The organism is Bombilactobacillus sp. ESL1197 (genome assembly GCF_058107145.1).
On the sequence record NZ_JBYLTY010000001.1, the window covers coordinates 749729 to 807399 of the forward strand.

Here is a 57671-nt window from a genome sequence, read left to right on the forward strand (position 1 = left end):
CAACCTGGGGTACGTTCAGCGCGTTATGCCGGTGATCATGATGATGCTGCCAATAATGCGCGGCTGTTAGCGGAATTAGGCGGAGTTCCTCTGGAGCAAAGAACTGCCCACTTTGTCACGACGTTAGTGTATAAAGATCCCATTCAAGAGCAACAATTAGTGGTTAAAGGACAGTTGGATGGCTTAATATTAACAGTTCCGCGAGGCAATGATGGTTTTGGTTATGACCCTTTGTTTTATGTGCCACAACTACAAAAAACTTTGGCCGAGTTAACTACCGCTGAAAAGAATCAAGTCAGTCATCGAGCACAAGCTCTGAAAAAGTTTGTGACAGCTTATCAAGAATTAGGTTAGATGCTAGTTAATTGACTAGATTAAAGCCAATATTCTTTTACACAAATCGTCAATTTTAACAAGCTATAAAAAAGACAGAAGTGGCAGGAAATTATTAAATTTCTAACCATTTCTGTCTTTTAATTGCGACAATTTATTGGGTTAAATCAAGTTTATTTTCGGGTAGAGCAATCTTAGCAGTTTGTAACGCGGCTAGATAAGCCTCCAAAAATTTACGTTTAACAATTAGTTGGGCACCATTACGAGTATCAATTTGAATTTGATAAATTAAGATGCCGTTCACAACATCCGTTGGTCCTAATAAATGCGGCGCATTCACTAAATCAGGATCTTCGGGAGTTAGTTGTTGATTGACTTGACTCAAAACTTTGGTGACAGCTTTAATATCCGTATGCGGAAATAACTGTAAGTTAATAATTGTCGTCATGTTACCGCGGGATAAGTTTTTAACGATGGTAATATTGCGATTGGGAACATAATTCAAAGTACCGTCAGCACTGCGAATTTGCGTAGTTCGTAAACCAATATAAGTGACTGTGCCAGAAATATCGCCCACGGTAACTGAATCGCCAACGTCAAATTGTTGTTCCACTAGAATGAAAAAGCCAGTAACCACATCACTGACGAAGCCTTGAGCACCGAGCCCTAAAGCCAAACTGAAAATACCGGCGCCGGTAATTAAAGTACCGACGGGGGCGCCCAAAATAGATAGAACCATATAAATGTAAATAAAGGCTAAAAAATAAAAATAAATATTTTGAGTTAAAGTCGCAATCGTGCGCGTACGATTGGAGCTAGTTTCACTACTTTTTAGATTGTTGGCAATCCGCGAAACAAAGCGGCGGCCTAATTTATAAAGTAGCCAAAAGGCAATAGTTAATAGAATAATCTTGATCAAGTCACTGACAATTGTATTCAATAAGTTAATCCAGTATTGAGGGTTATTGAGCTGTTGCCAGAATAATTGATTGTGATTAGCATTGTTTTGTTGCTGTTGTTGCGTATTATTATTGAGGTTATATTTACCTAAAATATTATTCAATGAAAGTACACTCCTTTAAGAACTAGTTTAAAGTATAACCGCTAAAATTGCCGTTGTCATGAATTGATGATAGAATTTATAATGATAATACAAAAACTGGAGGAATTAATATGACATTGGGACAAGTAGCAGGCTTAATTGCAGCTTTAGCCTTTGTAGTTTTAGTAATCTTTTTAGGAATGATGTTGGTTCAATTAGCGAAGGTTTTAAAGAACTTACAAGCTACTGTTGAAGAAACTACTAAAACTGTTAAGACGTTAACGATTGATGTTGATAAAATCGCTAATCAGGGCAATGATTTAACTGCCAAAGTAAATGTATTGATGGATGATGTTAATTCAAAAATAGCAAGTTTGAATCCATTGTTTGGAACTTTGGAAAATGTAGGAACGAGTTTAGAAAAAATGACTGATAAATCTGAAGCTAGTTCTAAATTACATTTGGGCAAGTTAAGTCCCAAAACTGCCGGTAAATTAGCAAAAGTAGCGTGGAAGATCTATCGTAAGAAATAAAGAGGTAATCTAAAATGGCAAAAGGTAAGTTTATTTTAGGCACAGTACTAGGTACAGGTTTAAGTTATTGGGCCTTTAAAAAATGGCAGGAGCATCAAAGTGAAATTACTGATTACGTGATTGAACATTTAAGTCAATTAGCGCAATTTGATTTTGGTCAAGTTCAGCAAATTTTGCATCATCAGAATACTCAAACATTACACCAAAATGTTACCTCGGCCAATGATGACACTAAAACCAATTTTGATGATATCAAATTAGATGAAAGTCAAATTGTCAAAACTGAAGATTAAAAAAATGAGGTGTTAACCTCATTTTTTTATTACATAAGATAAGCAAATGATATTATTCTGGAAGATTCAAGCGCGATTTAACTTAACGAACCGGAATAGTTTGTAATTCTTTAGTGGTGTGGGTAAATGCTTCACAGCCATTGTCTGTTAAGTAAACACAGTCTTCAATCCGCACACCTGCGACACCAGGAACATAAATTCCAGGTTCAATAGAGAAGCACATACCAGGTTTTAATTCCATCTGGTTGCCTTCCATAATTGATGGAAATTCATGCGTAGAAGTGCCAATGCCGTGACCAAGCCGGTGGATGAAGTATTGACCATAACCAGCGTCTGTAATAATCTTGCGCGCAATCGCATCTAATTGTTCAGCGGTAATTCCTGGTTTAGCAGCATCCATGGCAGCTAATTGGGCTTCCAAACAAACATTATAGATATCTGTTTGTTGATCATTTAAAGTGCCAAAAGCTACTGTCCGACTTGCATCGCTCATGTAACCCTGGTTGACAGTTCCTAAATCAAAGAGGGCCAAGGCATTGGCCTCAATTTTACGTTTTTCTGGTACACCGTGTGGATTAGCAGCATTGTCACCGGACTGAACGATAGTATCAAAACTCGTATGCATGACACCTTGTTTCATCAGACCATACTCAATTTCAGCTACTACTTGTTGTTCCGTGCGGCTAGTTGATAAAGCTTCAAACCCTAATTTAAAGGCATAATCAGCTTGTTTGCCAGCTTCTTTCATCAATTCAATTTCTGCTGGTGACTTGATTAATTTTAATTGATCCAAGAATTCAGAAGCATTGCCAGGAAATTGCGCATCTGGAAATTGTTTCTTAATTGCTTCATAACGAATGTAGGATAAATCGGCTTTTTCGATTGCCCAATTAGTAGTCTTACTGGTTCGTTCTTTAATATGATCAGCGATTAATTGGAATGGATCTTCATGGTCTAAATAACCAAACACATCATGTTTCCAGCCGGCTTTTTTGGCGGCACCAACTTCTAATTGCGGTGTGAATAAGAACGGCTCAGCATCTGGAAAAGCAAATAATGCTAGCACGCGCTCTTCAGGATCACTATGAAAACCTGTGAAATATAAAATATCAGTTGGATTACTAATATAAACAACATCGTAATTTTGATCAGTAACCCATTGTTGTAAACTTTGTAAATGATTCATGTCATACCTCCCAACATAATTATATCAAGTATAGCACTTTTTGAAAAAATGATGTATTTTCATCGAAGCGCTTGCAAATATGCTTGATTTTTGTTAAATTAGTTATGAAAATAAATGAAAATAAGTTCAATTGAGTTGAGGTATTGAAAATGGATAAACCAGAGAAAGACATAACAATTACGGATGTGGCCCGACAAGCTGGCGTATCCATGGCAACTGTGTCTCGGGTTGTTAATGGGAATAATAATGTTAAAGAAACTACGCGTAAGAAAGTAATGGCGGTAATTGATAAATTACATTATCGGCCCAATGCGGTGGCACGTGGTCTAGCAAGCAAAAAGAGTACCACGATTGGTGTCATTATTCCTAGTATGACGGATTTGTTATACGCTAATCTAGCTAAAGGAATTGATGACGTTGCTTCAATGTATAAATATAATATTTTGTTGACTAGTTTGAATAAGGGTATTGTCAGTGAACAACAATTATTTAATGAATTATTGGCTAAGCAAGTCGATGGAATTATTTATATGGGAGAAAGTGTTTCACCTGAATTGCATAAAGAAATGATTAATTCTCGCGTGCCAGTAGTTTTCGCTGGTGCGATTGATGATAGCGGCAAGATTGCTAGTGTGAATATTGATTATCGCACAGCGGTTCGTGATGTAGTGCAATTATTAATCAATAATGGCAACCAACAAATTGCCATGGTAGCCGATGATTTAAGTAACTCAATTAATGGCAAATATCGTTTACAAGGTTATCGTGATGCCTTAGAACAAGCCGGCTTAACTTATTCTTCCAGTAATGTTTTCGAAACAGTTTACAATTTACAAGCAGGGGCTGCAGTTTGGGATGCCATTCATGAAAGTGGGGCCACAGCAGTTTATGTGGCTAATGATTTATTGGCGGCCGGCATTGTCAATGCAGCAGCGACAACGGGCGTTAAGATTCCGGAAGATTTTGAATTGATTACTAGCAGTAATACCATTTTGTGTGATGTTACACGCCCCAAAATGACGTCAATTGCTCAACCGTTGTATGATATTGGTGCCGTTGCAATGCGGATGTTAACTAAATTGATGAATAATGAACCTGTGGATCAATTGGAAGTTAGCTTACCTTACAGCTTAATTAAACGTAATACTACTAAATAAAAAATTGGAATGAAAATCGCTTAGAATTTTGGTTCCAACTTAAATAAAAAAGGCGCCGTTATCAGAATTTTTTCTGATACGACGTCTTTTTGTTTGCTATTGTTCCAAATCATTAGATTGATTGGTAGTAGTACTGTCTTCATTGGGGGTAGTTGCTGGAGGAGTATCGACTGTTGAAGAAGTTGAATTATTGGTCGGACTATTAGTGGCTGGTAATTGCGAAGTACTGGTTGAATTAGTATTACTTCCAGCACCACTAATCGTCGAATTGTTATAGGAATTGTTACTTTCACTATTGGAAATACTGTTGGAATTTTCTGTACTGCGAGTTGGTGGGACATAATCGCCTAAAAGAGAATCCGGTAAACCATTGGAGCTACGTTTACGATTGGTTTTATGGCTTGGCGTTTCGTCATCCAAGTATTGGGTTACACCGTAGCCGTTATCGCGTCCAAAATAATGATTCCAGAATAAACGATAATTTTTATTAGTACCACCAATTGCAAAGTGGTGACTAAGTGATGGGGCTGTTTGCTTATAAAATAAGCTGGTTGTCAAAGGCGAATTAAGATCAGTGTCATAGCCTTGATAAGTGGTATGACCAGGCAAAGTACCAGTAGCACTGAGAACTTTTTGGGCATGCACACTTGTCGGACGTTGCATTGTTTGATTGGCCTTGAGAAGTTGGGGATTAGTTTGGTAGACACTATTCATTAAATTAGCCCAAGTAGTTTGGTTCGTCTCTGTGGAATCTTCGGCTAAATTGTAGTTATGACCGTATAAATTATCATAACCCATCCACGAAGCTAATGTGACCCCTGGTGTACTACCAACAAACCAGTTATCACGGAAGTTATTCGAAGTTCCGGTTTTACCAAAGGCATTCTTGTAATTAAAGTTTAATTGGTAAGTTAAGGATGAAGCTGTTCCTTGTTCAATAACTCCGTGCATCATGTGTTGCATGATATAAGAGGTCCCTTTTTGGAAGACGCGCTGTTTTTTGGTTTTGTGTTGATAAATAACATGGTGATTAACATCAGTAATCTTGGAAATATAATACGGATTAACATGGACACCTTGATTGGCAAAAGTAGAAAACGCACTGGCTTCTTGTTCAACACTGAAACCATTACGAGTCCCACCTAAAGAAATACCTAGTTCGTGATATTCTCGGTTACTTAAAGCTAAGCCCATTTTATCCATATAAGTTTTGGGATTAACTTTTTGCTGTAACTTCTGGTACAACTGGACTGCTGGAATGTTTAATGATTGCTCTAAAGCTTTGTCAGCCGGCACAAATTTATTACCGATGGTATCGTCAAAATCGGTTGGCGCATATTTGCCAAATTTAACTTTAAAGTCCGCAATTAGACTCTTACTACCAATGAGTCCATTTTCAATGGCGGGCGCGTAAACTAACATTGGCTTAATGGAAGATCCAGGTGAACGCAGCGTATCAAAAGCGTGGTTGAGTTGGTTCTTTTTAAAATCACGGCCACCCACGAAACTTAAGACCGCACCAGTCTTGTTGTCTAGCAAAATGCTACCATTTTGCACGGGTTCTTGCACCTTAACATTGACACCAGTATTCGGATCTTTGGCGGTTGATTGATGTGTGGTTCCCAATAAGTCGGCATTTTGAGCAAACGCAGTTTGCATATTATCATATAAATCTTTATTAATGGTTGAATGAATATGGTAGTCATGTTCACTCATCATTTGGTTGGCTTTTTGATAATAGACTTGATATAAATCTTTGTCATGCGTAACTTGGTGATAACTTAATTTATTTTCTGTCGCCAATTGGTGCATCAACTTGACCCGTAATTTATCAGTCAGTAAATTATACAGATACCCATATTTAATTTTGGTTTTTGGCGCAGCCTGATGGGCAATGAATTGACTGGAGAGATCAACTTTTTTGGCAGTTAAATACTGTTGATGCGTAATATCACCACTGCGATACATTCTAAACAAAACAATATCTTTACGTTTTAAACCAAGCTTTAAGTTTTGTTTTAAATGACCGCTTTGGTCAAACGGAGTATAAACTGAAGGACTTTGTGGTAAACCAGCAATAAATGCAGCTTGAGCTAAGCTTAAATTGGCTGCGGAGGTATTAAATAAGCCTTCTGCAGCAGCTTCTACACCGGCAATATTTTGGCCACGGTTATTGCGGCCTAAAGGTATGACATTTAAGTAGGATTCTAAAATTTGCGATTTGGAAAAATGCTTTTCTAAACGGGTAGCTAGCAAAATTTCAGTCGCTTTCCGTTTCCAAGTGGTTTCTGATGAAAGGATTTGCATTTTTACTAATTGCTGCGTTAAAGTGGAACCTCCAGTTTGCGTTCCGTAACCCGTAATTTGCCCCAAGATGGCGCGAATCACTGATTTTGGAACGACGCCGTGATGTTGATAAAAGTTTTCATCTTCCGTGGCAACGACGGCCTTTTTAAGATAAGGAGAGATTTGATTGAACTTGACCGGTTGGCGTTTGGTATCTGAAGGAACCCGCTCCATCTTGACATTATTGGCAAAATAAAGCGTCGTCGATTGATCGACTTTTTCAATTTGATTTTTTAAACTGGTATAACTAGGAATCGGTTCACGGCTAATAATAGCAGTTAAATAGCCGCCACCAATTCCTGCTCCTAAGCCAATGACTAAAATACCAGCGACAAAAAGTACTAAAAATAGTTTCCGAATAACGCTGATGCCAAGGGTAATCCGTCCGGTCCAAGTAGTTGGTAAATCGTCGGGGTCTACCACCCGATTGGAATTTGGAGTCGGGGCGCTTGGTGTTGGCTGTGGTGCAGGCTGCGAACGAAAATGATTTTGGGAATGAACTCCAATTGGTTGATCAGTTTCTAAAAAATGGTTACGGAGCTTATTAAAAAGCCGGTCCCACCATGAATCTTGATTTCTCACAAAAAAACCTACCTTTGGCTATAATTTAGTGCTTGATAGTCCTAGAATTATTTGGGCAATAATAAATCTATTCTAATTATTATACAACAAGATAATTCATCTGATGACAATGATTAAAATCTAAAGTATATCTTCAGCAGATAATATGCTATCATTAATCTAATTTACTAGCTAGCAGTCAATAGCTTGATAATTGGTTTTTAGTTAAACCTGTTATTAAGCTTTTTGTTTAGGAGGCGTTAAAACGTGAATAAAGAAGCAAAACGGGCCATTTATATTCTAGTAGTGGGAAACTTTTTAATTTGTTTGGGAATTAGTTTGGTGATTCCCGTTCAGCCTTATATTAAGAAAGCTTATGATTTAACGACAACTGACGTGGGAATTATGAGTTCGTTATACGCTTTGGCGCAATTTATTGTGTCCCCGATTATGGGCCGGATTTCTGATCGTGTCGGACGTAAGCCAGTGATTTTAACAGGCTTAGTCTTATATATGTTTTCTGAATTTTTGTTTGCGGTGTCGAACTATTTTTGGTTATTTAATGTTTCACGCATTATTGGTGGTATCTCAGCAGCCATGTTTGTCCCGACTTCAATGGCCATGGCTGCTGATATGACCAATCAACAGCAACGTGCCAAAGTTATTGGTTGGATTTCCGCGGCTTTTAGTGGGGGGTTAATTTTAGGACCCGGAATTGGGGGCTTGCTTGCTAATGTTACTTATAAATTACCCTTTTGGGCCGCAGGAGTCTTGGGGTTAATCAGTAGTATTTTTACCTTCTTTTGTTTACCTAATGTCAAAACCACTACGCAAAAAGCTGTTGCCAAAATTAATTGGCGGACTTTTATGACTCCTATTTTATTGATTTTATTTGTCATGATTTTTATCTCATCATTTGGTTTGCAGGGCTTTGAAAGTATTTATAGTATTTATGTTAATCAAGTTTTTCATTTTAACATGAGCTCAATTGCTTTAGTCTTAACTTTAAATGGAATTATTTCCCTCTTTTTCCAGGTGGTTTTGTTTGATTGGTTAACTCGCTCTGTTGGCGAAATTCGCTTAATTGCGATTTGCTTTTTGTTAGGTTCAGTAGCCACTTTATGGATCACACAAACGCATAATCATGTAGTAGTGATTATCGCTACTTTGATTGTCTTTACGGCTTTTGATTTGTTGCGGCCTTCGATTACGACGGTTCTGACGAAGATGAGTCATGCTAATCAAGGTTTAATTAATGGCCTTAATACGTCCTTGACGAGTGTGGGTAACGTCGTTGGCCCGTTAGTTTCGGGGATGTTGATGGATTGGCGAGCTAATAGTCCGTATCTATTGGTGACAATTATTTTATTCATTTCTTTTGTGATAACGTTAATTGTACAAAGGGTGGCTGTTTTACAAAAATCTAAAGAATAGAACAAAAAAGAGATTGGGCATCGAAGAAATTTTCATAATGAAATATGAATAATTTTTTCTTAGATCACTGCAAAAATTAAACGTATTTATTAGATTTAACTTTGAAGTGTCTTTAATCCCAATCTCTTTGTGTTCTTTATTTACATAAGCGCCACAAGGCATCTGCATAAATGGCGGTGGCAGTTAGTAGGTTGTCTAAAGTAATATATTCATTAGCTTGGTGCATGACATTAGCGGCTCCTGGCATTAAAGCGCCAAAGGCGACGCCACGTTCTAATAAGCGACCATAGGTTCCACCGCCGACGGTCATCGGTTTACTTTGATAATCACCAGTTTGATTTTGATAGGCAGTTAATAATTCTTTGACTAGTGGGTCATGAGCTTCAACAAAATGTGGTTCTTGAGCATGGGCGGCCAATTTGACGGTAGCCTTAGGAATAGCTGTTTGATATTGTGTGGCTATTTTATCAGCAGTGATGCCTTTAGGATAACGGACATTAACGATAATTTGGCCACCTTGGTTCAGTTGATATTCAAAAATATCGGGACTTTGACTTAAAGCGCCCATTGTTACGTCTTGATGGTTAATACCTACTTTTTTACCTAGATAGTCTAAATGAAAATTGTCAACAATAGTTTGAAGAAAGTCGTGTCCAGGCTGATCTAATGGCAAGTTAATTAACAAGTTGGCTAGAAAAGTGGCGGCATTTAAACCATTTTCTGGTTCCATCGCGTGGGAACCTTGACCGATTAATTTGAGTGTGACAATTTGATCTTGAATTAAAGCATTGCCTTGTAATTTGGGGTTTTGTTTCAAGTATTGATTAAAAGCATTAACGACTTTGGAACTGTCCAGTGTTTGAATTTGACAAGTTGCACTTTGCGGAACCATGTTAGGCCGTAAACCACTGTTGAAACTAATTAAAATTTGTTCACCTTCACTGGTTTGGGGGGCAAAGTGTAGTTCATATGAAGCAATGCCTTTTTCGCCATTAATCACAGGAAATTCACCATCTGGTGAAAATCCCAGATCCGGGAGTGGTTCAACTTCTAAATAACGGTTAACACCTCGCCACTGATTTTCTTCATCAGTTCCGAAGATTAATCGAATAGTCTTTTGAGGTTGAAAATTTTGGTCTTTTAAAATTTTTAAGGCATAGTAAGCTGCTAATGCGGGGCCTTTATCGTCTAAAGTACCACGACCAAATAATTTATCGTCTACTTGGGTTAACAAAAAAGGATCGCTGTCCCAGCCTTCACCAGCAGGAACGGTATCCATATGGGCAAAGATACCTAAAATTTTTTCGCCTTGACCGTATTCAATGTGCCCCCCTAAGTTATCGACATTTTTAGTTGTAAAGCCATCCCGTTCACCCAGAGCTAGCATTTGCTGTAAAGCTTTGGCCGGACCAGGTCCTAAAGGAAAAGTAGAACTTTGATGATCTTCATCGCTGGCACTATTAATGGCCACTAACGTTTGTAAATCATTTAAAATTTCTGTTTGATAATTGGTTGCTAATTGTTTCCAATTCATAATAAACCTCCTGTTGTTCAATCAATCATTACTAATATAGCAGATTTCAACTGTGGTATTTACCACCAAATATTATTTTTTAAAGCAGTGAGGTTATTGGCGACCAAATCGGTATAAGTGATCGCTGGTAAGTTAGAAACTTGGTGGGCGCTTGGTGGGCGGTTAGCATTAGAGCGTAGAGCTTGTTGAGTATTAATATCAATCGGATGATTCAAATTATTAATTAAGGGATCCGTTGTGGTTAGTTGTTGATTCAAATCTGGGTTGGCCGCTAAGACCAATAAATTTTTCAGTTTGATCCAGCCTTGATTATTAATTTGGGCCCAATTATGGCCATCAATATTTTGCAAGGCAGTGATTTGATAAGCTTGATTACAGTTTAAACTGCCTTTTTGGGCAGCTTTAATAGCCGGATGTAAATATAAATTGCGATTAACTTTGTTATTTTCGGGGATAACTGTTTGATTTAAAAAGGGAGCAAGATTGGCAACAAAGTCACTTTGTACTAAACCATTAGCAGTAATAAAACGATTGTTATCAATTTGTAAGTAATTGTCGTTATTCCAGCGCACAATTTTTTGGACATGAACGGTGTCATTGGGCTGTAACATGCCTTTTTGTGGGGACTGTGGATAAGGATTTTCCCAGATTATTTGTGGATTTTGACTAATCAAAGTGGCGTCAAAACTCACATTACTTTGATTAGCTTGGCGTTTTAATTGTTGATAATAACTAGCCCGCGCCGGAAAATTAGTCACTACCCCATCAATGGGCAGATTAACAAGCCAATTCCATTGCTTGGGATTTTCAGTCATTTCATCCCAGACAAAGACCTGTTGCCCAATGGCGTGCAATTGACTAATTAATTCCGGGGTTAGTAAAGCTGAAGAGACGTTAACTGCATTGGTATGTGTGAAAACGTCAAAATTTAAACGTCCCAGACTTCCGGCAATAAAAATTCGTGGGATTTGGGGCGCGAGTTGTTGCATATTCTTTAAACTATCAATTGAAAAAGAGTGAACCATAATGCGGGACTGCATGTGGTACTTATTGATAGCATTAACTAAGAGTTGTTCCATATTTTGGGGATTGTTATGCTTAGTTTTTTTAGTTTCAATTAAAAACTTAACGTTAGGGTTATTTTGGTAATGGCTAAACAACTGCTCAATTGTATAAATGTTTTGACCGTTACTTTGCTTGAGTTGTGTTAGCTGGCTAGCCGGATGTTGGGAAACGATTAAATTGGCGCCAGTTACTCGCTGCAAATTACGATCGTGAGAAATGATCAATTGATTGTCACTAGATTCATGAACGTCTAATTCAACCCATTGCGCACCATCACTAAAGGCCGCATCAATACTAGCAAAAGTTTCTTCGGGGGCCTTTAACGGATCGCCACGATGACCAACCACAATAAAACCGGTATTAAAAATTAGACTAATTAATAGTAGAATAGAAAAGAAAGATTTTTTAAACACAGACTGTAACCTCTTAAAGGAGCGGATTTTTTGCACGATTATCAAACTTTAGATTTAATTGAACAGATTACGCGAAATGATGGCAGTCGTTATTATGAAATTGCCAATATGTTTATGAATGGGCGCGCGGAGTTAGCTGCGGAACGGAAAATGATTAAAGAAGTCCGCATTTTGCAGCTAAATATTCCACATTCGACAGCTGTTCAAGTCTATGAAGACTATATCAATAAAACATATACTTTTCCTAAAGAAGATTTTGATCATTGGCAAGAATGGGAAAAGCCCGCTGGCCCCATTAAAACTGCCTTTGAACAAATTTTACATGCTAATAACATTAACTAAGATTATATGATAATACTTTTAATAAGTCATCGGTGGAACTAAATTAACCAGAGGGGGAAAAGTATGTCAGAAGAAATTCAGATAATCCATACTAACGACCTGCATTCACATTTTGAAAATTTTCCCAAAATTGAGCGGTTCATTCAACAACAACGAACGTCAGCCAAGCAGGCGGGGCAAACGATGTTTTTGTTTGATTTGGGTGATGCTTCGGATCGGCAGCATCCCTTAACTGAAGCGACTAAAGCGCAAGCTAATGTTCAATGGATGAATCAATTACATTATGATGGAGTGACGATTGGTAACAGTGAAGGTCTATATTATCGCCATCAAGATTTAGAACATATGTATGATCAAGCTAATTTTGATGTGATTTTAGGTAATTTGAAAGAAAAAAATGGCCTGCCCCCAGCATTTGTGCAAGATTATAAGATTCTACAAACTTCCAAGCAAACGAAAATTGGTGTCTTAGGCTTGACGGCACCTTATACCTTAACGTATCCCTTAGCTGGTTGGCAAATTCAAATGGTTGATGAAGTTTTACCAAACTTGATTCAAACCGTGCGGCCACAGGTGGATGTCTTAATCTTATTGTCGCATTTAGGTTTGCCAATAGATCAACGCTTGGCTCGGCAATATCCACAATTAGATTTGATTATTGGTTCGCATACGCATCATTTGTTACCGCAAGGTCAATTAATTGATCATACATTATTAACAGCTGCTGGCAAGTATGGGCAACACGTTGGGACCGTGACTTTAACTTTGGCTGATCATCAACTAATTAAACAACAAGCCCAAACAGTGACGGTAGCTCAAATGCCAAGTCAAGACGACGACCAAGCTGTGATTGCTAAGTATGAAGATCAGGGACACCAGTTACTCCGTCAACAAAAAATCGCCAACTTACCGTTCACCTTAACGCAAGATCCTTTTGCCAAGCAGGCAGCTTTAAAACTCACACTACAGGCTTTGTTGGAACGAACTCAGGTGCCAGCGGCAATGCTAAATAGTGGCTTGTTTTTGACAGATTTATCTGCGGGGGTAATTACAGCGGACGATTTGCATCGCCAATTACCGCATGCCATTCATTTAATGATTACCAAATTAAAGGGGCGAGATTTTTGGCGCTTTATCATGGAAGTAGAAAAGAATCGTAATTTTTTGCGGAACTTTCATCAAAAAGGAATGGGCTTTCGTGGCAAAATTTTTGGTGAAATTTTCTTTTCAGGCGTAGAATTTGATGCAACAACTAACCGCGTATTTTATTGCGGTCAAGAAATTCAACCACAAAAAGAGTATCAAATTGCTTTACTGGATCATTATTTGTTTATTCCTTTTTTCCCTACTTTGCAAATTGTTGGTCAGAATACGATTTTGTACCCTGATTTTTTACGGGAAGTGTTAGGGAAGTATTTGCAACAAAAATTTCCATTAATAAAAGAAGGTGATTAGTATGCCAGAGAAAAAGAGCGTTACTGTAGCGACGAAAAAAAAATCGATTCTGAGTCGCAGTATTGAACATGCCATTGCTGTGACAAATGATGAGTTATCAGACGAGGCGGAACAATCAGCGGCTGAAGTTTTACAGATTAGTCCTGAACAGATTAAAATCAATCAAGAACCGTATTTGATTGTCACTAACCACCAGAATGGTTTGGATTTAAATCGGCTGGCGCTACGTTATAATTCCGTTTTACAAAAGTACGATTATATTGTCGGCGATTGGGGCTACGGGCAATTACGCTTACGGGGGTTCTATGATAATAATCGAATTCATGCCAAGATTGATCAAAAGATTAATACACTGCAGGATTATCTGTTAGAATATTGTAATTTTGGCTGTGCTTATTTTGTCTTAGAGCGGGAACAAAAGGCCCCCGAAGTTCATAAACAGCTGATTAAAAAGCGTAATATTCAAAAAAAGTATGCGAATCAGCATAAAGTTAAAACAACGGCGCAACAGTTTAAGCGCCGTTCACTAAAGAAAACGCCTGTGGTTCATTCACGGGGAAAAGTTACTAAAAAATCCAATTTTAAAATTCGAAATCTTAAACAACAAGGATAAATGAAGTATGAAATATCAAGGCTATTTAATTGATTTGGACGGAACAATGTATCGGGGGCGGCAAAAAATTGCTGCCGCCGCACGCTTTATTACGCGATTACAGCAACAACAGATTCCGTTTGCTTTTTTGAGTAATAATACTACCAAAACGCCACAGCAGGTGGCTGATAATTTACGTGTTAATCATCAGATTAAGGTGACACCGCAGCAAATTATTACCCCGGCAGCAGCGAGTGCTGATTATATTCAACACCATCAACTTTCGGCAGCAAATACTTGTTTCGTGATTGGTGAATGGGGCTTAAAGTCGGCACTTTTTCAAGCTGGTATTCAGTATTCAGAGGTCAATCCTGATTATGTAGTAGTGGGGTTAGACACAGATTTAACTTACCATAAATTAGAAGTAGCTACGTTGGCGATCAAAAATGGTGCGCAATTTATTGGAACCAATGCGGACACTAATTTGCCCAATGAACGTGGATTAGTCCCTGGAGCGGGGTCAATTGTTTCTTTTGTGGAAACTTCGACACAACAAAAAGCTATTTATATTGGTAAACCGGAACGGACGATTGCTGATTTTGCTTTGAAACAATTAGGTTGGCAACGCCAACAAGTGGCCATTATTGGTGATAATTATCATACAGATATTGAATGTGGTTTTAATTCCGGAATTGATACAATCTTAGTTTATACAGGGGTCAGTACGCCAGCACAAGTGGCACAATATGCGCGCAAACCAACTTATCAAATTGCTAGTTTGGATGAGTGGCGTGTGGATTGATGATATTAAACCTCAATTTTTTGGTAGTTAGTTTAGTTTTTATTTTAACGTCGGCTGTGATCGTGACGATTTTAGGCAGTTTTTTGATTTTTTGGTGTGACTTACATTATTTACAATTAAATTTGGTAGTGCACCTTTCTAATCATCAAATTTGGCATAATTATGGTCAAATTATGCTGTACTTAATTAATCCGTTAAAAAAACATTTGGTATTGGCTAACTTTTTTAGTTCGGCTCAGGGCTTGGAACATTTTCGAGAGGTCAAGGAGCTGTTTTTATTAGTGGGCTTAGTATGGCTGTTCAGTGGAGCAATCATTATTTGGTGGCAAAAGCACCACCAATTATTACCTTTAATGACGATTAATTTGCAATGGTTGCGAATTTTAGGAGTAGTGCCGTTAATCTTAGGGGCATTGGCTGGTTTAGATTTTGATGGCTTTTTTGTAGTATTTCACCAGCTTCTTTTTCGCAATAATGATTGGTTGTTTGATCCGTTAAAAGATCCGGTTATTAATATTTTGCCAGATACCTTCTTTTTACATTGCTTTATACTAGCATTTCTAGTTTTTGAATTATTGGTATTAATAAGCTTATATTGGCAACATTGTTATGCCCAAAAAAGACTAAAATCATAATAAAAAAGGCTGAATTCTATCAATTAGAAGAATTCAGCCTTTTTTAATAGTTTTTATTTAGTTGATTTGGCCCGAAGCATGCCCACGACGGCAGGCAGTACCGAAATGACGATAATTGCCAGTACAATCATGGAAAAATGCTCTTGAACGAAGGGCAAGTTGCCAAAAAAGTGCCCACAAATTAAACAAATACTAACCCAGATAAAAGAACCGATGAAGTTATAGTGCAAGAAACGTCGATACTTTAATGCGCCACTGCCGGCTACAAAAGGTACAAACGTGCGAACTATTGGAATAAATCGGCCCATAGCGATGGCTTTACCACCATGTTTATCAAAAAATGTTTGAGCTTGATTGATATATTCGGGTTTAACCAGTTTATGAAACCAAGCTTTTCCTTGCAGCCAATGATTGAGATACTTACTAATTGAATAATTACAAGAATCACCACCCATGGCAGCCAGCAGAAAGAGTAAAAATAATAACCAAACATTAAGCCCACTAGCTTTGTTGGCTGCTAAAGCGGCAGCAGCAAATAAAAGTGAGTCACCGGGTAAAAATGGAAGAATGACTGCTCCAGTTTCGATAAAAATAATCAAAAATAAAATAATGTAAGACCAGTTACCAAATTGGTTAACCAACCCAGCAAGGTGTTTGTCGACATTCATTACAAAATCAATTAGTTGCATAAAGACTCCTTAATTTTTGCTTTTGATGTATATTTTACTGGTTGCTAGTGAGAAGTTCCATAAAAACTTAATTGAACATGGAAGAACTGTGCATTAAACGACTATTCTTCGGATTGATTGCCTCAACAGCAGAATTAACGGCAATGGTGCCTTCACTAAATCCTAAAGTAATTAGGCGCTGCTTCCCCGGATAGCTAACGACATCGCCGGCAGCATAAATATTAGGACGATTGGTTCTCATTTGGGAATCAACTTGAATAAACGGGCCTTGAAGTTTAAGCTCCCAATTTCTTAAAAGGCGTGAATCACTCATAATGCCATAGTTAACTAATAATTTATCAACATTAATAGTCTCTATCTGATTTTGTCCTACTTCTTTATAGCTAACGGTTAGTTGCTGATTGTCAGCTAACACAAGGTTAGTGATTATTTTGGGCGTTAATAGTTGAATGGTAGATTCTTTTAAAGCCTGGACACTAGATTCTAACGCACGAAATTGATCTCTGCGATGTAAGAGAAAAGTTTTATGTGCAATTTTGTTGATTGTTAAGGCCCAATCTACGGCAGTATCACCACCTCCAGCTATCAACACTGTTTTGTTCTGATAAGAATTAATATCTTGAACAAAGTAGTCTAACTGATGGCCTTCGAGTTTTTGATCATAGTCAAAGGCTAATTTGCGCGGCTTGAAAGGACCATTGCCGACGGTGATGATGACGGCTTTAGCGAAAATATCTTGACGATTAGTTACTAATTGATAAATATCATCTTGTTTAACTATATTATTGACAATGGTATTTAATCGCTTAGTATACTGAATTTGGGTTCCAGTTTGAATTAGATCATCAATCAAACCTTGACCAGTAATGCCAAATTTGCCAGCAACATCGTAAATCTTTTTTTGCGCATATAAGTTGCGTGGTTGGCCTCCTAGATTAGGCATTCCTTCAATTAAGACTGCATCTAAGCCCCGCATAGCAGCGTAATAAGCAGTAAAAATCCCGATTGGCCCTCCACCAATAATTGCGACATCAAACGTTTTATCTTTCATAAGTAGCACCTCAAATATAATTACATTGGTTAATATTATATGTTAATCTTAGTAAAGAGGTAATAATTTTATGGATTTAACGATAGGCCAGGTTGTCTCAGGAACCGTTACGGGAATTAGATCTTATGGTGCATTTGTCCAAATAAAGGATAGTAATCGACAAGGATTAATTCATATTTCGGAATTTCGGAATGGTTATGTTGATGATATTTCTGAGCTTTTACATTTGGGACAGGTAATTCAAGTGCGTATCCTAAATATTGATGAATATGATGAAAAAATCAGTTTATCATTACGAGCATTAAAGCCAGTTTTATATGATAGTCAACATTATAATCGAAAAAGTTACTGGACTGATCAACAAAAGAACATCGGTTATCATACAATTGCCAGGCATAAAGAGGCTTGGATTAAGGAAGAACTACAGAAAATTGAAAAAAAATCAAAAAAATGTCAAAAAGGGGTTGCAAAAGGGTAAAAAAGTTGATAATATATTTTCTGTTGTCAATGAGTCATGCGCGTCACTGTTAAGCAAATAAAAAAAACAGTTGACAAGCTCATGATAAGATGATAAACTAAATAAGCCGCTTAATCAAGTGGTAATCAACAAAAAGTTAAGTAGATCTTTGAAAACTGAACAAAGTTTCTTTAAAAGCCAAGTGCTGGGTTCTTGAAAAAGAACCTGTCAATTTAAAAGTAATAAAGAAGACAAAGAACGTTAGAGTTCTAAGTCTGAGTCAACAAACTAACAAAAAATGAGAGTTTGATCCTGGCTCAGGACGAACGCTGGCGGCGTGCCTAATACATGCAAGTCGAGCGAGCAGAAGTAACGGAATACCTTCGGGTAGGAAGATATGGACGCGAGCGGCGGATGGGTGAGTAACACGTAGGTAACCTGCCCTTTAGCGGGGGATAACAATTGGAAACAGTTGCTAATACCGCATAAAGTGCTTAATCACATGATTAAGGAATGAAAGACGGTTTCGGCTGTCACTAAAGGATGGACCTGCGGCGTATTAGCTAGTTGGTGAGGTAAAGGCCCACCAAGGCGATGATACGTAGCCGACCTGAGAGGGTAATCGGCCACATTGGGACTGAGACACGGCCCAAACTCCTACGGGAGGCAGCAGTAGGGAATCTTCCACAATGGACGAAAGTCTGATGGAGCAACGCCGCGTGGATGAAGAAGGTTTTCGGATCGTAAAATCCTGTTGTTGAAGAAGAACGTGCTTGAGAGTAACTGCTCAAGTAGTGACGGTATTCAACCAGAAAGTCACGGCTAACTACGTGCCAGCAGCCGCGGTAATACGTAGGTGGCAAGCGTTGTCCGGATTTATTGGGCGTAAAGGGAGCGCAGGCGGTTTGAAAAGTCTGAATGTGAAAGCCCTCAGCTTAACTGAGGAAGTGCATCGGAAACTGTCAAACTTGAGTGCAGAAGAGGAGAGTGGAACTCCATGTGTAGCGGTGAAATGCGTAGATATATGGAAGAACACCAGTGGCGAAGGCGGCTCTCTGGTCTGTAACTGACGCTGAGGCTCGAAAGCATGGGTAGCGAACAGGATTAGATACCCTGGTAGTCCATGCCGTAAACGATGAGTGCTAAGTGTTGGGAGGTTTCCGCCTCTCAGTGCTGCAGCTAACGCATTAAGCACTCCGCCTGGGGAGTACGACCGCAAGGTTGAAACTCAAAGGAATTGACGGGGGCCCGCACAAGCGGTGGAGCATGTGGTTTAATTCGAAGCAACGCGAAGAACCTTACCAGGTCTTGACATCTCCTGAAAGCTGTAGAGATACAGGGTTCCCTTCGGGGACAGGAAGACAGGTGGTGCATGGTTGTCGTCAGCTCGTGTCGTGAGATGTTGGGTTAAGTCCCGCAACGAGCGCAACCCTTGTTACTAGTTGCCAGCATTAAGTTGGGCACTCTAGTGAGACTGCCGGTGACAAACCGGAGGAAGGTGGGGACGACGTCAAATCATCATGCCCCTTATGACCTGGGCTACACACGTGCTACAATGGATGGTACAACGAGAAGCGAACTCGTGAGGGCAAGCAGAACTCTAAAAACCATTCTCAGTTCGGATTGCAGGCTGCAACTCGCCTGTATGAAGTTGGAATCGCTAGTAATCGTGGATCAGCATGCCACGGTGAATACGTTCTCGGGCCTTGTACACACCGCCCGTCACACCATGAGAGTTTGTAATACCCAAAGCCGGTGGGGTAACCCTTCGGGGAGCTAGCCGTCTAAGGTAGGACAAATGATTAGGGTGAAGTCGTAACAAGGTAGCCGTAGGAGAACCTGCGGCTGGATCACCTCCTTTCTAAGGAAAAATAAACGGAAAGCAGTTGGCAAGAAACTTTGTTTAGTTTTGAGAGGTCTACTCTCAAACATTAGTACTTTGAAAACTGAATATTATGAGAAGAAAGACACCGAGAATCGAGAGATTCGAAGAAAGTAAGAAACAGTAGTAAATAAGGTTAAGATAATAAGGGCGCACGGTGGATGCCTAGGTACTAGGAGCCGAAGAAGGACGCAACGAACAGCGAAATGCTCCGGGGAGTTGTAAGTAAACGAAGATCCGGAGATATCCGAATGGGGGAACCCGGCTAAGGTAAAGCTTAGTCACACTGCGACGAAAGTTGTAAGTGAGGAAGACATGGTGAACTGAAACATCTAAGTAGCCATAGGAAGAGAAAGAAAAATCGATTTCCTGAGTAGCGGCGAGCGAAACGGAAAGAGCCCAAACCAGAGAGCATGCTCTTTGGGGTTGTAGGACTGGGACGTGAGATAGTCGAAGATAGCTGAATCAGTTGGGAAGCTGAACCAGAGATAGTGATAGTCTAGTAGGCGAAATCAGAGACACTCTACCAGTATCCTGAGTACGGCGGGGCACGTGAAACCCCGTCGGAAGCAGGGAGGACCATCTCCCAAGGCTAAATACTCCCTAGTGACCGATAGAGAACAAGTACCGTGAGGGAAAGGTGAAAAGCACCCCGGAAGGGGAGTGAAATAGATCCTGAAACCGTGTGCCTACAAGTAGTCAGAGCTCGTTAAAGAGTGATGGCGTGCCTTTTGTAGAATGAACCGGCGAGTTACGATTGCGTGCGAGGTTAAGTTGAGAAGACGGAGCCGTAGCGAAAGCGAGTCTGAATAGGGCGAAAGAGAGTACGTAGTCGTAGACCCGAAACCAAGTGACCTACCCATGTCCAGGTTGAAGGTGCGGTAAAACGCACTGGAGGACCGAACCCACGTAAGTTGAAAATTGCGGGGATGAGGTGTGGGTAGCGGTGAAATTCCAAACGAACTTGGAGATAGCTGGTTCTCTCCGAAATAGCTTTAGGGCTAGCCTCGGAGAAGAGGATCTTGGAGGTAGAGCACTGTTTGGACTAGGGGCCCAACATGGGTTACTGAATTCAGATAAACTCCGAATGCCAAAGATCTTTCTCCGGGAGTCAGACGGTGAGTGATAAGATCCATCGTCGAAAGGGGAACAGCCCAGATCACCAGTTAAGGTCCCAAAATCCATACTAAGTGGAAAAGGAAGTGGAACTGCACAGACAACTAGGATGTTGGCTTAGAAGCAGCAACTCATTTAAAGAGTGCGTAATAGCTCACTAGTCGAGTGGTTCTGCGCCGAAAATGTACCGGGGCTAAGTATGGTACCGAAACTGTGGATGTGCATCGAAAGATGTACGTGGTAGGAGAGCGTTGTAAGCACGAAGAAGCCAGATCGAGAGGACTGGTGGAGAGCTTAGAAGTGAGAATGCCGGTATGAGTAGCGAAAGACCAGTGAGAATCTGGTCCACCGGATGACTAAGGTTTCCTGGGGAAGGCTCGTCCGCCCAGGGTTAGTCGGGACCTAAGATGAGGCCGAGAGGCGTAATCGATGGAAAACAGGTTGAGATTCCTGTACTGTTCAGTGTTGTTTGAACGATGGAGGGACGCAGGAGATGAATTGTGAGCATGCAGCTGGAAAAGCATGTCTAAGCAGCGAGTCTGGATATGAGTCAAATGCTTATAACCGCGAAGGATGAGTTGTGATAGGGAGCGAAATTAAAGTAGCGAAGCACAATAGTCACACTGCCGAGAAAAGCTTCTAGTGAGACACTGAATACCCGTACCGCAAACCGACACAGGTAGTCAAGGAGAGAATCCTAAGGTGAGCGAGAGAACTATCGTTAAGGAACTCGGCAAAATAGCCCCGTAACTTTGGAAGAAGGGGTGCTGGTGTAAGAGCCAGCCGCAGTGAAAAGGCCCAAACAACTGTTTATCAAAAACACAGGTCTCTGCAAAATCGTAAGATGACGTATAGGGGCTGACGCCTGCCCGGTGCTGGAAGGTTAAGAGGATGAGTTAGACTTCGGTCGAAGCCCAGAATTGAAGCCCCAGTAAACGGCGGCCGTAACTATAACGGTCCTAAGGTAGCGAAATTCCTTGTCGGGTAAGTTCCGACCCGCACGAAAGGCGTAATGATTTGGGCACTGTCTCAACGATAGACTCGGTGAAATTATAATACCCGTGAAGATGCAGGTTACCCGCGACAGGACGGAAAGACCCCATGGAGCTTTACTGTAGCTTGATATTGAGTTTTTGTGTAACATGTACAGGATAGGTAGGAGCCGTAGAGATCGGTACGCTAGTATCGAAGGAGGCGCTGGTGGGATACTACCCTTGTTATATGAAAGCTCTAACCCGCGCCGTTGAAGCACGGCGGGAGACAGTGTCAGGTGGGCAGTTTGACTGGGGCGGTCGCCTCCTAAACAGTAACGGAGGCGCCCAAAGGTTCCCTCAGAATGGTTGGAAATCATTCGTAGAGTGTAAAGGTAGAAGGGAGCTTGACTGCGAGACAGACAAGTCGAGCAGGGACGAAAGTCGGGCTTAATGATCCGGTGGCACCGTATGGAAGGGCCATCGCTCAACGGACAAAAGCTACCCTGGGGATAACAGGCTTATCTCCCCCAAGAGTTCACATCGACGGGGAGGTTTGGCACCTCGATGTCGGCTCATCGCATCCTGGGGCTGTAGTCGGTCCCAAGGGTTGGGCTGTTCGCCCATTAAAGCGGTACGCGAGCTGGGTTCAGAACGTCGTGAGACAGTTCGGTCCCTATCCGTCGCGGGCGTAGGAAATTTGAGAGGATCTGTCCTTAGTACGAGAGGACCGGGATGGACATACCACTGGTGTACCAGTTGTCTTGCCAAAGGCATAGCTGGGTAGCTAAGTATGGAAGGGATAAACGCTGAAAGCATCTAAGTGTGAAACCCACCTCAAGATGAGATTTCCCATTCAGTAATGAAGTAAGACCCCTCAAAGAAGATGAGGTAGATAGGTTGCGAGTGGAAGTGTAGTGATACATGGAGCTGAGCAATACTAATCGGTCGAGGGCTTAACCAAGGGTGTCGAGTAAGAACATAATATTCAGTTTTGAGAGGACTAAGGTTCTTTCAGAAGGTAAGAAGAGAGCAAGTGTGGTGGCGATAGCGAGGAGGAAACACCTGGAATCATGCCGAACACAGAAGTTAAGCTTCTCAGCGCCGAAAGTAGTTGGTGGGAAACTACCTGCGAGGATAGGTCGTTGCCATGCTGCTCTTATTATCTTGGAAGATTAGCTCAGTTGGGAGAGCGTCTGCCTTACAAGCAGAGGGTCACAGGTTCGAGCCCTGTATCTTCCATTGAGTCGCTAGCTCAGTTGGTAGAGCAACGGCCTTTTAAGCCGTGGGTCGTGGGTCCGAGCCCCACGCGACTCATTTTGCGGGTGTGGCGGAATTGGCAGACGCGCTAGATTTAGGTTCTAGTGTCCTTTGGACGTATGGGTTCAAGTCCCTTCTCCCGCACTTGCATGTTCTTTGAAATATGTTATAGTTTTATTTTTATTATGCCGACTTAGCTCAGCTGGCAGAGCATCTGTCTTGTAAACAGAGGGTCGGAGGTTCGAATCCTCTAGTCGGCATTTTGCGGAAGTAGTTCAGTGGTAGAACATCACCTTGCCATGGTGGGGGTCGCGGGTTCGAATCCCGTCTTCCGCTTTCATTATAATCACGCCGGGGTGGCGGAACTGGCAGACGCACAGGACTTAAAATCCTGCGGTAAGTGATTACCGTACCGGTTCGATTCCGGTCCTCGGCATTATAATGAGCACCCATAGCGCAATTGGATAGAGTGTCTGACTACGAATCAGAAGGTTGTAGGTTCGACTCCTACTGGGTGCATGTTTTTTTCGGGAAGTGGCTCAGTTTGGTAGAGCACCTGGTTTGGGACCAGGGGGTCGCAGGTTCGAATCCTGTCTTCCCGATTAGCTTTTTAATAGCTATGGCGGTGTAGCTCAGCTGGCTAGAGCGTCCGGTTCATACCCGGGAGGTCGGGGGTTCGATCCCCTTCGCCGCTATTAATCGGACCTTTAGCTCAGTTGGTTAGAGCAAACGGCTCATAACCGTTCGGTCGTAGGTTCGAGTCCTACAAGGTCCATAGATTTTTTATGGACTTTGTGGTAAGATTTTATTATCGCGGGATGGAGCAGTCTGGTAGCTCGTCGGGCTCATAACCCGAAGGTCGTAGGTTCAAACCCTACTCCCGCAATTTGGTCCTATGGTGTAGTTGGTTATCACGCCTGCCTGTCACGCAGGAGATCACCGGTTCAAGTCCGGTTAGGACCGTTAGATGGCTCGGTAGCTCAGTCGGTAGAGCAATGGATTGAAGCTCCATGTGTCGGCAGTTCGATTCTGTCCCGCGCCATTTTTGTTAAAGATTGCGGGTGTAGTTTAGTGGTAAAACCACAGCCTTCCAAGCTGTTGTCGCGAGTTCGATTCTCGTCACCCGCTTATGGGCCTATAGCTCAGCTGGTTAGAGCGCACGCCTGATAAGCGTGAGGTCGATGGTTCAAGTCCATTTAGGCCCATTGGAGAAGTACTCAAGTGGCTGAAGAGGCGCCCCTGCTAAGGGTGTAGGTCGCGTAAGCGGCGCGAGGGTTCAAATCCCTCCTTCTCCGTTGGAATTTTTTCCATGTTTATTGCGATTTGGAGGATTACCCAAGTGGCTTAAGGGAACGGTCTTGAAAACCGTCAGGCGTGTAACAGCGTGCGTGGGTTCAAATCCCACATCCTCCTTTATAATTATCGCGGGATGGAGCAGTCTGGTAGCTCGTCGGGCTCATAACCCGAAGGTCGTAGGTTCAAACCCTACTCCCGCAATTTGGTCCTATGGTGTAGTTGGTTATCACGCCTGCCTGTCACGCAGGAGATCACCGGTTCAAGTCCGGTTAGGACCGTTAGATGGCTCGGTAGCTCAGTCGGTAGAGCAATGGATTGAAGCTCCATGTGTCGGCAGTTCGATTCTGTCCCGCGCCATTTATGGAAGGGTAGCGAAGTCTGGCTAAACGCGGCGGACTGTAAATCCGCTCCTTCGGGTTCGGTGGTTCGAATCCACTCCCTTCCATCATAATAGGGATATAGTTCAATGGTAGAACAACGGTCTCCAAAACCGTCGATGTGGGTTCAACTCCTACTATCCCTGTTATATCCTGGCGGTATTGGTGAAGTTGGTTAACACACCGGTTTGTGGCACCGGCATACATGAGTTCGAGTCTCATATACCGCCCTTTCTTTATTGGGTTATAGCCAAGTGGTAAGGCAATGGACTTTGACTCCATTATGCGCTGGTTCGAATCCAGCTAACCCAATTTTTACCTGGCGGTATAGCCAAGTGGTAAGGCAGAGGTCTGCAAAACCTTGACCACCGGTTCAAATCCGGTTACCGCCTTTGGCTTTAGCCATGGTTTATTATTAATATTTTGCCGGTGTGGCGGAATTGGCAGACGCGCTGGATTCAAAATCCAGTTCCTGTTAAAGGAGTATCGGTTCGACCCCGATCACCGGTATCTGATGAAACAGTTAACTTAATTATGTTAGCTGTTTTTTTGTGTTTCAAAATAAATTGGTCTACATAAAAAAGAGTGTCGACGAAATACTTATCAACACTCAATATTATAGAACCTTAAAAAACAAGTCTTGCTTGGTTAGAAAATCAAACAAGACTTGTTTTTTAAAATTTGTTTATTTTAATTTTACAATTGGGCGCTTTTTTGCATTGTACGTTCACTAATAAACATGAATGGTAAATAAAATAGCACGCCGATAATGATAATTAATAATTGTACAATGACGGCACGCCAATCACCGGCAGTACATAAATAAGCATTTAGGAGTGGCGGAGTGGTCCACGGAACTAAAACCACGACACGATTCATCCAACCAATGGCTGTGAAAAAGTAAGCAATTAAATCACCAATGACGGGCATTAAAACAAAGGGAATCATCATAGGAATATTAAAAACGATAGGATAGCCAAAGATGACGGGTTCATTAATATTAAAGATACTAGGCGCAATGGCTAATCCCGCAATTTCTTTGCTGGATTTCATTTTGGAAAAAATAAAAATAGCAATTAATAAACACAAGGTACAGCCCGTACCACCAATCATTCCGAACACATCGCGAAAAGTATAAGTCAAAATATAGGGAATATGTTTGTGTGCTTCAAAGGCTGCCATATTCTTATTCATATTGATTAATAATAATGGATCCAGTAAAGTCCCATTGATAACTGTTTGGTGAATACCTAAAGTAAAGAGAAAGTTTCCTACACTATAGATAAAAAGCATCCCCGGTAAGCTAGTTGTAAAGCCGCGTAATGGTTCTTGAATTAAGTTGGTAATCAGGTCAATCAAGTTAGTTTTACCGAAAACCATCAATAGGGCGGAAATGAGTGCAAAAATACTTAAAGTTAAGATAGAGGGAATCAAGTCGTTAAACGAAGCGGCTACCGCTGGCGGAATATTTTCCCCGAGATGAATTTTTAAATGTTTAATATTTGATAAACCAATAAATAATTCGGTTGCTAATAATCCAATAATAATGCCAGAGAACATTCCTGTGGTGCCCAAGTTAGTATAAGATAAGCCACCGGTGACGTTAATATTTTTCGTACTGTGGGCAATGGTTAACTTAACTGTAGCGGGCATCATAATAATTAAGCTAGCTAAGGAAATAATAGCCGCAAGAATTCCGTTCTTATACTTTTTATTAACTGATAAGGTATAACCAATTGCTGGTGCTAAAACTAATCCGGCAATGTTTAAGGTCCCGTTACTAATGTCACTGCCCCAAATTTGTAAATTGGCTAAGGTTTTGCCATGAGCAAATAAGGGAAAGACTACATTATTCATTAAGACACCTAGGCCGGCTAAAATGAAGAGGGGCATGATTGTGGCAAAAGCATCTCGCAAAGAGCGTAAGTGAACTTCATTACCAATTTTGACAGAAATTTCGGTAAATTTATCAAAAAAGCGTTTGCCACGACTTTTATTTGCTGAAGCAGTTTGAGCCATTAAAACAACCTCCTTATGGTTACATCTGATTGAAGAATATTTGCTCGTGTTTCACTGTTGGTCTATTTACAATTAAAATAATTGATTACCATTGGATTGGATTACTTTTTGCAGCCAGTGATAACTTTTTTTGGGGACCCGTTTTAAATCTTTGAGATCATGATTCGTGCGATTGACATAAACAACGCCATAACGTTTATCCACATTGCCTTGGGAACTTGGAATATCAATTAACCCCCAACCCAAATAACCAATAACGTGAGCTCCATCTTGGACTGCTTGTTTCAAGGCTACTAAATGTTGGCGATGGTAGTTAATACGGTAATCGTCATTAATTTCATGTTGACCATCCCAAATTTCACGGACCCCAAGACCATTTTCAATTGGGAAAATCGGTAAGTGAGTGCGGTTAGCTAAGTCCATTAAAATACCATAAAAACCTTGGGGATCAATTTGCCACTGCCATTCATTAGTTTGTAAATAAGGATTATGCGCATGACCTGCGGAACCAAAGTCATTAGGAATAGTCCCAACGGGGATTTTAGAGCTGTCCAGGCAAGAGGTTGCATAGTAGCTAAAACTGATAAAATCACTACGAGTTTGTTTGATTTCAGCTAGCTCACTAGTTTGTAAAATGTCTTCTAAGTGTTGTTGCTTCATAAAGGCCACTACTTCATCTGAATATTGCCCTTCAGTAAAAATGCGCAAGAGATTATAATCTGTAAATTCTTTAATTTTTCTAACTGCGGCCACATCTTGTGGATTAGCAGTAGCGGGATAAATTTCTTGGAAAGCTTCCATTCCGCCAATTTTTAAATCAGGATAATTTTGATGAATAAAGTTAGCGATACGCGCATGAGCTAAAGCTAAATTATGTTGAATTTGAAACAGTTCACGAGTAGTTTTTTGCCCCTTTAAGTAGCCACTACAATGAAAGGCTTCTTGGGTACTATATAAATTTTGTTCGTTAAACGTGAGCCAATATTTGACTTGTGAAGAAAACTCGGTCACCATTTTTTGACCGTAAGTTACAAAATTATCGACCACATGTTTGTTCACAAAGCCATTATATTTCTGTGCTTGCTTTAAAGGCATATCGAAATGATATAAGCAAATCATCGGTTGAATACCATTTTTAAGTAATTCATCAATTAAGTCATGATAAAATTTGAGACCTTGTTTATTAAACTGGCCTTCGCCATCAGGTTGCACACGACTCCAAGAGATTTGAAAACGATAGAAGTTCATTCCTAAATCCTTCATTAAGGCAATATCTTCGGGATAGCGGTGATATTCATCAATGGCTACCGACCAATCAGAATTGTTGGGGCCACTGGGGCGTAGGTCATAAACAGAAGCGCCTTTGCCACCTTCGTTAGCTGCACCTTCAGTCTGCATACTAGAGGTAGAATTACCCCAGAAAAAGTTATCTGGTAACTGTGTCATAATTTATACTCCTTTTTTGTAATCGCTAACATTTAAAACCACTTTTAAGTATAGACATTTATTTTTAAATGTAAATACTTTTTATTGAATCTTTCAATGGCCTAGTGGAGAGTGATAAACTTAATTCAAGTGATAAAAAGGTGGGATCAGTTGATGGCACAAAAACCTAAATATTTAATCATTGCTGCAACTTTAAAAAAACGGATTCAAAACGGAACGTATTTACCGGGAACACCTTTTCCACAGCAAAGTAAATTGGCTCAAGAATTTCAAACTAGTCGCGTAACAGTTCGCAAAGCCATTGAACAGTTGATAAAGGTTGGCTTGGTCTATACTCAGCGAGGAGCGGGGACTTTTGTTCGAACTACCGCGTTAAAAACTTCTCACTTTGATCGTGCAGTGGATCAATATATTGGTACGACTAAATTAGTTGGTGATCAAAGTCGTGTGACCAGTCAAATTATTCAATTTCAAATTCGCTATCCTAATGCTGAAGAGTGTCAGTTACTAAATTTGACACCGCACGAAATGGTTTATGATATTCAACGCCAACGTTTAGTCGATCGTGAACCCTATGCTTTGGAGTATACAAAAATGCCAGTCAAAATTGTGCCCGGCATCGACGAAACGGTTTTAAAGGCTTCAGTCTATCGTTACATTGAAACCACGTTGCATCAAAAAATTGGTGCTGCTTACCGTAAGATTAGTGCTGCAAAAGCCACGGCAGCTGACCAACAGTATTTAGCTTGTCAAAATTCTGATCCCATTTTGCGTTTGCGTCAGGTCGTTTTTTTAGAAAATAATGTTCCGTTTGAATTGTCTGAAACACATCATCGATATGATAAAGAGCAAATTACAGTTTATCTGCCAGGACATACTAAGTGACGCTACTAATTTATTAAGAATGCAACATTAATTAAAATTAATTATAGCTATTTTTAAATTAATAAAAATTAAAAGATAAGCTATTTCTATAAAACCATTCTTGACAAAATAGGATTTAATGCTATTCTTTAAATTAAATAAAAATTAAAAAGAGAGGTAAGTAAGATGGCTAAAGTAAAAGCATCAGAGGTTGATTTTAATAATTTAGGATTTAATTACTTAGACTTACCTTATCGCTACCAGGCAACTTACAAAGATGGTCAATGGCAAGATGAAGGTTTGGTCACCGAAAGTGATGTAACAATTAATGAGGATTCAACGGCCTTACACTACGGACAATCAGTTTTTGAAGGTTTAAAAGCTTATCGTACTAAAGATGGTCATGTGCAATTATTCCGTCCCGATCAAAATGCGCAACGAATGCAAAACAGTTGTCAGCGTCTGTTGATGCCACAAGTACCAACTGACATGTTTGTAGATGCTGTGAAACAAGTGGTGAAGGCGAACATTGATTTTGTGCCACCTTATGGTAACGGAGCAACGTTATATTTACGACCAATTATGATGGGTGTTGGCGGCATGATTGGTGTACATCCGGCAACTGAATATATTTTTCGGATTTTTGCAATGCCAGTTGGTAATTACTTTAAAGGTGGTTTAACACCAACTAATTTCACCACTTCGCAATATGATCGGGCAGCGCATAAAGGAACTGGACAAAGTAAAGTTGGTGGTAACTATGCTGCTAGTTTAATGCCTGGTGACGCTGCGCAAAAGCATGGTTTTTCCGATTGTGTTTATCTGGATCCGGTTAATCATGAAAAGATTGAAGAAGTTGGATCAGCCAATTTCTTCGGAATTACGAAAGATGGTACGTTTGTGACACCAAAATCACCATCTATTTTACCGAGTGTTACCAAATATTCACTTTTGTATTTAGCTGAGCATGAGTTAAACATGCCAACTGAGCAAGGTGATGTTTATATCAATGATTTAGATCGTTTCGCAGAAGCTGGGGCTTGTGGTACAGCGGCAGTTATTTCACCAATTGGTGGTTTGGAGCACAATGGTAAGATGCACGTCTTTTATAGTCAAACTGAGGTCGGACCAGTGACCAAGAAGTTGTATGACATCTTAACTGGCATTCAATTTGGTGATCGCAAAGGACCTGAAGGCTGGGTTGAACCAGTTGAATAAAAGCAATTTATTAATAAACTTCAATTAAAATCTCAAAGCATTTAATATAGTTATAAACTAATTATATTAAATGCTTTTTTTGTTTTTTAAGTAAAAATTAAAAAATCTCTTGACCATGTGAAGATATTCACTTAAAATTCAATTGTGGGATTCAAAAAATCAAAAAGAGGTTAACTGATATGAAAGCAGCAGTAGTACGGGACAATTGCGATGGTTATGTTGATATTAAAGATGTTAAGTTACGTGATCTGCGAGCCGGTGAAGCTTTAGTTAAGATGGAATACTGTGGCTTGTGTCATACGGATTTGCATGTAGCCGCGGGTGACTTTGGTAAAGTTCCCGGCCGCATTATCGGGCATGAAGGTGTTGGTAAAGTGATTCAAGTAGCCGCTGGAGTTTCTACTTTAAAAATTGGTGATCGAGTATCAATTGCGTGGTTTTATCAAGGCTGCGGGCATTGCGAATATTGTACGACTGGCCGTGAAACTTTATGCCGTAATGTTTTAAACTCTGGGTTTAATGTTGACGGTGCGATGGCTGAAGAATGTATCGTTCCTGCTGACTATGCAGTTAAAGTTCCCGCTGATTTAGATCCGATTGAGGCTACTTCTCTAACTTGCGCGGGAGTAACAGTTTATAAGGGCTTGAAGACCGGAAATGTTCGTCCTGGTCAATGGGTTGAAGTGGTTGGCACTGGTGGCTTAGGCAATTTAGCAGTACAATATGCTAAGAATGTTTTTGGTGCGCATGTAGCAGCAGTCGACATTAATGATGAAAAATTGCAAGCTACTAAAAAGTTAGGGGCTGATCTGACAATTAATTCGCAAACCGAAGATGCTGCTGATGTTTTACAAACTAAAGTTGGTGGTGTTCATAGTGCAATTATTACGGCTGTGAGCCCGTCGGCATTTACATCGGCAGTTAACTCATTAAGACCAGACGGAACGTTAGTAGCGATTGCTTTACCTCAAGGAGACATGTCTTTAAATATCTCTAAAACTGTTTTAGATGGGATTAAAGTTGCTGGTTCATTAGTTGGTACTCGGCAAGATTTGGCTGAAGCTTTTGCTTTTGGAGCTGAACATAAAGTAAAGCCGATTGTCCAAACGCGTAAATTATCAGAAATTAACGATATTATTGATGAAATGAAAAATAATCAAATTGTTGGGCGAATGGTAGTTGATTTTACTAATAATTAATATTTTAGCCAAAACAAAAAGTGATGTGACAAAAGCACAGTTGGTTTGAACTAATTGTGCTTAGTCGCATCACTTTTTAGATTATTCATAATTAGTACTTAATTTTGCAATTGGCGGTGCTGCCAGTAATAAACGGGCCAGCCAGTTAAGGTTAATCCCAAACCGGCTAAGGCTAGTAATGGTTGACTGACCGTAGTATTGATCACAATAAATAAACCACCTAAAATTGCTAAAATAGGAGGGATGGGGTACCAAATAATTTGATACGGTCGCTGCAAATTAGGTTTGTTTTTACGGAGAATAAAAATTCCGATGAACAGAAGAATTGAAAAGATCCAAGAGATATAAACCAACATATTGGTTAAAGTGTCAAAAGTTCCCGAAAAAATCATGATGACGGCAATTAAACTTTCGAATAATAAACTGTTGGTGGGCATTTTTGTTTTGGCATTTAAATGGCTAAAAAAATGGGCTGCTGGTAATTGTTTTTGAATACCTAAAGTATACGGCATGCGAGAACCAACCATTAAGTGACCATTCACTGCACCATAAACTGATACTAAAATACCGATGGTTAAAATTTTGCCACCCAGCGGCCCAAATAATTTTTGGGCCGTTTGCATAGCAGCGTTTTGATTGCCCGCAATTTGGGTAAAGGGCAAAATTTTGATAAAGCTCCAGTTGAGTAAAGTATAAACAATGGTTACGGCGATTAATCCCCAAATAATAGCATGCGCTAAATTTTTTTCCGGACGTTTAATTTCACCAGCTAAATTACCAATGCTTAGCCAACCATCGTAGGCAAATAAAGTAGCGAGTAAAGCTTGCCCGAAAGCTTGCGGATGTTGAAAGGTTAAGGCTGATGTTAAATGACTCCAATTTAAATTGTTAGTGGTATTAAACCCCAAGGCAGCAATAATAATAGCGATAATTGGAATCAATTTAATAATTAAAGTCAATTTTTGTACTTGACTGCTGAGCTTACTACCTAACCAGTTGACAATAACTAATGAAAAAAGGCACATTAGCGCCCACATGGTTGGCGAAATGTGTGGTAAATTAAATAGTTGTTGTGCTTGCGTTCCAAAAACGATGGAAATTGCTGCAATATTAGCGGGATAGTATACAATGATTAAGGACCAACCAAACAAGAAAGCAATCTTGGGTCCATAAATTTCGCTGAGGTATTTAACGGGACCACCGTTTTCAGGATAAGTAGCAGCTAATTCGGCAACGGTTAAACCAGCCATGAGGGTAATAATTCCGGCTAATGGCCAAACTAAAATACTAAGCCAGGAACTTTTGGTTAATTGCGTAATACTAGCAACTTTAAAAAAGACTCCGCCACCGATGACAGTCCCCATGACGGTAGCCAGAGCCGAGAAAAGAGATAATTGACGTTTCATTTGCTTCATTCCTAACTAAATTTTCTTAATACTGAGTATTGTACTTGATTTTAAGAGAGAGGCAAAGATTTTTAATGCAGTCACGATTAATGGTCCGTCAACAAAAATTTCATAAAAAACAACTGCTCTTTGTGGGCTTTTTATTATTGGTTTTGGCAGGGCTTTTTGTGAGTAAACAAATTTTCAATTATTGGCAAAAAAGTGGTCGTCCCAGTACTAGCAACTATCCGGTTTTAGGAGTTAGCTTGAGTCAAACGGATGGCTATCAGGACTTTCATTTGCTGAAGAAACATGGCATAGATTTTGTTTATTTAAGGGCCACTCAAGGTGCAGATTATTTTGATGATGCATTCTTAAGTAATTATTGGCGGATTCAAGGCGCGCAATTACCGTATGGTATTGAGCATAATTTTAGTTGGCAAACTTCACCACAGGCCCAGTTTACTAATATTAAGGCTAGTGTTGGTACTCGAGTAGGAACGTTACCGTTAGTTCTGCAAGTTAAAGCTCCCTCAGCTTCGCAGTTAACTGCGCACCAAATTGATAAATCTGTTTCACGATTACAAAGTTTGCTGGTAAAATATTATCAGCGCCCAGTTTTAATTCAAACAGATCCAGCCTTGAATTATTTGATCAAGCATAATTCATGTGGCGGTATTTTACAGACTAGACCCCATCCCATTAAGGGTGATCAAGTGAAATTTTGGCAATATACGGATGCTGGACGCATTCCTAGTTTGGCAACTGCCAATCAGTATAGTTTATTAGTATTTAACGGCAATCAGCAGCAATGGGCGGCTTTTTTGCAAACAGGAGGTTGGTAAAATGTTACGTTTAGGTGTAATTGGTACCAATTGGATCACTAAACAATTTGTGCAAGCAATTCAGGCTACGGCTAGTTTTCAATTGACAACAATTTATTCACGCACATTAAGTCATGCTCAAAAATTGGCGCAGCAATTAAAAATAGAAGACGTTAAGTTAGTCGATCAACGTGAACAACTTTTTACTAGTTCCCAAGTTGATGTGATCTATGTGGCTTCACCCAATAGTTGTCACTTTCAAGATATTATGGCCGCTTTAGAATGCCACAAACATGTGATTGTAGAGAAACCGTTGGTCTCCACGCGCTCTGAATTTTTGCAAATTCAAGCTTTTTTAAAACAGCATCCGGAGTTATTTGTTTTTGAAGCTGCTCGGCATATTCATGAGACTGAATTTCACCAATTACAACAACGAGTGGCCCAATTACCAGTAATTACGGGCGCCACGATTACTTATCGCAAATACTCTAGTCGCTATGATCAAGTCTTAGCGGGCCAAGAACCGAATGTGTTTTCACCCAAATTTTCGGGCGGCGCCTTGTATGATTTGGGAGTTTATTTAATTTATGATGCCCTTTGCTTATTTGGACAACCACTAACGGCTCAGTATTTGCCGCAAATGATTGCGACGAAAGTTGATGGTCAAGGGACTTTAGTCTTACATTATCACGAGTTCGACGTAACCTTATTAGTAGGTAAAATTAGTAACTCTTTATTACCATCGGAAATTTATAGTAATCACCAAACGCTTTTATTTAATGATGGTGGCACCATTCGAAAAATTTGGGATGATCAAAACCAGCAGGTGCAAAAATTCGCGGATCACAATCCGATGCTGGCGGAAGCGCAAGTCTTTAGTCAAATTATTCAACAACATGATCACAAAGAATTCTTACGGCTCTGGCAATTAGCTGATCAAGTGAATCAAATTTTAACAACGGTGCGCTTAGCAGCGAAAATTCACTTTACTGCCGATGAGAAATGAGGAAAATATGCAAATACCAAAGATTTATCAAAAATATTATCAACAACATCATTTTCAAAGTTTGACACCGATTCAAGAACAAGTCTATGAACCGCTACAACAAGGAAAATCCTTACTGGCTTTAGCTCCTACTGGTTCTGGTAAAACATTAGCATTTGGAATGCCGTTATTGTCTAAATTAACGCTTAATGGTGGGATTCAGTTACTAGTACTGGAACCTTCCCAGGAGTTGGCTATTCAAACGCGCAATGTGTTACGTTCTTTAAATCCCCAGTTACGGGTGTTAGAGGTGATTGGAGGCGCTAATGTTCAGCGGCAAATTGAACATTTAAAACAAAAACCCGAGGTCGTTGTCGGAACAATTGGGCGCATTCAAGATCTAGTTGTTAAACGCAAATTTAAATTAAATAAAATCCAGACGGTGGTCATTGATGAGGCTGATGATTTGTTGATGGATAAATTGACACCGGTACGGAATTTATTGGGTCGCTTGCAAGGTCAGTTTCAATTAGCCTTGTTTTCAGCAACAGCGGCGCCGATTTTTCAAGAATTATCCAAGTGGTTTCCTCAAGATTTTCTCAAGATTGATTTGCGTGCCGACCAACAGTTTCGGGCAGGGATCAAGCATTACTTTTTATTGACGAGTAATTCACAAAAAGCAGCTACTTTACAACGTTTAGCACATCGCAAACACAAACGCAATTTAGTTTTTTATCAATCTAGTAAAGAATTACACCAATATGCTGCCGATATGCGGTATCGTAAAACGTATTTTACAGTATTAGATACCAGTGATCCGAAAAAACGGCGGGCTGATGCACTAGCTAATTTTAAAAAGCGTGATACTTCACTTTTATTGACGACGGATGTAGCAGCTCGGGGCATGGATTTGCCAGATTTAACGACAGTCATTAATTGGAACAATCCGCAAAATTTAACAGAGTATATTCATCGTAGCGGTCGGACTGGTCGGATGGGGCGTAACGGCGAGGTAATTACTTTAGGTAACGAACATGATTTTCGACAATTACAAGAATTATTGCAAGCGCAACATATTAAATTACGGAAAGTGCAGTTAGTTGATGAACAGTTGGTAACGGCCCAGCCCTCCAAAAGTGGAGCTAAAGCAAAAGTTATTCGGCATCGTTCTAAAAAACGACAACGTGATCAAAAACGCCAAGGTTATCATGGTGTCAAAAAATAATCTTTACAGTTGAGTTATTTCGTGGCAAGATTAAACCATGGTCTCGTGGCTCAGCTGGATAGAGCAACTGCCTCCTAAGCAGTAGGTCATCGGTTCGAATCCGATCGAGATCATCGTGTTGCCGCTGTTCGTTAGTGATCTGCGGCTTTTTTATTTCAAAAATTTTGTTTGAAAGAAATAAAAAATTAAACCACAAATAATTAAACTTAAAATAAAAAAGAAGCTGTAGCGCCAATGTTGGTGTAAAATTTGATCAAAAGTAAAAACTAAACTAAAGCCGCAAATTAATAATAATATGCCGCAAATTATTAAATAAATCATAAAAAAACTCCTAGTGTAAATAAAATAGGTGATTGAGGAGGAACACTTTTGCAAAAAATCAAGGTTATGACGGTTTTTGGAACGCGTCCAGAAGCCATTAAAATGGCACCTTTGGTCTTGAAATTACAGCAGCAAGCCCAATACTTTCAAACCACCACAGTCGTTACTGCTCAACATCGGGAAATGTTAGATTCAGTCTTGGATATTTTTCATATTCATCCAGATTATGACTTGAACATTATGAAGAAAAAGCAATCATTAAGTGGAATTACTAGTTCAGTCTTGTTAGACATGGATGATGTTTTTGAACAAGAACAGCCGGATATTGTGTTAGTACATGGCGATACAACCACTACGTTAGCGGCTGCCATGTCAGCTTTTTATCACCAAACGGCGATTGGTCATGTGGAAGCGGGGTTGCGTACTTGGAATAAGTATTCACCTTGGCCCGAGGAAATGAATCGGCAAATGACCGATGATCTGGCGGATTTGTATTTTGCGCCGACGGAGCAAAGCAAAGCTAATTTATTAACTGAAAATCATCCAGCAGAACAAATTTTCGTCACTGGGAATACCGCCATTGATGCGCTAGAACAAACTGTCCAAAGTGACTATCATCATCACGCTTTAGATCTTGTTGACCCTAATAAGCGAATGATTTTGGTGACCATGCACCGCAGAGAAAATCAAGGTGCACCGATGAAACGGGTATTTCAAGCGATGCTAGAAGTCGTCCAAAGTCATTCCGATGTAGAAATTATCTATCCCGTTCATTTAAATCCAGTGGTTCAACAAGCTGCTCATGAAGTTTTAGGTGATCATGAACGCATTCATTTAATTGATCCGTTAGATGTGTTAGATTTTCATAATCTGGCTGCGCGGTCTTATTTTATCATGAGCGATTCTGGCGGTGTTCAAGAAGAAGCCCCAGCTTTAGGTAAGCCAGTATTGGTTTTACGTGACACGACGGAGCGTCCTGAAGGAGTTCAAGCTGGGACTTTGAAATTAGTAGGTACTGATCCCCAAAAGGTCAAAGCGGCAATGAGTCAACTGTTAGATGATTCCGCAGCTTATCAAGCGATGGCTCAAGCCAAAAATCCCTATGGTGATGGTTTAGCGAGTGAACGCATTTGTGCGGCTATTCGTTATCATTTTCAACAATTAGCGCAGCGTCCAGCGGAGTTTAGTTACCATAAATAAAATGAATTATTTGTTAAAAAAGATGTTCGCAGTAATACGAACATCTTTTTTTCATGGTACTTTAAAAGTCATAAATTAGTCCTAACAATAGGCATTTGATTTAAGGTAAATCATGACCAGCTGCCAAGTACAGATCGTACCATTCTTGACGACTCAATGAAAAATCAGTACATTCACTGCTAGAGATAATATGTTTGGGCTGCGTAGTTCCTAAGAGAACTTGGATTTTGGCGGGATGGCGTAGAATCCAAGCAGCGGCAATCGCATTTTTATTAGTTTGATATTTCTGGGCCAATTGGGCTAAAACTTGGTTTAAATGCGGAAATTGTGCGCTATTAATAAAAGTTCCTTTCGAAAAATCAGCTTGAAAAGGTGACCAAGCTTGAAGGGTCAAGTAGTGTTGTTGACAATATTCTAAAGTGCCGCCAGTGCGATCAATAGCAAAAGCGTTGGCCATATTAACATGTAAGCCAAAGTCAATCAGTTGAGTATGAGCTAAGCTAAATTGCAATTGGTCTACAACTATTGGAGTAGATAAGCCTGATTGTAAAAGTTGAATCTGGGCGGCATTAAAGTTGGAAACGCCAAAGTTTTTGACTTTACCGGCTTGCTGTAGTTGTTGAAAAGCCGAATTAACTTCTGCTAAATCCATCAGTGGATCGGGGCGATGTAAAATAAACAAATCTAAATAATCGATTTGCAGGCGCTGTAAAATTTGCTCGACGCTGTGCAATAAATATTGCGCTGAAAAATCATAACGTTGACCCGGGACAATACCAGCCTTAGATTGAATAATCCAATCTTCGCGTTGAAAATTGCCTGTAGTGAAAGCATTACCGAAAACTTGTTCAGATTGACCATTGCCATAAATATCGGCAGAATCAATGAAATTAATACCACATTGTTGGGCAGCAATTAAATTAGCAGTGGCTTGAGCCGTGGATAAATCTTTCCAGCGCATAAGACCTAAAGCTACAGTGGATACTGGTGGTAAGTTTGGACTAATCTGCAAATATTTCATTGAAGAACCTCCTGATGAAAATAAGTATACGACGAAACGAGTTCGATTTGTACCAATTGACTTGGTAACTTGTTTTTTTAAATTAACTCTTTATAATATGATTAAAAAGGAGAAAATTTAATGGATTTTGCACAATTAAATGAAACTTTAGCTAATAGTATTCAACAGTTCAACTTGCCCGCTTGTGGAGTCGGAATAGCGAGTCATGATCAAACGATGGTTCAGGGATACGGTGATTATGATGATCAATGGGTCTTTCCCCTGTGTTCCATTTCCAAAAGTTTTCTGGCAACCACCATTTGTCAACTAGCTGATCAGGGCGTTTTAGATTTGGATCAACCGATTATTGATAGTTGGCAGCAATTTAAAGTTTATGATGATTATGCTACTAAACATTTAACGTGGCGTGATTTGTTATGTCATCGTAGTGGAGTGCCGGCACATGATTTAATGCGCTTTACCAATGGTCCACTGAGTTTAAGTCAAGTAGTCACGAAAGTGCCATATTTAAAACCGAACGTTGATCTACGCTATAAAATGCAATACAGTAACTTAATGTTTGCTGAATTAACATTTGCGTTAGAGCAGGTTTTAGGAACGGATTATTATTCTTATCTACAACAACATCTATTAACAGATTTAAACTTAACTAATACTTATGTACATGATGAAGCAGTAGCGTTAGAGCAAATTGCTCCAGCTTATTTGCCAGAAGGTAATCATTATCGTCCAATGCAATTCATGTCTCCTGGTCATTTAGGTGGGGCCAGCAGTATGTTAGCAAAGCCACAAGATTTATTGACCTGGGCGCAATTTCAATTGCAGAATTATCAACAACAGTCACATAATAATGCGGCGCAAATGTATCAACCACAAATTGTTATGCAACCTAGTCGCAATTATGCCCAGCCACAATTGAGTGCTTACGGCTTTGGAATGATGATGGAAACCTATCGCGGGTATAAATATTTTTATCATACGGGTTCTTTTATTGGCTATTGTGCAATTTTAGGTTTTGTACCGGAATTAGATTTAGCTTTTGGCATGGTCACCAATTTAGATTCAACAAATGCAATGTTTGGTTTGGCTTATCAAATAATTGATCAAGCAGCTCAATTACCAACAGTTGATTGGACACACAAGATTTTACAAGATGACCATCAAAAAGCTAGCCAAAAAAAGCAGCAGCTACAACAACAATTTGGGGCTACTAAACAAGTTGTTTTGAGTCGTCCAGAGTGGTTAGGTGTCTACGCTAATCCGGGGTATGGTCGCTTAGAGTTGTGTGCAGAGCAGGGGCAGTTGCATATTAAATTTGCGCAATTTGATTTTGCTATTGTCACTGATTTAAAGGGACAAGCTTGGATTGATATTGCTCCATTGAATAAAATCGTACAATTAAACATTACGCAACAACAAATTGCTTTGTTTGCAGAAACAGCACTAAATGAACCGATCATTTTTTCACGGCAGTAATAATGATGGTAATTAAAAAAGGTGAGACTTTTATCTCACCTTTTTTTGATCGTGCTTTCATTTTTCACGATGAATCCGCTGATGTAGATGTTGAATCATGGCGCTATTTTCTCGCAAAAAAATAGCTTGCGTGGATAAATAATTGACTAAACCAACGATGATTTGGTCTAACATTTTAGCAATTAAATTGTTCCATTGTAACAGGCTGATGCCAATCCACATCAAAATATTATCTAAAATTAATGACAGTAACCGCTGCGAAAGGAAAAGTCCACTTTCTTGGATAAAAGTTTTCCAATTTTGATAGCTGCTTTGAAAGACAATTTTTTTGTTAACAATGAAAGAAAAAACATTCGCAATCAGCCAGGCGACAGTATTGGCAACTAACATATTAATACGCCAGTGATTGTGTAAAATATGAAAAGCAAAGACATTAATAACAGAAGCTAAGAAACCATAAAATGTGTAAACAATAAAATCGCGATGCTTTTTATAGATATCCATGAGTCAACTTCTTTTCTCTTACTTAGAATAGGTCAATCAATGTTTGGGCAAAGTGGTCTAATTTAGCAATATCGGCGCTCTGCGGGGCGAGCTCTACTTTGACACTAGTGGCGCCTTTGATGGCTCCAGCTTGTTCAAATGCTTGTTCAAAATGATCAACTGCAATGGCAAAATCTTGATAAAAAGTATCGCCTGAACCACAAACACCAAAGATTTTGCCTGAGAGGTCGGCTTCTTGTAAGTCATGATAAAAGTCGAGGCCTTCGTCTGGAATGTTACCTTCTAAGCCATCAGAATAAGTGTAACTAACCACAATACAGAGATCGGCGGTTTGAAAATCTTGGACATCAGTTTGGGAGATTTCTGAGACGTCCACTTCCATCTTGGCGTTTTCAAAATCTTCACTTAAAATATCTGCCATATCTTCATCATTACCAGTCATACTGGCATAAACGATTTTTACTTTTGTCACGAATCTTGCTCCATTCCCATAATCTCGGCAACTATTATATCATAATTTTGATTTGGATAAATTACTAGCTAGATACTTATTAATAAGTTTAAAAATTCTAAAATTTTTTGAGCGTTTGAAAGTAAAAAGGAAATTATTAGTCAATTATTCGTCCGTTGAGCTATAATAAAATTAGCGTGAAAGAGTGGAGGTAACTTGTTTGATTACATTAAAATCAGCTAGAGAAATTGAAGGTATGAGAAAGTCAGGTGCTTTGTTGGCGCAAACCCATATTGGTTTACGGAACATTATCAAACCGGGAATTTCTAGTTTTGAAATTGAAAAGTTTGCTGATAAATTTATTACAGATCATGGTGGGCATCCATCAGAAAAAGGTTTTGAAGGCTATCGTTACGCAACTTGTGTGTGTGTGAATGATGAAGTAGCGCATGCAGAACCACGCCACAGTTTGATTTTAAAAAACGGCGATATTGTGAAAGTCGATATGACAGTTGAATTGGATGGTTATCAAAGTGATTCCTGCTGGTGTTATGCTGTGGGGGAAATTTCGCCCGAAAAAAAGCATTTGATGGAAGTCACTAAAAAAGCTTTATATTTAGGAATTGATCAGGCTCAAGTCGGTAATCGCTTAGGTGATATTGGTTACGCTATTCAACATTATGTCGAAGATCAAGAACATATGGGTGATGTGCGTGATTTAATTGGTCACGGGATTCAACCGACGATGCACGAAGCACCGAATGTGCCCCATTATGGTGAACCAGGCAAGGGCTTACGGCTCAAAGAAGGCATGACTATTACCATTGAACCAATGGTTAACTTGGGAACTTGGGAAATTACCAGCAAGTTTACAGATAATAATTGGGAATATTTTGTGTCAGCTGATGGAACTCCTTCAGCTCAGTATGAGCACACCTTGGCTATTACCAAAGATGGTCCTAAAATTTTAACTTCGCAAGATCCTATTGGTGATCAAAAATATTTGTAAAAGGATAATAATTTGGCTTCTGATAAAGAAAAACAGTCCTTATTTGCTTCTGATTTAACGTGGTTTCAAAAATTGATTTATTTTTGTCAATTAGTGATGCAACGGATTAAAAGTGGCAATATTGGTCTTTCTTCCAAAGCAGTAGTTTATTACGGCTTACTGTCATTTTTTCCACTAATTTCATTGGTTGGTAGTGCGTTACCATTATTTCATTTGGATCCGCAAATGTTACTAGGATATGCCCAAAATTTAATGCCGACGCGTTTAATTAAATTTATTGACCCAATCTTAACTAAATTATTGACTCAAAAAAGTAACGGGCTGCTGTCATTTGGTATTTTGGGAACACTCTGGTCTAGTTCAGGGGTGGTTAATATTTTAAAACGAAGTATTAACCAAGTTTATGGATTAGATAATCAAACTATTTATACAAAAAAATCATTGTTAAATTTTCTTATTCTAAGAAGTGTAGCGATTTTGGTAACCACTTCATTAATTGTGATTTTGTTAATACTGTTTCTGACAGTTTTAGTTGGGCAACAATTATTAAATTGGTTGCAATCCTATGTTTTATGGGGACCGAAGTTACTACAAGAATTTATTCATTGGAAATGGCCGGTAACCGGTTTGGTTTTAGTCGTCATCTTACTAGTCGCCTATATCTTTTTGCCGAATTCTCACGAAAAGATTAGTTATGTTTGGCCAGGAACGGTGTTTACAACAATAGGTTTTAGTTTATTATCACAAGGCTTTTCGTTATATATTAAATATTTTGGTAGTCGCTGGCATTCTTATGGCACGATTGGTACTTTTTTTATTCTAGTATTGTGGCTTAACTTTCTTGCGTATATCTTTTTGATCGGGGCTGCCATTAATGCCGCTGTGCTTCAAGCATTTCAAGGTCAGTTAGAACAATCTGGTGGTTTAAAACAGTTTTACCAACAACGAAAAAATCACCATAAATAGTTATTTTGTTGTATGATGAGAACATATTTTACCATGAGAGGAACAATTATCTATGGAAAAAGTTAGAAAAGCGGTTATTCCAGCAGCAGGATTAGGCACCCGATTCTTGCCCATTACTAAGGCAATGGCAAAAGAGATGTTGCCCATCGTGGATAAACCTACGATTCAATTTATTGTGGAAGAAGCCAAAGCTTCCGGAATTGAAGATATTTTAATTATTACTGGCAAGGGTAAACGCCCCATTGAAGATCATTTTGATTCAGCACCAGAATTAGAACAAAATTTGAAATCTAAGCATAAAGATGAACTATTGAAAGTGGTACAAGATACAACCAACATTGGTGTAAATTTGTATTTTACGCGTCAGTCATATCCTAATGGTTTAGGGGATGCGGTGAGCTTAGCCAAGTCTTTTGTAGGTGACGAACCGTTTGTTGTAATGCTTGGTGATGACTTAATGAAAGATCAAGTACCGTTGACCAAGCAATTAATTAATGATTATAATGAAACGCATGCTTCGACCTTAGCTGTCATGCAGGTTCCTCAAAAAGATGTTTCTAAGTACGGAGTGATTGATCCAGATGGCGAAGTTAAGCCAGGATTATATCGGGTTAATAATTTTGTAGAAAAGCCCGCTGTGGAAAATGCACCAAGCAATTTAGCAATTATTGGGCGTTATTTGTTGACGCCGGATATTTTTGCTATGCTGGATACGCAGGCTCCCGGTGCGGGCAACGAAATTCAACTAACAGATGCGATTGATCGCTTAAATAAAACCCAACGGGTGTTTGCACATGAATTTACAGGCGAACGATTTGATGTTGGTAATAAATTTGGTTATATGAAAACTAGTATTGAATATGGGTTGAATCATCCCGAAGTGAAAGATGAACTTCGCAAATATATTATTAATTTAGGCCAACAATTAGCAGCAGATAAAAAATAAAATATTATGATTTTTGGTCATGATATTTGGCTGTGCGTGCTTATTAGTAGCTGGTTTCTAGTGACAGCTGACTTGGTCAGTTTAAAGGGCAAGTTTATTACTCAATTGCTAAGCGGCTTTTGAGTGTAGTATTACTTGAGATAAATATGTTTATCACCAAATCTTAAACCAAAGATTTGGTGATATTTTTTTGAAAATTTCACGTAAACTAAGGCTTGAGCAGATTTTGTTTTAAGCAGAGTGATTAATTCCCAAACTTGATAAGAATGATTGTTAGATTGCAAATTTAATATTAAATAATGATTTTCATTAGTAAATTCTGATGATATACTAGAGATTCCCCAAGTTTTATGCTGATTATCTTCATAAAAAACTAGTAAATTAGTTTTCACATCCAGCAAAAGTTTTATTAAAGTTTGAGTGTCCATTGTGGCCTCCTTAATGATTATTCAATAAATTAACAGGAGTAAAAAGTTTGAATTTGAATGAGATTGTAATTACTGCTGCCTATCGGACGCCAACCGGTAAATTTCAAGGTAGTTTCAAAGATTTTACAGCAGTTCAATTGGCAACCCAATTATGTCAACAGATTTTAGTGAAAGAAAAGATCGCTCCCCAACTGATTCAGCAGGTGATTTTAGGTAGTGTTTTAACAGCGGGGAGCGGACAAAACATTGCGCGTCAAGTCCAGTTAAATGCTGGGTTAGATTTGACGGGGACGGCAATGACTGTTAATCAAGTCTGTGGTTCAGGGCTGAAAGCAGTTCGACTAGCGCAAAGCGCATTAATGTTAGATGATGCTCAAGTTGTTTTGGCTGGCGGTGTGGAAAGTATGTCGCAGGCACCAGCAGTGGCAGCGCGCTTGACTAAACAAGATTTTGCAACCGATGATTGGCAGGATACGTTGTTTAATGATGGTTTGACAGATGCTTTTAGTCAGCAACCGATGGGAATCACAGCAGAAAATTTAAATCGAAAATATCATTTAACGCGGCAGCAGTTAGATCAATTTGCACTACAGTCACAACAAAAAGCGGTGCAAGCACAAGCTGCTGGTTGGTTTGATGAAGAAATTTTGCCGATTACGGGGTTGTCGGCCGATGAAACCGTGCGCCCGCAAACTACGTTATCGGCTTTACAACAATTATCCCCCGCATTTCAGGCTGAGGGGTTAGTGACAGCGGGGAATGCATCACCGCTAAGTGATGGTGCTAGCTTACTTGTCTTAACGACTACTAATGTGGCCTGTAGGAATCAATGGCAACCACTAGCTAAAATTACCGCTTATCAAGAAGTGGGGTACCAACCGCAATTAATGGGTTATGCCCCAGTAATTGCTATTCAAAAATTACTGGCGCAAAAACAACAAACAGTTGCCGATATTGATTTGTTTGAAGTTAATGAAGCATTTAGTAGTCAAGCTTTATTAGTACAGCAAGAATTACAAATTGCCGATAGTCAATATAATATCACTGGCGGTGCTTTGGCTTTGGGACATCCGTTAGGTTCTTCTGGCGCTCGTATTTTAACTACTTTAATTCACAATTTACAGCGAACTCATCAACATCGTGGGATCGCAGCCTTGTGTATTGGTGGTGGTCAAGCAATAGCATTAGAGGTGGAAAATTTGCAATGGTCAAATTCTATGAATTAACAACTAAGCAGCGTTTACAGCAATTATATCAGACGGGAATTTTAACGACAGCAGATTTAGAATTATTACATTCTTATCCTAATTTGCCAACGGCTATCGCGACTAATTTAATTGAAAATCAAGTTGGAGTTTTTGGAGTGCCGCTAGGTTTGGCAGAAAATTTTGTGATTGATGGACAATCGTTACTGATTCCCATGGCCACGGAAGAACCATCAGTGATTGCGGCTGCCAGTAATGCCGCCAAGCGTTGTTTGGCAAAGGGTGGTTTTCAAACAACAGTCCAACGCGCGGGCTTAATTGGTCAGATTGTGTTTGAAGGACAATTAAAAACCCCACAGATTTTTTTGGATCAGCATTTAGCAATGATCCGCCAGGTTGCCCTGAGCGCACATCCAAGCCTAGAACAACATGGTGGAGGATTAAAACAAGTTAGCGTTCATGTGTCAGCCGACTTTGTGGAATTTCGGTTATTAATTGATACCGGTGAAGCTATGGGCGCTAATATAGTCAATACTCTGGCTGAGGCAGTGGCCCAATATTTAGCCACACAACTGCCACAGTTAAGTTTGTTAATGGCCATCTTGTCTAATCAGGCCCCCCAACAATCAGTTACGGCAACAGCCGCTTTTGCCTTACCTGATTTGGCGACGAAACACGATACCGGTAAAGTCGTAGCTCAAAAAATTGTCGCTGCCACCCAGTTTGCCCAAGAATCTACTTTACGGGCTGCAACGCATAATAAGGGCATTATGAACGGTATTAACGCTGTAGTGTTAGCCACCGGTAATGATCCTCGCAGTATTAATGCGGCGAGTTATGCTGGATTATCCAAGCAGCAACCAACGTGGACTTCTTGGCAAATCCAAGATGAATTGTTAGTTGGTCGAATTACAATTTCGTTGCCCTTAGGTAGTTTAGGCGGTGCAATTTCGACCTTACCCATGGCCCAATTAAGTATGAAAATTTTGCAACAACCTTCTGCACGACAGTTAATGAGTATTGTTGCTAGTGTGGGGTTGGCTTCAAATTTAGCGGCACTCAGAGCTTTAGTCACACAAGGCATTCAAGCCGGACATATGAATTTACAATTTAAAAGTTTAGCGTTGATGGCCGGGGCTACAGCAACAGAGGTTGAACCAGTAGTTAAACAATTACGGTTAGCACCCACCAAGGCTAACTTACAAACAGCTCGCCAGATTTTACAACAATTACGTTTAGGAGAAAATTATGAAAGTCGGCATTGATAAGATTGATTTTTATACACCCAACCAATATTTAGATTTAAAAGATTTGGCTAGTGCCCGCAAAGTGGACCCCAATAAATACTTGATTGGGATTGGCCAACAAAAAATGGCTGTAGCACCATTAGATCAAGATATTGTCTCTATGGCGGCTAATGCGGCTGAGCCGTTATTGACGCTTCAAGACCAACAGCAATTGGGCTTAGTGATAGTAGGTACGGAAAGTGGCGTTGATCAATCGAAAGCTTCAGCCCTCTTTGTTCAAGAGGTGTTAGCTTTACCAACTAATTTACGTGCCTTAGAAATTAAAGAGGCTTGTTTTGGAGCTACTGCTGGTCTGCAATTAGCAGCCGATTTTGTACGCTTACATCCGCACAAAAAAGCCTTAGTAATTGCTAGTGATATTGCCCGGTATGGTTTAAAAAGTGCCGGCGAAGTCACCCAGGGTGCTGGAGCGGTGGCTATGTTAGTGGGGGCTGATCCACAAATTTTAGCTTTAGAAGAGCAGTCATTTTATATGAGTCAAAGTACAGGGGATTTTTGGCGCCCGAATTATTCGACAGAAGCTTTTGCTCGGGGGAAATACTCCGAAGAAGTTTACATCGCGATGTTTACAGAGTTATGGCAACAATTTGTGACTAGTGATGTATTGGCAGTGTCTGATTTGGCAGCCTTGTTATTTCATATTCCCTTTTCCAAAATGGGACGCAAAGCTTTAAAAAGTTTGTCCTCTAAAATTCCAGAACCGGATTATCAGCGCTTAACCCGCCGTTTTGAGGCAAGCATTATGTATGGCCAACAAGTGGGCAATATTTATACGGGTTCTTTGTATCTAAGTTTACTGTCTTTATTGGAAAATGATACCAGCTTACATCCGGGGGAAGCGATTGGTCTATATAGTTACGGTTCGGGCTCAGAAGCAGAACTCTTTTTTGGTATTTTACAGCCACATTTTCGCGCTGGTTTAAACATAGAGAAGCATCAACAATTGTTGCGCCAGCGGCAACAATTAACGATAGAACAATATGAACAACAATTTCAACACAGTTTAGTGACTGATGGCTCGACCCAAGTTTTAGCCAATTCGGATCCGCAGGCGGCCCATCGTTTAACTAAAATTGTTAATCATGAACGAAAATATCAATAAAATAGTAGAAATCGGTTACAAAACAGACTATAATAAAGACGTGGTGAGATGAAACCTTACTGCAACTGCTATCAGGATGCAATGTGCATCTTTCGATAAGGTGATAGTTTTAAAATGGATCAGGTAAGAGTTTCGGCAATTAGTCGAAAACTTTACAAATTCATTCTAAAGATAAAATTGGTCAATGCGGATGTTCCTGTTTATCAGACATCAAACTTTCTTATTTATTACAAGTAGTCTTTTGGATGAATTAATAGGCAAGTTAAAAGTTTTTGTGTCAAAATGGATTGGGAGCAGTTGCTTGTCTCATCTAAAAAAAGCCGGGGAAATCTTTCCTTGGCTTTTTAATTATCTAGTTTTTAGTAGAAAGAGAAGATGTAAAAATGTTGACAGATATTGCCAAAGCACACACATTATACGAGACAGATGTTTATAATCAAGATGGAATTCAAGGCTATGCTTATGTACCGCATGAGATTAGTGTAGCGGTTAGTGACCCACAAAAGGGTGATGTTCCGGGAACTAATCCTGAACAGTTATTGGGCTTAGCTCTAAGTACTTGTTTCAATGCAACCTTACAGGCTATTGAGTCTGAACAAGGATTAGAGCATCGTGCCAGTGTGAATGTGCACGTGAAAATGATTAAAGCAAATACCGGCTTAGAATTTTTGGTGCAAGCGCGCGTCAATATTCCGGGGGTTAGTCAAGTTCACGCCCAGGAAATGGTTGACCAAGCTGAAAAACGTTGTCCAGTTTCTAAATTATTAAGTGGCAGTCCTAATTATTCTGTCAAATTACTGAATTAGCTTTAGCTTCAGTTGCTACTTTGAGAAATGTAAATTTGATGGCTACGCGGAAATTCGCGCTTAAAAGCCGTTTGCAGTTGGTGTTTTAATTGTCGGTCAGTTAAAGAATAAGTCACCGTCTGGTTGAGATAACCGTGCTCAGTGAGGGTAAGCTGTTGATTAGCAATTAAGATAGTTAAGAAGCGGTCTTTTTTGCGTGTCAAGAGTGTTAAAGTTTGCGCTTGTTTAGTTTTGGTAATTTTTTTAATTAGGGTTGCAGCTTGTTTAATGGGAATACTTTTCATAAACTAACTCCCTTTAAGACTTGCTTTAAGTCGTGGGTAAAGGTGGCCTTTTGGAGTTGACTCGTAATGAAAATCACCTGTACTTGTTTATCGTAGACTGTAAAAGCGATGCGGGCGGAACCAATGGTCCCTAAATTGAGGCGCAATTCGTAACAAGAAGCACCGCCAATTTTTTGTTCTGTGGCAAGTTTGACCTTAGTCATACCAGTCTTAATTTCACGATTGATAGCGCTTGTAATTTTCTGTTGAATTAATTTCTGTTGCCCAGCATGCTTTTTAAAAAAAGGTTTGCATCCATGGCGTTTGAAGCGAACTGTAATATTAGATGGTATCATTACTAAAATCCTTTCTGCAAGAATTACTTTCTTTGTAATACAGTTAAACTTTTTACATGATACGAGATGCTTTGATCAATTACACATTATTGCAATATGTTTGGACAAAAGTCGATTGGAAATTTAGCATTAACTGCGTTTAACACTAAAGTACGAACTTTATTTTAGTGCTTGAATATCATTATGTACAAGCTTCTGACTTTTGGATTACTATAAAAAGAGCAAATGCTTGTCTAAATTTTAGAAAAATATATACCTTAAAAATAGGGTATCAATCGTTTGAGGAAAACTATATTGAAATTTAATCACTTGGTATTACACTGAGTCGATTTTCTAAATTCAACTTATTTACAATATTAATACCATGTGTTTCACTCAAAGTCTTACCATAATTCATAAGCAATTTGTATAAACTACTTATTGCCTTCTGACGATTTAAAAGTTTTTCTTCTTCATTTCTACCAGTGTAATAATAATACTCAACTCTACAATTAGAGTAGTAGAGTTTATTTTCATCAAACAAAGCTTCAAAATAAGAGTAATCTGCTTCACCCAAAGAATGCCCATAAATTGAGATTACGTCTGTATTTGCATAACCTTTTGAACTTCTTACTTCATTTATGGCGTTATCAATTACTCTATACGCTTTGGTGAATGACATTCTAAGATCTGTTTCCTCATTACGAAATATAATATCATGATTGTCAATCCCAAAGATAGGTGCTGGATAATATTGATTTACCCCATGATGAGCTATTCCATGTATATTAGACCAAGACTGCAATCTATTGTCATCTAACTTATCTATAAATCTTTCATCTAAAGAGTAATTAAAACTTAAAACATTAATTTGGTCATTAGTAGTAAAATTTCTCTTATGTTTGTTGTATCTAGAAATCTTATCATATAAGTCAATCGCATTTTTAACATACTCGTCACTAGTACAATTCAAATCAATTTGATTTGAAATAAAATTGCTGAAAATAGATTCGAATTTTTTTAATTCACTAAGTAATTCAGTAGCGATTTCTTCAGGTTTATTTTGTCCCACATATGATAAGTAGTGAATCATTTGTTTAAATGCCTCTTGACCACTTAACGAATTAACACCAATAGTGACTTCTTTTTTATAATCTACCTTAGAACTATACTTTTCGTTCAGAGCTATAGATACTACTTCAAAAATAATTAACTCTACGTCTTGCCATTCATATGTATCTACACTCTTGCCTACACAAACTTCTGAAAAAAGAAAGAACAAATCCCATCTCGTAATATCACTATTTTGAGAAAAATTATTACCTTTGTAATATTTAAAGTAGTCGCAGTCATTATTATCATTTGGAGATAAATTAATTTGATTTCTTACGTCTGAAATAAGCGATAAGATTTTATGCCTTGTTTTAGACAAATCGTTTTTCAAATCTTCAATACGTTCAAAATTTTCTTTCTTCTCACAAAATAACGTTTTAAATCTAACTAGGAAAAAATCATAATACCTACTTTTTAGTCCACAGTGAATATCAAAACCATTTCCTAATACAATCAACTGTTTCACTACTTATACCTTCCTTATTAAGTCCATCAGCGTATCCAAAAACAATAACTTTGACGTAAATTACATTGAATATAACTCTTGCTTGTCTAGATAATAGAAAATTCATACTTTATGATGCAAAATGCTACTTTTTATATACTAGTATTGATTACATTCAGGATTAATTTCTAATTTCAAATAATCTGTATTGACGTTGATTATTCTCGTATCAAATAATTGATAATTGGTTCTGATTTTTACAAAGCCAAATTCCATCATTACTATCAATAGCTGCCTTCCGTTTGTTTTTGCCAAATTTACAATCTAAGTGCAACAAAAAATTATGCCATGGAGATCTAAATTTAAAGTGACCAAATAAAAGTATAGGTAATTATCTATGCCTCAATTTAAGTCTCAACATTATCAATAACGCTCTTCCAAATAAATAATATCAATTTCATGAAAGTAATCAAAAATTTCAAGGGATCAACGATTGATCAGTTAGATTAGCAATTTGAAAAAGTCTGATCCAGGAAGCTAATCAGCATCAAAACTGTAATACCTTTACTCAGTAAAGCAGGACCTGCGTAAGCAAAAAGAGAAAGTATAAAGTTGTGAAAATTGATCAGCAGTAAAAACTGCATAGCATTGACGAGATCAAAAATTAGAAAGTACACTTGGTCTATTTTGATGAACAGCTAGTACGTCTCTTAGTAGAAAGAACCACACCTTTCAATGCTACATGGAGTTTACGTTCAAAGATGGTAAAGTAGTTAAAGTTAATATGTAAATATAATTTGGAAATGCGACACTCAGTTATTTTGGTTTGACTCTGTTTTTAATGCTTCAACATAATATTCATATGAATATTTAATATCATCAAAATTTAAGGAACTATCCAATATTATATAAAAAGTTTTATTGGAACATCCCCTTTTATTATATTTTTTCACCTGCTTTACTAAATAAAAAGCATGATTGCTCATGATTTTATCTTTTAGAATCATGATATTAGTACAGTAGTTAATTTCTTTTGTTGATAAAACAAAATAACTCACATCAAAATACTCATTATCTATGGTGTTCTTAAAATCAATCTTATAACTATATTGAAATATTGAACAAGTTAACTTATAAATTAATATTATTATATTCACAATTATCAAAATACACTCTCCAGTAGAAAGTGTTTTTAAGATGTTTTTTTGATTAAACCATACAAGAATAGAAAGATATATAATGTTTAACGAATAAGCATAATCATATACTAAATATACTATATGATTAAGAGCAGTAGTGCAACTATAGCCAACGACCCTACCATCTACAAATGTTTGTTTTGGTAATTTTATTCCAATTTCTAACATTACAATTATAATCACTATCATAGCAAAACAGGTAGCGGCAATAATAAAAATCGTTTTATCATTAAATAATTGTGTGAAAAATTTTAAAACGACTTGTATAAAATAGTTCTTGCCGAATATTCTTTTTTTAGAATTTAGAAAAAAGTATTTCAAAATATCTAATATAAATAAAATGGAGAAGGTATCTAGGCTTGACTTTTTTAATATTTTTTTAATCTCATTTAAAAAATCACTTACAACTTCTAACACATTGACTCACCTAACTTTTGTAGTAACTCTAATAATTTATTTCTCCATTAGCTTTCTTTTCAACGGATAAAATAAAGTCTGCCATTGTTGTTGCTGCATTTACAGCTAATCGTGCATGATGCTTATCAATAGTCAATCTTCTGCCACCAACACCATGAGAGTCACTATTTTTATTACGCATCTCCGATACAGCCGAAACTATATTTTCTAGTCCAGATAACAAGCGATTTATCCTTTTATCTGCATTTTTGTCCTCATGCATTTTGTATTCGTCTTTAACTTGCTTGTAGAGTTTGTTTATGTTTCCATTATTACTTGGTTGAATTTTTCGCTTTTCAAGTACATAATCAAACGTTTCCTCTAAAATAGTTCTGGCTTGAGTTAAGGCACTGTCATAGTAGCCACTCTCAATATTTGATATAGCCCTATCAGATAGTGATTTTATATAATCACGATCAATAGTTTTTAAATTCTAGATTAAAATTTTAGGAGTAGATGAATTAATTGGAAGGATTAGAACTTTTTGGCCATCTATGATTATTTTATTTCCACCAAAATGAAGTATCGCATTAATTCCCTCTAATGCACTTTCAAATGACTCGTTACGATATCTTTCAAACTCATCTTTATTCAGCTCAGTAACATTAACATTTCGTACGAAGTTTGATTCATCAAATAGATAAGCAAGTATATGAGCTATTTGTCCAGATTGAATACCATAGTCAATAAGATCAAACATATATTGCCATCTAGAATTAGTACCTTCATATTCTAGTGTTGAACCAAACATTTTTGCTATATCATATATTTCAGGACCGCTTAGCCTTGGTAGACCAATTTTTAAATAAAAAAGGTCAAAGTAGGAGCTCGTATTTGTAGACTCAAAATATCCAAACGTTGTATCACCGTCTAAGATTTCTGCAATTCTTTTATCCTTCAATAACCTATATTTTTCAAGATTCATATCAATCATTTTCCTTTTAATAACGAAATCTATATCAAGTATACTACTGTCATTAAATTTGCGACCAGTAAGGTGGAATTATTAAATTGTTGCTGTACACTTGTCAACTCAACTCTCAATGATAAATTAGTTTATTTTCGTATCAGTTATAAATTGTCTCATATCACTTTTAGATTAACTTCTAATCAACATGACTCGTCAAATTGGACAATCACTACACTTAACTATTGAAATAGGACATAGAGTACTTGCTCCTCAAGCGAAAAAATAGAAAAAGTTTACTAATTCCAATTGTTAAAATCAGAATTAATAAACTTTCAATCATCGTTAAATAACGTTATATTAATATTTATTGGCTATTTATCTGTGCGTTCAAGGATTGTGACAGACTCGACATGTGGAGTTTGCGGAAACATATCTAAAGGTTGAATCTTTTTAACATGGTAACTTTTAGTTAACAGACGTAAGTCACGCGCTAAGGTAGAAGGATTACAAGAAACATACAGCAGTTTTTGAGGTCCTTGTTTCACCAGCAATTGAACTAAACTATGTTCTAAACCAGTTCTGGGAGGATCAACAACCAGTCCAGTGGGCTGAATGCCTTGCTGTAACCATTGAGGATATAATTCTGCGGTGGTTCCTAATTGATAATGCGCATTGGTTAAGTGATTGACTTGGGCATTTAAATTGGCGTCGTGGACAGCTTCAGGGATTATTTCACTACCTACAACTTGTTGAACATAAGGTGCGATGCTCAGGCCAATTGTACCAACACCGGCGTAAGCGTCGACAATAATGTCATGGGCTTGAGGGTTAAGGGCTTTTAGAACCAGTTGGTACAACTTTTGTGTTTGTTCGTAATTTAATTGTAGAAAAGCACGGGGAGACAGCAAAAATTGTTGTTGATTAATCACTTCAGGCAGATATTCTTGACCCCAAAGTAGTTTGGTTTCTTCACCCCAAATTTCACTCGTAGTTTTCGGATTATAATTTTGAAAAATTCCTTGGACTTCGGGAATGTCTTGCTGAACTAATTGTAAAAATTGTTTTAATTTTGGAAACTTACGGGAGTGTGTAATTAAAGTTAATTGGACTTCTTGTTGAGCGTGTGATTGCCGCACGACCACCGTTTTAAAAATTCCAGCTTGTTTTTGTTCATCATAAATCGGTAAGTTCAATTGTTCAATAATAGGAACCAAGCGTTGCAACACACTGAGTGTTAATTTACTTTGCGTCGGCATTTGAAGTGAATCAACTACTTGATGTGTGTGGTTTTGATAGAGTCCACAAGTGACGTGTCCGTTCTGGACTTGTAATTGAAATTGGGCTTTGTTACGATAATGCCACGGGTTAGCCATGCCAATAGTTGACGCTAAGAAATAATGTTGGTAGCCGGCTGGTTTGAAGTGCTGTAAGGCTTGCTTTAAGATGGAACGTTTGAATTTTAATTGTGCTGAGTATTTCAGATGGGCCAATTCTAAGCCGCCAACCTGATTGTACAAAGCAGGTGGCTGTAAATTGCGCCAAGAGCTGGGTTTTTGATAAGATAGCAATTTACCGCGTAAAAAATGAGGCTGGATTTGGGTAATTTCACATTGGATTAGTTCATTGGGTAAAGCTTGAGGTACAAAAACTAACTTTTGTTGGTAATAGCCGATACCTTCGCCGTTAATGCCCATTTTTTTGATAATAATTGAAATGGTTTGTCCTATTTGAACAGTTGCTTTTTGATCTTTCAAAATTAGTTTCCTTTAAATTAAATTGTGACCATGATGAAGTTATTAAAGCTAGTATAGCATAGGTGCAGAGGAGATAATAATTCGTGAAAATTACCAAAATTACCGCACAAAAACGTCCGGGACGCTATAATATTTTTTTAGATGACCAGTTTGCTTTTGCTGTAGGCGAAAATGTCTTGATTAAGTTTCATTTAATCAAGGATCAAATGCTAACGCCTGAACAGGTTGAGCAAATACAACAATCGGAACAAAAAGATTATGCGTATAATCAAGCTTTAAATTATTTGAGTTATCAATTACGCAGTACTGCCGAAGTTAAAACTTACTTAAAGCGTCAAGATGTTGACACTTCAACGATTACCGCGATTATTACTAAACTAGAAAAAAATCATTACTTAGATGATTTACAATATGCGGAAAGTTTTGTCCGAACGGAATTTAAAACGACATTAGATGGTCCAAAGAAAATACAACATAAATTGCAACAAAAATACATTGCTCCGACTTTAATTCAGCAAGCGTTAGAACTGTATACCACTGAACAACAAGTAATTAATGCTACGAAATTAGCGCAAAAATGTTGGCATCAAAATCAACAACATCCGCATAAAAGGCGTTTACAAAAGGTCTTACAGCGTTTGATGGCTGCCGGATTTAGTAGTGAGATTAATCAATTAGTTCTGCAAGATTTACCCCAAATAAAAGATGAAGATCAAGAACAAGAATTACTCCAAAAGACGCTGCAAAAATTGTGGCCTCGTTATCAAGCAAAAGATCAAGGGCGCAACAAACTATACGCAGCTTTGTTACGGCGCGGCTTTACAAGTGACCAGATTCGTCCTCAACTCGAAAACTTAAAATAGTTGTGGCATAAACGGCCTAGTTTGATATAATTTAATTGCGTGAGAAAGTGGAAAGCTGGTTCAACTATGCAAGTTCCAAGAGAAGGAGATTACATAGCAATCCAGAGCTATAAGCATAATGGTCATTTGCATCGTACTTGGCGTGATACAATGGTTTTGAAAACTAGTGAAAATGAATTGATTGGTTGTAATGACCGAACTTTAGTAACTGAAAGTGACCATCGGCGGTGGTTTACCCGTGAGCCAGCTTTAGTTTATTTTCACAAACATTATTGGTTTAATATTGTCACAATGTTACGAGAAAATGGTCCATCTTACTATTGTAATTTGGCAACGCCTTTTGTGTTAGACCGTGAGGCTTTGAAGTATGTGGATTATGATTTAGATGTTAAAGTATTTCCGGATGGTGAAAAACGCCTATTGGATGTGGATGAATATGCGGCCCATAAACGAATGTGGCGTTATTCTTCAGAAATTGATCAGATCTTAAAGGAAAGTACGGAAACTTTAATTGATTGGGTTGAAACTAAAAAAGGACCATTTTCGCCCGGGTATGTTGCCTTATGGTATCAAAGATATCAAGAATTATTGCATCGTGCTTGAGGAATTGACTATGTAAATTAAAAAAGCAGGTTTTCCTGCTTTTTTAATACGTTATTTTTGGGAAGAATCAATACTTAAGGTACTGTATTCTAGGTTGGAAGCTAGAATTAAAGAGAGAACTAAGAGGGCAATCAACCATCCCATCAAAGTACCCTGAATGCGATAAGGTTGAAAGAATACATGGATTAACTTAGCTGCGGTAATGGTTAAAATAAAATCAATAATAAAGTTGAGATAAAAATTGGTTAAACTGTAATCAATATTGAAAAAATTAATAATGGTGCGTAGTGAACGATTAGTTGTTTGATGGGTAATAATTTTGATGGGCCGATGAGCAATTGATTTAACCGCGACCATTAAAATTGCACCAATAATTGCACATATAATTAACCGCCACCAACTGTTATAATGATTAACAAGTGCATCATAACCAGTGCCGATTAAAGCGAGACACAAAAGATAAGGTATAATGAATAAGAAAGTGTAAATTACAAAAACTTTTTTATTAGACATAATGAGGTCCTTTCGTTTCTTGATTCAAAGTTAATTTTAGCATTTGTTGTAAAAAAATGGTACGTCAACTACTCCAAAGTCAGAATTGGCGAGCAGAAAAAATGATGGTTAAAATTTAGATGAATATCGTGCTAGAAGGTAGACACTTTGATTTAATAATGACTAAATTTTTTAGTTAAGAACTAATTTTAGGCGTTAGTAACTGAGCTGTTCAGCATTTTTTGCCAGAACTTATTTTTAAAGGAGAACATGATATGTAAACTACAGCAATTAGTAGTCAAAATCATTAATAATAGTGTGAAAGTGCAATTTAAATATCCAATAAGGAGACGCTTGATCTTTGAAAGTAGTTTCTTTTAATGAGTATATTTTTCTTTGCTGTGAAATATAAATATTAATTAATGGAGAGTAATCAAATGAAGCAATCGGATTTAAAACAGGCGGTTAACCAAAGACGGACGTTTGCGATTATTTCGCATCCGGATGCT

51 protein-coding genes, 27 tRNA genes and 3 rRNA genes (2 of these 81 running past the window's edge) are annotated in these 57671 nt (G+C 38.6%); 59 read left to right on the forward strand and 22 right to left on the reverse strand.

Annotated elements, in window-relative coordinates:
* A protein-coding gene (locus tag AC3B6B_RS03230) for an XTP/dITP diphosphatase (RefSeq protein ID WP_489757261.1) crosses the window boundary here: on the forward strand, positions 1–354 show its 3' portion. The gene continues 240 nt to the left of window position 1, outside the view; only the last 354 of its 594 coding nucleotides appear in the window; its start codon lies beyond the left edge, outside the window; it ends in the stop codon at positions 352–354.
* A 133-nt stretch (positions 355–487) separates the two neighbouring features.
* Here the strand turns inward: AC3B6B_RS03230 and AC3B6B_RS03235 are convergent, their stop codons facing one another.
* Positions 488–1396 carry a mechanosensitive ion channel family protein gene (locus AC3B6B_RS03235; protein ID WP_489757262.1) on the reverse strand — a complete coding sequence of 303 codons (909 nt, stop codon included), beginning with the start codon at positions 1394–1396 and terminating at the stop codon, positions 488–490.
* A 110-nt stretch (positions 1397–1506) separates the two neighbouring features.
* Between AC3B6B_RS03235 and AC3B6B_RS03240 the strand changes: the two genes are divergently transcribed.
* Together AC3B6B_RS03240 and AC3B6B_RS03245 are read left to right on the forward strand one after the other, a co-directional pair.
* The gene (locus AC3B6B_RS03240) at positions 1507–1908 is read left to right on the forward strand and encodes a DUF948 domain-containing protein (protein ID WP_489757263.1); all 402 of its coding nucleotides are present in this window, start codon (positions 1507–1509) and stop codon (positions 1906–1908) included.
* Positions 1909–1922: 14 nt separating this feature from the next.
* Positions 1923–2201, forward strand: a complete 279-nt coding sequence (locus AC3B6B_RS03245; RefSeq protein ID WP_489757264.1) for a hypothetical protein — start codon at positions 1923–1925, stop codon at positions 2199–2201.
* A gap of 82 nt (positions 2202–2283) precedes the next feature.
* Here AC3B6B_RS03245 and AC3B6B_RS03250 read toward each other — a convergent pair whose 3' ends face one another.
* A complete protein-coding gene (locus tag AC3B6B_RS03250) occupies positions 2284–3387 on the reverse strand; it encodes a M24 family metallopeptidase (protein ID WP_489757265.1) in 1104 nt (367 codons plus the stop codon).
* Positions 3388–3536: 149 nt separating this feature from the next.
* Here AC3B6B_RS03250 and ccpA point away from each other — a divergent pair, with 149 nt between their 5' ends.
* Positions 3537–4544, forward strand: coding sequence for a catabolite control protein A (gene ccpA / locus AC3B6B_RS03255; protein WP_489757266.1), 1008 nt, complete (start codon positions 3537–3539; stop codon positions 4542–4544).
* Between the two features lie 96 nt (positions 4545–4640).
* Here ccpA and AC3B6B_RS03260 read toward each other — a convergent pair whose 3' ends face one another.
* Positions 4641–7472, reverse strand: coding sequence for a transglycosylase domain-containing protein (locus AC3B6B_RS03260; RefSeq protein ID WP_489757267.1), 2832 nt, complete (start codon positions 7470–7472; stop codon positions 4641–4643).
* Between the two features lie 246 nt (positions 7473–7718).
* Between AC3B6B_RS03260 and AC3B6B_RS03265 the strand changes: the two genes are divergently transcribed.
* Complete coding sequence (locus AC3B6B_RS03265; RefSeq protein WP_489757268.1) at positions 7719–8885, forward strand: MFS transporter; 1167 nt, start codon at positions 7719–7721, stop codon at positions 8883–8885.
* A 136-nt stretch (positions 8886–9021) separates the two neighbouring features.
* Here AC3B6B_RS03265 and pepV read toward each other — a convergent pair whose 3' ends face one another.
* Positions 9022–10419: a dipeptidase PepV gene (gene pepV, locus AC3B6B_RS03270; RefSeq protein ID WP_489757269.1), complete on the reverse strand. Its 1398-nt coding sequence runs from the start codon at positions 10417–10419 to the stop codon at positions 9022–9024.
* 59 nt (positions 10420–10478) lie between these two features.
* Positions 10479–11897 carry a glycerophosphodiester phosphodiesterase gene (locus tag AC3B6B_RS03275; RefSeq protein ID WP_489757270.1) on the reverse strand — a complete coding sequence of 473 codons (1419 nt, stop codon included), beginning with the start codon at positions 11895–11897 and terminating at the stop codon, positions 10479–10481.
* Positions 11898–11927: 30 nt separating this feature from the next.
* Between AC3B6B_RS03275 and AC3B6B_RS03280 the strand changes: the two genes are divergently transcribed.
* The 5 genes from AC3B6B_RS03280 to AC3B6B_RS03300 all read left to right on the forward strand — a co-directional run bounded on the left by AC3B6B_RS03280 (position 11928) and on the right by AC3B6B_RS03300 (position 15723).
* Positions 11928–12239 carry a hypothetical protein gene (locus tag AC3B6B_RS03280; RefSeq protein WP_489757271.1) on the forward strand — a complete coding sequence of 104 codons (312 nt, stop codon included), beginning with the start codon at positions 11928–11930 and terminating at the stop codon, positions 12237–12239.
* A 63-nt stretch (positions 12240–12302) separates the two neighbouring features.
* The gene (locus tag AC3B6B_RS03285; protein ID WP_489757272.1) at positions 12303–13694 is read left to right on the forward strand and encodes a bifunctional metallophosphatase/5'-nucleotidase; all 1392 of its coding nucleotides are present in this window, start codon (positions 12303–12305) and stop codon (positions 13692–13694) included.
* Between the two features lies 1 nt (position 13695).
* Positions 13696–14307, forward strand: a complete 612-nt coding sequence (locus AC3B6B_RS03290; protein WP_489757273.1) for a YutD family protein — start codon at positions 13696–13698, stop codon at positions 14305–14307.
* 7 nt (positions 14308–14314) lie between these two features.
* Positions 14315–15088, forward strand: a complete 774-nt coding sequence (locus AC3B6B_RS03295; RefSeq protein ID WP_489757274.1) for a TIGR01457 family HAD-type hydrolase — start codon at positions 14315–14317, stop codon at positions 15086–15088.
* Positions 15088–15723 (forward strand): TIGR01906 family membrane protein, encoded by a 636-nt coding sequence (locus AC3B6B_RS03300; RefSeq protein ID WP_489757709.1) that lies wholly within the window; start codon positions 15088–15090, stop codon positions 15721–15723. Before AC3B6B_RS03295 ends, AC3B6B_RS03300 begins: the two co-directional genes overlap by 1 nt.
* Positions 15724–15776: 53 nt before the next feature.
* Here the strand turns inward: AC3B6B_RS03300 and AC3B6B_RS03305 are convergent, their stop codons facing one another.
* On the reverse strand, positions 15777–16412 hold the full coding sequence (locus tag AC3B6B_RS03305; protein WP_489757275.1) for a VTT domain-containing protein: 636 nt from the start codon (positions 16410–16412) through the stop codon (positions 15777–15779).
* A 67-nt stretch (positions 16413–16479) separates the two neighbouring features.
* Positions 16480–17463 carry an NAD(P)/FAD-dependent oxidoreductase gene (locus AC3B6B_RS03310; protein WP_489757276.1) on the reverse strand — a complete coding sequence of 328 codons (984 nt, stop codon included), beginning with the start codon at positions 17461–17463 and terminating at the stop codon, positions 16480–16482.
* A gap of 70 nt (positions 17464–17533) precedes the next feature.
* Here AC3B6B_RS03310 and AC3B6B_RS03315 point away from each other — a divergent pair, with 70 nt between their 5' ends.
* From AC3B6B_RS03315 to AC3B6B_RS03460, 30 genes are all read left to right on the forward strand, one after another.
* Positions 17534–17941, forward strand: coding sequence for a CvfD/Ygs/GSP13 family RNA-binding post-transcriptional regulator (locus tag AC3B6B_RS03315; RefSeq protein ID WP_489757277.1), 408 nt, complete (start codon positions 17534–17536; stop codon positions 17939–17941).
* A gap of 273 nt (positions 17942–18214) precedes the next feature.
* Positions 18215–19781: ribosomal RNA gene (locus AC3B6B_RS03320) — 16S ribosomal RNA — on the forward strand.
* A gap of 155 nt (positions 19782–19936) precedes the next feature.
* Positions 19937–22853, forward strand: a 23S ribosomal RNA gene (locus AC3B6B_RS03325).
* 73 nt (positions 22854–22926) lie between these two features.
* Positions 22927–23043 (forward strand): 5S ribosomal RNA (gene rrf / locus AC3B6B_RS03330).
* The 16S, 23S and 5S rRNA genes sit together here with 26 tRNA genes alongside, the layout of an rRNA operon.
* Positions 23044–23058: 15 nt before the next feature.
* Positions 23059–23131, forward strand: a tRNA-Val gene (locus AC3B6B_RS03335).
* 2 nt (positions 23132–23133) lie between these two features.
* A tRNA-Lys gene (locus AC3B6B_RS03340) sits at positions 23134–23206 on the forward strand.
* Positions 23207–23210: 4 nt separating this feature from the next.
* A tRNA-Leu gene (locus AC3B6B_RS03345) sits at positions 23211–23293 on the forward strand.
* A gap of 43 nt (positions 23294–23336) precedes the next feature.
* A tRNA-Thr gene (locus AC3B6B_RS03350) sits at positions 23337–23409 on the forward strand.
* Positions 23410–23413: 4 nt separating this feature from the next.
* Positions 23414–23485 (forward strand) — tRNA-Gly (locus AC3B6B_RS03355).
* A gap of 14 nt (positions 23486–23499) precedes the next feature.
* Positions 23500–23585, forward strand: a tRNA-Leu gene (locus AC3B6B_RS03360).
* Positions 23586–23594: 9 nt separating this feature from the next.
* Positions 23595–23668: transfer RNA gene (locus tag AC3B6B_RS03365), tRNA-Arg, on the forward strand.
* 9 nt (positions 23669–23677) lie between these two features.
* A tRNA-Pro gene (locus AC3B6B_RS03370) sits at positions 23678–23751 on the forward strand.
* Positions 23752–23770: 19 nt separating this feature from the next.
* A tRNA-Met gene (locus AC3B6B_RS03375) sits at positions 23771–23844 on the forward strand.
* A gap of 6 nt (positions 23845–23850) precedes the next feature.
* Positions 23851–23924 (forward strand) — tRNA-Ile (locus tag AC3B6B_RS03380).
* Between the two features lie 37 nt (positions 23925–23961).
* Positions 23962–24035: transfer RNA gene (locus AC3B6B_RS03385), tRNA-Met, on the forward strand.
* Between the two features lie 3 nt (positions 24036–24038).
* Positions 24039–24112 (forward strand) — tRNA-Asp (locus AC3B6B_RS03390).
* Positions 24113–24118: 6 nt separating this feature from the next.
* Positions 24119–24191, forward strand: a tRNA-Phe gene (locus AC3B6B_RS03395).
* 15 nt (positions 24192–24206) lie between these two features.
* Positions 24207–24277: transfer RNA gene (locus AC3B6B_RS03400), tRNA-Gly, on the forward strand.
* Between the two features lie 3 nt (positions 24278–24280).
* Positions 24281–24354: transfer RNA gene (locus tag AC3B6B_RS03405), tRNA-Ile, on the forward strand.
* A gap of 2 nt (positions 24355–24356) precedes the next feature.
* Positions 24357–24444, forward strand: a tRNA-Ser gene (locus AC3B6B_RS03410).
* A 30-nt stretch (positions 24445–24474) separates the two neighbouring features.
* Positions 24475–24562: transfer RNA gene (locus tag AC3B6B_RS03415), tRNA-Ser, on the forward strand.
* 10 nt (positions 24563–24572) lie between these two features.
* Positions 24573–24646, forward strand: a tRNA-Met gene (locus AC3B6B_RS03420).
* Positions 24647–24649: 3 nt separating this feature from the next.
* A tRNA-Asp gene (locus AC3B6B_RS03425) sits at positions 24650–24723 on the forward strand.
* 6 nt (positions 24724–24729) lie between these two features.
* Positions 24730–24802: transfer RNA gene (locus AC3B6B_RS03430), tRNA-Phe, on the forward strand.
* A gap of 5 nt (positions 24803–24807) precedes the next feature.
* Positions 24808–24890 (forward strand) — tRNA-Tyr (locus AC3B6B_RS03435).
* Between the two features lie 7 nt (positions 24891–24897).
* Positions 24898–24968 (forward strand) — tRNA-Trp (locus tag AC3B6B_RS03440).
* 10 nt (positions 24969–24978) lie between these two features.
* Positions 24979–25052: transfer RNA gene (locus AC3B6B_RS03445), tRNA-His, on the forward strand.
* A gap of 10 nt (positions 25053–25062) precedes the next feature.
* Positions 25063–25134 (forward strand) — tRNA-Gln (locus AC3B6B_RS03450).
* Between the two features lie 9 nt (positions 25135–25143).
* Positions 25144–25214: transfer RNA gene (locus AC3B6B_RS03455), tRNA-Cys, on the forward strand.
* A gap of 33 nt (positions 25215–25247) precedes the next feature.
* Positions 25248–25332, forward strand: a tRNA-Leu gene (locus AC3B6B_RS03460).
* Positions 25333–25518: 186 nt separating this feature from the next.
* Here AC3B6B_RS03460 and AC3B6B_RS03465 read toward each other — a convergent pair.
* Positions 25519–26841, reverse strand: coding sequence for a PTS sugar transporter subunit IIC (locus AC3B6B_RS03465; RefSeq protein ID WP_489757278.1), 1323 nt, complete (start codon positions 26839–26841; stop codon positions 25519–25521).
* Positions 26842–26913: 72 nt separating this feature from the next.
* A complete protein-coding gene (locus tag AC3B6B_RS03470; protein ID WP_489757279.1) occupies positions 26914–28287 on the reverse strand; it encodes a glycoside hydrolase family 1 protein in 1374 nt (457 codons plus the stop codon).
* 153 nt (positions 28288–28440) lie between these two features.
* On the opposite strand from AC3B6B_RS03470, the gene AC3B6B_RS03475 reads away from it, so the two are divergent.
* The 3 genes from AC3B6B_RS03475 to adhP all read left to right on the forward strand — a co-directional run bounded on the left by AC3B6B_RS03475 (position 28441) and on the right by adhP (position 31568).
* A complete protein-coding gene (locus tag AC3B6B_RS03475; protein WP_489757280.1) occupies positions 28441–29172 on the forward strand; it encodes a GntR family transcriptional regulator in 732 nt (243 codons plus the stop codon).
* 165 nt (positions 29173–29337) lie between these two features.
* Positions 29338–30369 (forward strand): branched-chain amino acid aminotransferase, encoded by a 1032-nt coding sequence (locus tag AC3B6B_RS03480; protein ID WP_489757281.1) that lies wholly within the window; start codon positions 29338–29340, stop codon positions 30367–30369.
* Between the two features lie 179 nt (positions 30370–30548).
* A complete protein-coding gene (gene adhP / locus AC3B6B_RS03485; protein WP_489757282.1) occupies positions 30549–31568 on the forward strand; it encodes an alcohol dehydrogenase AdhP in 1020 nt (339 codons plus the stop codon).
* A 98-nt stretch (positions 31569–31666) separates the two neighbouring features.
* Here the strand turns inward: adhP and AC3B6B_RS03490 are convergent, their stop codons facing one another.
* Positions 31667–32974 carry an APC family permease gene (locus AC3B6B_RS03490; RefSeq protein WP_489757283.1) on the reverse strand — a complete coding sequence of 436 codons (1308 nt, stop codon included), beginning with the start codon at positions 32972–32974 and terminating at the stop codon, positions 31667–31669.
* Between the two features lie 74 nt (positions 32975–33048).
* Between AC3B6B_RS03490 and AC3B6B_RS03495 the strand changes: the two genes are divergently transcribed.
* The 5 genes from AC3B6B_RS03495 to wecB all read left to right on the forward strand — a co-directional run bounded on the left by AC3B6B_RS03495 (position 33049) and on the right by wecB (position 37508).
* A complete protein-coding gene (locus AC3B6B_RS03495; protein ID WP_489757284.1) occupies positions 33049–33798 on the forward strand; it encodes a GH25 family lysozyme in 750 nt (249 codons plus the stop codon).
* A gap of 1 nt (position 33799) precedes the next feature.
* Positions 33800–34783, forward strand: coding sequence for a Gfo/Idh/MocA family protein (locus tag AC3B6B_RS03500; RefSeq protein ID WP_489757285.1), 984 nt, complete (start codon positions 33800–33802; stop codon positions 34781–34783).
* A 7-nt stretch (positions 34784–34790) separates the two neighbouring features.
* Positions 34791–35987 (forward strand): DEAD/DEAH box helicase, encoded by a 1197-nt coding sequence (locus tag AC3B6B_RS03505; RefSeq protein WP_489757286.1) that lies wholly within the window; start codon positions 34791–34793, stop codon positions 35985–35987.
* Between the two features lie 39 nt (positions 35988–36026).
* Positions 36027–36100: transfer RNA gene (locus tag AC3B6B_RS03510), tRNA-Arg, on the forward strand.
* Between the two features lie 256 nt (positions 36101–36356).
* The gene (gene wecB, locus AC3B6B_RS03515) at positions 36357–37508 is read left to right on the forward strand and encodes a non-hydrolyzing UDP-N-acetylglucosamine 2-epimerase (protein ID WP_489757287.1); all 1152 of its coding nucleotides are present in this window, start codon (positions 36357–36359) and stop codon (positions 37506–37508) included.
* A gap of 100 nt (positions 37509–37608) precedes the next feature.
* Here the strand turns inward: wecB and AC3B6B_RS03520 are convergent, their stop codons facing one another.
* A complete protein-coding gene (locus tag AC3B6B_RS03520) occupies positions 37609–38529 on the reverse strand; it encodes an aldo/keto reductase (protein WP_489757288.1) in 921 nt (306 codons plus the stop codon).
* A gap of 120 nt (positions 38530–38649) precedes the next feature.
* Between AC3B6B_RS03520 and AC3B6B_RS03525 the strand changes: the two genes are divergently transcribed.
* On the forward strand, positions 38650–40005 hold the full coding sequence (locus AC3B6B_RS03525) for a serine hydrolase domain-containing protein (protein ID WP_489757289.1): 1356 nt from the start codon (positions 38650–38652) through the stop codon (positions 40003–40005).
* Between the two features lie 57 nt (positions 40006–40062).
* On the opposite strand, the gene AC3B6B_RS03530 is transcribed toward AC3B6B_RS03525, so the two are convergent.
* Complete coding sequence (locus AC3B6B_RS03530; RefSeq protein WP_489757290.1) at positions 40063–40509, reverse strand: GtrA family protein; 447 nt, start codon at positions 40507–40509, stop codon at positions 40063–40065.
* Between the two features lie 22 nt (positions 40510–40531).
* Positions 40532–40981 carry a flavodoxin gene (locus AC3B6B_RS03535; protein ID WP_489757291.1) on the reverse strand — a complete coding sequence of 150 codons (450 nt, stop codon included), beginning with the start codon at positions 40979–40981 and terminating at the stop codon, positions 40532–40534.
* 199 nt (positions 40982–41180) lie between these two features.
* On the opposite strand from AC3B6B_RS03535, the gene map reads away from it, so the two are divergent.
* Genes map through galU form a run of 3 tightly spaced genes read left to right on the forward strand, consistent with a single transcriptional unit; the run spans position 41181 to position 43881 of the window.
* Positions 41181–41969 carry a type I methionyl aminopeptidase gene (gene map, locus AC3B6B_RS03540; protein WP_489757292.1) on the forward strand — a complete coding sequence of 263 codons (789 nt, stop codon included), beginning with the start codon at positions 41181–41183 and terminating at the stop codon, positions 41967–41969.
* Between the two features lie 12 nt (positions 41970–41981).
* Positions 41982–42935: a YihY/virulence factor BrkB family protein gene (locus AC3B6B_RS03545; protein WP_489757293.1), complete on the forward strand. Its 954-nt coding sequence runs from the start codon at positions 41982–41984 to the stop codon at positions 42933–42935.
* Between the two features lie 52 nt (positions 42936–42987).
* The gene (gene galU, locus AC3B6B_RS03550) at positions 42988–43881 is read left to right on the forward strand and encodes a UTP--glucose-1-phosphate uridylyltransferase GalU (protein ID WP_489757294.1); all 894 of its coding nucleotides are present in this window, start codon (positions 42988–42990) and stop codon (positions 43879–43881) included.
* Between the two features lie 131 nt (positions 43882–44012).
* Here galU and AC3B6B_RS03555 read toward each other — a convergent pair whose 3' ends face one another.
* Positions 44013–44309, reverse strand: coding sequence for a hypothetical protein (locus AC3B6B_RS03555; protein ID WP_489757295.1), 297 nt, complete (start codon positions 44307–44309; stop codon positions 44013–44015).
* Positions 44310–44356: 47 nt separating this feature from the next.
* Here AC3B6B_RS03555 and AC3B6B_RS03560 point away from each other — a divergent pair, with 47 nt between their 5' ends.
* From AC3B6B_RS03560 to AC3B6B_RS03575, 4 genes are all read left to right on the forward strand, one after another.
* Positions 44357–45535, forward strand: coding sequence for a thiolase family protein (locus tag AC3B6B_RS03560; protein ID WP_489757296.1), 1179 nt, complete (start codon positions 44357–44359; stop codon positions 45533–45535).
* Positions 45514–46779, forward strand: coding sequence for a hydroxymethylglutaryl-CoA reductase, degradative (locus AC3B6B_RS03565; RefSeq protein WP_489757297.1), 1266 nt, complete (start codon positions 45514–45516; stop codon positions 46777–46779). The genes AC3B6B_RS03560 and AC3B6B_RS03565 overlap by 22 nt, the downstream gene beginning before the upstream one ends.
* A complete protein-coding gene (locus AC3B6B_RS03570; protein ID WP_489757298.1) occupies positions 46763–47923 on the forward strand; it encodes a hydroxymethylglutaryl-CoA synthase in 1161 nt (386 codons plus the stop codon). The genes AC3B6B_RS03565 and AC3B6B_RS03570 overlap by 17 nt, the downstream gene beginning before the upstream one ends.
* Before the next feature lie 383 nt (positions 47924–48306).
* A complete protein-coding gene (locus AC3B6B_RS03575; RefSeq protein ID WP_489757299.1) occupies positions 48307–48729 on the forward strand; it encodes an OsmC family protein in 423 nt (140 codons plus the stop codon).
* Between the two features lie 8 nt (positions 48730–48737).
* Here the strand turns inward: AC3B6B_RS03575 and AC3B6B_RS03580 are convergent, their stop codons facing one another.
* From AC3B6B_RS03580 to rlmD, 7 genes are all read right to left on the reverse strand, one after another.
* Positions 48738–49013 (reverse strand): hypothetical protein, encoded by a 276-nt coding sequence (locus tag AC3B6B_RS03580; RefSeq protein WP_489757300.1) that lies wholly within the window; start codon positions 49011–49013, stop codon positions 48738–48740.
* Positions 49010–49348 (reverse strand): hypothetical protein, encoded by a 339-nt coding sequence (locus tag AC3B6B_RS03585; RefSeq protein WP_489757301.1) that lies wholly within the window; start codon positions 49346–49348, stop codon positions 49010–49012. Before AC3B6B_RS03585 ends, AC3B6B_RS03580 begins: the two co-directional genes overlap by 4 nt.
* A 301-nt stretch (positions 49349–49649) precedes the next feature.
* On the reverse strand, positions 49650–50906 hold the full coding sequence (locus tag AC3B6B_RS03590; RefSeq protein WP_489757302.1) for an AbiH family protein: 1257 nt from the start codon (positions 50904–50906) through the stop codon (positions 49650–49652).
* Positions 50907–51697: 791 nt separating this feature from the next.
* Positions 51698–52501, reverse strand: a complete 804-nt coding sequence (locus AC3B6B_RS03595; protein ID WP_489757303.1) for a hypothetical protein — start codon at positions 52499–52501, stop codon at positions 51698–51700.
* A 28-nt stretch (positions 52502–52529) separates the two neighbouring features.
* Positions 52530–52961 carry an abortive infection family protein gene (locus tag AC3B6B_RS03600; RefSeq protein WP_489757710.1) on the reverse strand — a complete coding sequence of 144 codons (432 nt, stop codon included), beginning with the start codon at positions 52959–52961 and terminating at the stop codon, positions 52530–52532.
* Between the two features lie 12 nt (positions 52962–52973).
* Positions 52974–53465 carry a hypothetical protein gene (locus AC3B6B_RS03605; protein WP_489757304.1) on the reverse strand — a complete coding sequence of 164 codons (492 nt, stop codon included), beginning with the start codon at positions 53463–53465 and terminating at the stop codon, positions 52974–52976.
* Positions 53466–53821: 356 nt separating this feature from the next.
* The gene (gene rlmD, locus AC3B6B_RS03610; RefSeq protein ID WP_489757305.1) at positions 53822–55204 is read right to left on the reverse strand and encodes a 23S rRNA (uracil(1939)-C(5))-methyltransferase RlmD; all 1383 of its coding nucleotides are present in this window, start codon (positions 55202–55204) and stop codon (positions 53822–53824) included.
* Between the two features lie 83 nt (positions 55205–55287).
* Here rlmD and recX point away from each other — a divergent pair, with 83 nt between their 5' ends.
* A complete protein-coding gene (recX, locus tag AC3B6B_RS03615) occupies positions 55288–56067 on the forward strand; it encodes a recombination regulator RecX (protein ID WP_489757306.1) in 780 nt (259 codons plus the stop codon).
* Between the two features lie 66 nt (positions 56068–56133).
* Positions 56134–56670 (forward strand): DUF402 domain-containing protein, encoded by a 537-nt coding sequence (locus tag AC3B6B_RS03620; RefSeq protein WP_489757307.1) that lies wholly within the window; start codon positions 56134–56136, stop codon positions 56668–56670.
* 51 nt (positions 56671–56721) lie between these two features.
* On the opposite strand, the gene AC3B6B_RS03625 is transcribed toward AC3B6B_RS03620, so the two are convergent.
* Positions 56722–57183: a hypothetical protein gene (locus AC3B6B_RS03625; RefSeq protein ID WP_489757308.1), complete on the reverse strand. Its 462-nt coding sequence runs from the start codon at positions 57181–57183 to the stop codon at positions 56722–56724.
* A gap of 416 nt (positions 57184–57599) precedes the next feature.
* Here AC3B6B_RS03625 and AC3B6B_RS03630 point away from each other — a divergent pair, with 416 nt between their 5' ends.
* Positions 57600–57671, forward strand: partial view of a peptide chain release factor 3 gene (locus tag AC3B6B_RS03630; protein ID WP_489757309.1) — the beginning only. Its footprint extends 1506 nt past the window's final position; 72 of the gene's 1578 nt are visible here — the first part of the coding sequence; it begins with the start codon at positions 57600–57602; its stop codon lies beyond the right edge, outside the window.

Bases quoted from the DNA above. Each gene is read 5' to 3' on its own strand.
- adhP (WP_489757282.1), top strand. From the start codon at position 30,549: ATGAAAGCAGCAGTAGTACGGGACAATTGCGATGGTTATGTTGATATT.
- AC3B6B_RS03570 (WP_489757298.1), top strand. From the start codon at position 46,763: ATGAAAGTCGGCATTGATAAGATTGATTTTTATACACCCAACCAATAT.
- AC3B6B_RS03525 (WP_489757289.1), top strand. From the start codon at position 38,650: ATGGATTTTGCACAATTAAATGAAACTTTAGCTAATAGTATTCAACAG.
- AC3B6B_RS03625 (WP_489757308.1), bottom strand. From the start codon at position 57,183: ATGTCTAATAAAAAAGTTTTTGTAATTTACACTTTCTTATTCATTATA.
- AC3B6B_RS03245 (WP_489757264.1), top strand. From the start codon at position 1,923: ATGGCAAAAGGTAAGTTTATTTTAGGCACAGTACTAGGTACAGGTTTA.
- galU (WP_489757294.1), top strand. From the start codon at position 42,988: ATGGAAAAAGTTAGAAAAGCGGTTATTCCAGCAGCAGGATTAGGCACC.
- AC3B6B_RS03285 (WP_489757272.1), top strand. From the start codon at position 12,303: ATGTCAGAAGAAATTCAGATAATCCATACTAACGACCTGCATTCACAT.
- AC3B6B_RS03290 (WP_489757273.1), top strand. From the start codon at position 13,696: ATGCCAGAGAAAAAGAGCGTTACTGTAGCGACGAAAAAAAAATCGATT.
- AC3B6B_RS03575 (WP_489757299.1), top strand. From the start codon at position 48,307: ATGTTGACAGATATTGCCAAAGCACACACATTATACGAGACAGATGTT.
- AC3B6B_RS03520 (WP_489757288.1), bottom strand. From the start codon at position 38,529: ATGAAATATTTGCAGATTAGTCCAAACTTACCACCAGTATCCACTGTA.
- AC3B6B_RS03580 (WP_489757300.1), bottom strand. From the start codon at position 49,013: ATGAAAAGTATTCCCATTAAACAAGCTGCAACCCTAATTAAAAAAATT.
- AC3B6B_RS03240 (WP_489757263.1), top strand. From the start codon at position 1,507: ATGACATTGGGACAAGTAGCAGGCTTAATTGCAGCTTTAGCCTTTGTA.
- AC3B6B_RS03480 (WP_489757281.1), top strand. From the start codon at position 29,338: ATGGCTAAAGTAAAAGCATCAGAGGTTGATTTTAATAATTTAGGATTT.
- AC3B6B_RS03565 (WP_489757297.1), top strand. From the start codon at position 45,514: ATGGTCAAATTCTATGAATTAACAACTAAGCAGCGTTTACAGCAATTA.
- AC3B6B_RS03605 (WP_489757304.1), bottom strand. From the start codon at position 53,465: ATGAATCTTGAAAAATATAGGTTATTGAAGGATAAAAGAATTGCAGAA.
- AC3B6B_RS03300 (WP_489757709.1), top strand. From the start codon at position 15,088: ATGATATTAAACCTCAATTTTTTGGTAGTTAGTTTAGTTTTTATTTTA.
- AC3B6B_RS03475 (WP_489757280.1), top strand. From the start codon at position 28,441: ATGGCACAAAAACCTAAATATTTAATCATTGCTGCAACTTTAAAAAAA.
- AC3B6B_RS03295 (WP_489757274.1), top strand. From the start codon at position 14,315: ATGAAATATCAAGGCTATTTAATTGATTTGGACGGAACAATGTATCGG.
- pepV (WP_489757269.1), bottom strand. From the start codon at position 10,419: ATGAATTGGAAACAATTAGCAACCAATTATCAAACAGAAATTTTAAAT.
- AC3B6B_RS03530 (WP_489757290.1), bottom strand. From the start codon at position 40,509: ATGGATATCTATAAAAAGCATCGCGATTTTATTGTTTACACATTTTAT.
- AC3B6B_RS03495 (WP_489757284.1), top strand. From the start codon at position 33,049: ATGCAGTCACGATTAATGGTCCGTCAACAAAAATTTCATAAAAAACAA.
- AC3B6B_RS03315 (WP_489757277.1), top strand. From the start codon at position 17,534: ATGGATTTAACGATAGGCCAGGTTGTCTCAGGAACCGTTACGGGAATT.
- AC3B6B_RS03505 (WP_489757286.1), top strand. From the start codon at position 34,791: ATGCAAATACCAAAGATTTATCAAAAATATTATCAACAACATCATTTT.
- AC3B6B_RS03305 (WP_489757275.1), bottom strand. From the start codon at position 16,412: ATGCAACTAATTGATTTTGTAATGAATGTCGACAAACACCTTGCTGGG.
- AC3B6B_RS03620 (WP_489757307.1), top strand. From the start codon at position 56,134: ATGCAAGTTCCAAGAGAAGGAGATTACATAGCAATCCAGAGCTATAAG.
- AC3B6B_RS03490 (WP_489757283.1), bottom strand. From the start codon at position 32,974: ATGAAACGTCAATTATCTCTTTTCTCGGCTCTGGCTACCGTCATGGGG.
- AC3B6B_RS03465 (WP_489757278.1), bottom strand. From the start codon at position 26,841: ATGGCTCAAACTGCTTCAGCAAATAAAAGTCGTGGCAAACGCTTTTTT.
- AC3B6B_RS03555 (WP_489757295.1), bottom strand. From the start codon at position 44,309: ATGGACACTCAAACTTTAATAAAACTTTTGCTGGATGTGAAAACTAAT.
- AC3B6B_RS03250 (WP_489757265.1), bottom strand. From the start codon at position 3,387: ATGAATCATTTACAAAGTTTACAACAATGGGTTACTGATCAAAATTAC.
- AC3B6B_RS03585 (WP_489757301.1), bottom strand. From the start codon at position 49,348: ATGATACCATCTAATATTACAGTTCGCTTCAAACGCCATGGATGCAAA.
- AC3B6B_RS03500 (WP_489757285.1), top strand. From the start codon at position 33,800: ATGTTACGTTTAGGTGTAATTGGTACCAATTGGATCACTAAACAATTT.
- AC3B6B_RS03310 (WP_489757276.1), bottom strand. From the start codon at position 17,463: ATGAAAGATAAAACGTTTGATGTCGCAATTATTGGTGGAGGGCCAATC.
- ccpA (WP_489757266.1), top strand. From the start codon at position 3,537: ATGGATAAACCAGAGAAAGACATAACAATTACGGATGTGGCCCGACAA.
- AC3B6B_RS03470 (WP_489757279.1), bottom strand. From the start codon at position 28,287: ATGACACAGTTACCAGATAACTTTTTCTGGGGTAATTCTACCTCTAGT.